The organism is Chryseobacterium sp. CBSDS_008, from assembly GCF_049959325.1.
In the GTDB taxonomy this organism is placed as follows: domain Bacteria; phylum Bacteroidota; class Bacteroidia; order Flavobacteriales; family Weeksellaceae; genus Chryseobacterium.
The window spans coordinates 2,825,654-2,883,324 of record NZ_CP188202.1 but is presented as its reverse complement, the minus strand read 5'-3'; the positions used below and the strand labels follow the sequence as shown (position 1 = coordinate 2,883,324).

General features: G+C 38.2%; 37 protein-coding genes, 2 tRNA genes and 3 rRNA genes (2 of these 42 running past the window's edge). 26 read left to right on the top strand and 16 right to left on the bottom strand.

What is annotated here, in order from left to right; genetic code table 11:
- Positions 1-1,010, bottom strand: the beginning of a protein-coding gene (locus tag ACP3T3_RS12970) for an MMPL family transporter (protein ID WP_426476269.1). 2,644 nt of this gene lie to the left of the window's left edge; 1,010 of the gene's 3,654 nt are visible here — the first part of the coding sequence; the start codon lies at positions 1,008-1,010; its stop codon lies beyond the left edge, outside the window.
- A gap of 193 nt (positions 1,011-1,203) precedes the next feature.
- Here ACP3T3_RS12970 and ACP3T3_RS12965 point away from each other — a divergent pair, with 193 nt between their 5' ends.
- From ACP3T3_RS12965 to rrf, 23 genes are all read left to right on the top strand, one after another.
- The gene (locus tag ACP3T3_RS12965; RefSeq protein WP_426476268.1) at positions 1,204-2,211 is read left to right on the top strand and encodes a hypothetical protein; all 1,008 of its coding nucleotides are present in this window, start codon (positions 1,204-1,206) and stop codon (positions 2,209-2,211) included.
- A gap of 1 nt (position 2,212) precedes the next feature.
- Entirely contained in the window at positions 2,213-3,352 is a 1,140-nt protein-coding gene (locus ACP3T3_RS12960) for an EpsG family protein (protein WP_426476267.1), read from the top strand.
- Positions 3,353-3,557: 205 nt separating this feature from the next.
- Entirely contained in the window at positions 3,558-6,725 is a 3,168-nt protein-coding gene (locus tag ACP3T3_RS12955; protein WP_426476266.1) for a hypothetical protein, read from the top strand.
- A gap of 2 nt (positions 6,726-6,727) precedes the next feature.
- Positions 6,728-6,976 carry a T9SS type A sorting domain-containing protein gene (locus ACP3T3_RS12950; protein ID WP_426479972.1) on the top strand — a complete coding sequence of 83 codons (249 nt, stop codon included), beginning with the start codon at positions 6,728-6,730 and terminating at the stop codon, positions 6,974-6,976.
- A 275-nt stretch (positions 6,977-7,251) separates the two neighbouring features.
- Positions 7,252-9,813 (top strand): type I DNA topoisomerase, encoded by a 2,562-nt coding sequence (topA, locus tag ACP3T3_RS12945; RefSeq protein WP_426476265.1) that lies wholly within the window; start codon positions 7,252-7,254, stop codon positions 9,811-9,813.
- Positions 9,814-9,957: 144 nt separating this feature from the next.
- On the top strand, positions 9,958-11,028 hold the full coding sequence (locus ACP3T3_RS12940) for a formimidoylglutamase (protein ID WP_426476264.1): 1,071 nt from the start codon (positions 9,958-9,960) through the stop codon (positions 11,026-11,028).
- 3 nt (positions 11,029-11,031) lie between these two features.
- Positions 11,032-12,033, top strand: coding sequence for a glycosyltransferase family 2 protein (locus ACP3T3_RS12935; protein ID WP_426476263.1), 1,002 nt, complete (start codon positions 11,032-11,034; stop codon positions 12,031-12,033).
- A 108-nt stretch (positions 12,034-12,141) separates the two neighbouring features.
- The gene (locus ACP3T3_RS12930) at positions 12,142-13,260 is read left to right on the top strand and encodes a glycosyltransferase family 4 protein (protein ID WP_426476262.1); all 1,119 of its coding nucleotides are present in this window, start codon (positions 12,142-12,144) and stop codon (positions 13,258-13,260) included.
- A 37-nt stretch (positions 13,261-13,297) separates the two neighbouring features.
- Positions 13,298-14,179: a polysaccharide biosynthesis/export family protein gene (locus ACP3T3_RS12925; RefSeq protein ID WP_426476261.1), complete on the top strand. Its 882-nt coding sequence runs from the start codon at positions 13,298-13,300 to the stop codon at positions 14,177-14,179.
- A 5-nt stretch (positions 14,180-14,184) separates the two neighbouring features.
- Positions 14,185-16,683, top strand: a complete 2,499-nt coding sequence (locus ACP3T3_RS12920; RefSeq protein WP_426476260.1) for a polysaccharide biosynthesis tyrosine autokinase — start codon at positions 14,185-14,187, stop codon at positions 16,681-16,683.
- Positions 16,684-16,896: 213 nt separating this feature from the next.
- The gene (locus tag ACP3T3_RS12915; protein ID WP_426476259.1) at positions 16,897-17,787 is read left to right on the top strand and encodes a DUF6089 family protein; all 891 of its coding nucleotides are present in this window, start codon (positions 16,897-16,899) and stop codon (positions 17,785-17,787) included.
- A 1-nt stretch (position 17,788) separates the two neighbouring features.
- The gene (locus ACP3T3_RS12910; RefSeq protein WP_426476258.1) at positions 17,789-18,538 is read left to right on the top strand and encodes an isoprenyl transferase; all 750 of its coding nucleotides are present in this window, start codon (positions 17,789-17,791) and stop codon (positions 18,536-18,538) included.
- A 27-nt stretch (positions 18,539-18,565) separates the two neighbouring features.
- Positions 18,566-21,100, top strand: a complete 2,535-nt coding sequence (locus ACP3T3_RS12905; protein ID WP_426476257.1) for a BamA/OMP85 family outer membrane protein — start codon at positions 18,566-18,568, stop codon at positions 21,098-21,100.
- Between the two features lie 8 nt (positions 21,101-21,108).
- Entirely contained in the window at positions 21,109-21,663 is a 555-nt protein-coding gene (locus ACP3T3_RS12900; protein WP_426476256.1) for an OmpH family outer membrane protein, read from the top strand.
- 65 nt (positions 21,664-21,728) lie between these two features.
- On the top strand, positions 21,729-22,232 hold the full coding sequence (locus ACP3T3_RS12895) for an OmpH family outer membrane protein (protein ID WP_426476255.1): 504 nt from the start codon (positions 21,729-21,731) through the stop codon (positions 22,230-22,232).
- 70 nt (positions 22,233-22,302) lie between these two features.
- Positions 22,303-22,788 carry an acyl-CoA thioesterase gene (locus tag ACP3T3_RS12890; RefSeq protein WP_426476254.1) on the top strand — a complete coding sequence of 162 codons (486 nt, stop codon included), beginning with the start codon at positions 22,303-22,305 and terminating at the stop codon, positions 22,786-22,788.
- A gap of 45 nt (positions 22,789-22,833) precedes the next feature.
- Positions 22,834-23,697 (top strand): dTDP-4-dehydrorhamnose reductase, encoded by an 864-nt coding sequence (gene rfbD, locus ACP3T3_RS12885; RefSeq protein ID WP_426476253.1) that lies wholly within the window; start codon positions 22,834-22,836, stop codon positions 23,695-23,697.
- Positions 23,698-23,704: 7 nt separating this feature from the next.
- Complete coding sequence (locus tag ACP3T3_RS12880; RefSeq protein WP_426476252.1) at positions 23,705-24,385, top strand: hypothetical protein; 681 nt, start codon at positions 23,705-23,707, stop codon at positions 24,383-24,385.
- A 586-nt stretch (positions 24,386-24,971) separates the two neighbouring features.
- A 16S ribosomal RNA gene (locus ACP3T3_RS12875) occupies positions 24,972-26,488 on the top strand.
- A gap of 218 nt (positions 26,489-26,706) precedes the next feature.
- A tRNA-Ile gene (locus tag ACP3T3_RS12870) sits at positions 26,707-26,780 on the top strand.
- Between the two features lie 91 nt (positions 26,781-26,871).
- Positions 26,872-26,945, top strand: a tRNA-Ala gene (locus ACP3T3_RS12865).
- 153 nt (positions 26,946-27,098) lie between these two features.
- Positions 27,099-29,856, top strand: a 23S ribosomal RNA gene (locus ACP3T3_RS12860).
- 156 nt (positions 29,857-30,012) lie between these two features.
- Positions 30,013-30,120: ribosomal RNA gene (gene rrf / locus ACP3T3_RS12855) — 5S ribosomal RNA — on the top strand.
- Together the 16S, 23S and 5S rRNA genes with 2 tRNA genes alongside form the textbook arrangement of a ribosomal RNA operon.
- Positions 30,121-30,770: 650 nt before the next feature.
- On the opposite strand, the gene ACP3T3_RS12850 is transcribed toward rrf, so the two are convergent.
- The 10 genes from ACP3T3_RS12850 to ACP3T3_RS12805 all read right to left on the bottom strand — a co-directional run bounded on the left by ACP3T3_RS12850 (position 30,771) and on the right by ACP3T3_RS12805 (position 46,265).
- Positions 30,771-31,340, bottom strand: a complete 570-nt coding sequence (locus ACP3T3_RS12850) for a hypothetical protein (RefSeq protein ID WP_426476251.1) — start codon at positions 31,338-31,340, stop codon at positions 30,771-30,773.
- A gap of 9 nt (positions 31,341-31,349) precedes the next feature.
- A complete protein-coding gene (locus ACP3T3_RS12845; protein ID WP_426476250.1) occupies positions 31,350-31,883 on the bottom strand; it encodes a hypothetical protein in 534 nt (177 codons plus the stop codon).
- Positions 31,880-34,630, bottom strand: coding sequence for a hypothetical protein (locus tag ACP3T3_RS12840; protein ID WP_426476249.1), 2,751 nt, complete (start codon positions 34,628-34,630; stop codon positions 31,880-31,882). Before ACP3T3_RS12840 ends, ACP3T3_RS12845 begins: the two co-directional genes overlap by 4 nt.
- Complete coding sequence (locus tag ACP3T3_RS12835) at positions 34,623-35,423, bottom strand: WxL protein host-binding domain-containing protein (protein WP_426476248.1); 801 nt, start codon at positions 35,421-35,423, stop codon at positions 34,623-34,625. The genes ACP3T3_RS12840 and ACP3T3_RS12835 overlap by 8 nt, the downstream gene beginning before the upstream one ends.
- Positions 35,424-35,525: 102 nt before the next feature.
- A complete protein-coding gene (locus tag ACP3T3_RS12830) occupies positions 35,526-36,104 on the bottom strand; it encodes a hypothetical protein (protein ID WP_426476247.1) in 579 nt (192 codons plus the stop codon).
- A gap of 186 nt (positions 36,105-36,290) precedes the next feature.
- Positions 36,291-38,636, bottom strand: coding sequence for a phosphocholine-specific phospholipase C (locus ACP3T3_RS12825; RefSeq protein ID WP_426476246.1), 2,346 nt, complete (start codon positions 38,634-38,636; stop codon positions 36,291-36,293).
- 83 nt (positions 38,637-38,719) lie between these two features.
- Complete coding sequence (locus tag ACP3T3_RS12820) at positions 38,720-40,183, bottom strand: SusD/RagB family nutrient-binding outer membrane lipoprotein (RefSeq protein ID WP_426479971.1); 1,464 nt, start codon at positions 40,181-40,183, stop codon at positions 38,720-38,722.
- 77 nt (positions 40,184-40,260) lie between these two features.
- Positions 40,261-43,419: a SusC/RagA family TonB-linked outer membrane protein gene (locus tag ACP3T3_RS12815; RefSeq protein WP_426476245.1), complete on the bottom strand. Its 3,159-nt coding sequence runs from the start codon at positions 43,417-43,419 to the stop codon at positions 40,261-40,263.
- A 322-nt stretch (positions 43,420-43,741) separates the two neighbouring features.
- Entirely contained in the window at positions 43,742-45,346 is a 1,605-nt protein-coding gene (locus ACP3T3_RS12810; protein WP_426476244.1) for an autotransporter assembly complex protein TamA, read from the bottom strand.
- Positions 45,347-45,470: 124 nt separating this feature from the next.
- A complete protein-coding gene (locus ACP3T3_RS12805; RefSeq protein WP_426476243.1) occupies positions 45,471-46,265 on the bottom strand; it encodes an SDR family oxidoreductase in 795 nt (264 codons plus the stop codon).
- A 392-nt stretch (positions 46,266-46,657) separates the two neighbouring features.
- Between ACP3T3_RS12805 and ACP3T3_RS12800 the strand changes: the two genes are divergently transcribed.
- The 3 genes from ACP3T3_RS12800 to ACP3T3_RS12790 all read left to right on the top strand — a co-directional run bounded on the left by ACP3T3_RS12800 (position 46,658) and on the right by ACP3T3_RS12790 (position 53,032).
- Positions 46,658-49,546, top strand: coding sequence for a SusC/RagA family TonB-linked outer membrane protein (locus ACP3T3_RS12800; protein WP_426476242.1), 2,889 nt, complete (start codon positions 46,658-46,660; stop codon positions 49,544-49,546).
- A gap of 28 nt (positions 49,547-49,574) precedes the next feature.
- Positions 49,575-51,083, top strand: coding sequence for a RagB/SusD family nutrient uptake outer membrane protein (locus ACP3T3_RS12795; protein ID WP_426476241.1), 1,509 nt, complete (start codon positions 49,575-49,577; stop codon positions 51,081-51,083).
- A gap of 122 nt (positions 51,084-51,205) precedes the next feature.
- Positions 51,206-53,032 (top strand): alkaline phosphatase, encoded by a 1,827-nt coding sequence (locus ACP3T3_RS12790; protein ID WP_426476240.1) that lies wholly within the window; start codon positions 51,206-51,208, stop codon positions 53,030-53,032.
- 213 nt (positions 53,033-53,245) lie between these two features.
- On the opposite strand, the gene ACP3T3_RS12785 is transcribed toward ACP3T3_RS12790, so the two are convergent.
- From ACP3T3_RS12785 to ACP3T3_RS12765, 5 genes are all read right to left on the bottom strand, one after another.
- Positions 53,246-54,229 carry a phosphatidylinositol-specific phospholipase C gene (locus ACP3T3_RS12785; RefSeq protein WP_426476239.1) on the bottom strand — a complete coding sequence of 328 codons (984 nt, stop codon included), beginning with the start codon at positions 54,227-54,229 and terminating at the stop codon, positions 53,246-53,248.
- A gap of 392 nt (positions 54,230-54,621) precedes the next feature.
- Complete coding sequence (locus tag ACP3T3_RS12780) at positions 54,622-55,305, bottom strand: hypothetical protein (protein ID WP_426476238.1); 684 nt, start codon at positions 55,303-55,305, stop codon at positions 54,622-54,624.
- Positions 55,306-55,379: 74 nt separating this feature from the next.
- On the bottom strand, positions 55,380-56,603 hold the full coding sequence (locus tag ACP3T3_RS12775; RefSeq protein ID WP_426476237.1) for a 3-phosphoshikimate 1-carboxyvinyltransferase: 1,224 nt from the start codon (positions 56,601-56,603) through the stop codon (positions 55,380-55,382).
- A gap of 75 nt (positions 56,604-56,678) precedes the next feature.
- Positions 56,679-57,005, bottom strand: a complete 327-nt coding sequence (locus tag ACP3T3_RS12770; RefSeq protein WP_426476236.1) for a nucleotide pyrophosphohydrolase — start codon at positions 57,003-57,005, stop codon at positions 56,679-56,681.
- Positions 57,005-57,671 carry the 3' end of a hypothetical protein gene (locus ACP3T3_RS12765; protein ID WP_426476235.1) on the bottom strand. The gene runs 743 nt beyond the window's last position, so 667 of the gene's 1,410 nt are visible here — the last part of the coding sequence; its start codon lies beyond the right edge, outside the window; the stop codon is at positions 57,005-57,007. Before ACP3T3_RS12765 ends, ACP3T3_RS12770 begins: the two co-directional genes overlap by 1 nt.

Genomic DNA, 57,671 nt, shown 5'->3' with positions numbered 1-57,671 from the left:
GCGTAATCAATGGTAATCCCGATCAGAATGGCCCCCACGCTTAATGAAATTGCTGAAATTTTATCTTTAATAAAATAAAGAACCAGGAGTGCAAGCAGTACTGAAAATACAGTAGGCAGAAACACGATAATGGGAGTAAAGAAATTCCTGAAGTAATAGATCAGCAGAATCAGCAGGACGGTCATCGAAATAACTACCGTATTCTGGATGTCTTTTTTGATCTGCTTCGCATTGGCCACAGCAATCACCGGCGAACCGAAATAGCTGATTTCTGTTTTCCCCCTGAACTGTTTGTTGATTCCGTCTTTGATAGAATTAAGCTGATCTACAAATGCTTCATTGGCTTTCGTATCATTGCTTTTGTTTTTAGGATCAATAAAAAGCAGGAGGTTTTTACCGTCTTTGGTTACAATATAGCTGTCTTCGAGTTTGAAGTCTTTACTGATGTTTAAAGCATTTAATTTTTTAATACCTAGAAAAGTTAGTCCCAAAGGATCCTTTTTAATAAACTCTTTAGTGACAAGGCTCGTTGGGGAAACCAGTGAGATGTAATTGTTTTCTACCTGTTTTGCAATGCTGTCTTTCTGAAGCTTTCGGTCAATTTCCTTATAATCATTCTCATTAAGGAACAAGGGTAAATTCTGACTGACGAAATCAAAAGTTTCGGAAATCTCATTATCGTTCACTTTGCCCTGAACAGAACCAATATATTTTTGCAGAGGTTCCAGTTTTTTTAGAAAACTATCTGCCGTTTCAGAAAGCAGGAAGCTGTCTTCACCGGATCTGTTCTCTATAATAACAATAATTTTATCCGAAAAATTAAGCTGCTTAAGAACTTTTGCGGTGAGATCCGACTTTTCATTTTTAGGAATAATCTGATTGATATCTTCCTCAAAATTGATCTTTGACGCAAAGAAAATGCACAGGACGGCAATTCCCACGGCTGTCAGGACCGATAGGATCTTATTTTTGGAAATCAGATAATATAAAAATATAAAAAAGCGATGCATTGCATTTAAATCAAGTCTGCAAATTTAATTTTTTAAGCATTAGTTCAAAATAGTTAACGAGAAGTTTTAACTGAAAATCAATAAAATATTCTAGGAAGATTCAAAAAATATTCTACTTTTGCAAAAGTTCCCTTTTGAAAAAATGTATTTTAAACCACAATTATTATTAAAAAAATAAGAATCTGTTTTAGATATGTTGAAAAGAAATGATGAAAAAATAAACGGATTTCTATTTGTAATAGTACTTCCGCTTCTGTTGTTTGCGATGTCTTATTACGGATTTGAATCTTCCTATACAAGACTGAAAACATCAGAAACAACCCCCGACTTTTTATTTTCCTCGGTATATGCTTACAGAGTGATTCCCAATTATCTGAGTGTACAGATGACAGATCTGATGTACAGTCTCATTAACGGTCCTCTTTTCTTCTTCAAAGATTTTCTGTCCAAAAACGGAACTCCTTTTTATCATGGGCTTTTCCTGATGAACAGTGTATTCTTTGTTTTATGCTCTTTGATGTTGAATGCTGTTTTTCAACTGAAATCAACGGGACTCCTTTTGAATGGTAATGCAAGAAGGATTATTCATCTTTTATCTGTGTTTTTTATTGTGATAACACAATATGCGCCGACTAATTGTGATACGATTGCACTCTTCTGTTACCTGGCAGGGGTGTTTTTAACCCTGAAATACTTAGATACCGGAAAAAATATTTTCTTTATTATTCTTATCGGCCTTATTGTAATCTCTACTTTGGTAAGAGAAACAGCCTGTTTGAATATTGCTTTTTTTGCAGCCGTATTTTTCAATAGTAAAGAGTTGAAAAAAGGAAATTATCAGATACTCTGGAAATTAATGCCGCTTGTTGTTGCCTTCCTGATTCCTTATCTGGGCTTAAGGGCTGTGCTTGTGCAAGACGAAACTACTTTTGTGGAAGGGTTTTATATTAACAGGAATTTCTCCAGTCCTTTCAATCTTGCAGGATTGGTTTTTGCATTAATTGTGATTTATTTTATATATACGCTTTCTACAGAAGAAGAAAACAGAAACGTTTTTGGAAAGTATTTTTTCTTTTCTATTCCATATCTTATTATGATTACTTTAGTGGGGCTTTTTTGGGAAGTGAGGCTTTTTTTGCCTTTAATTCTGACCGGAATAATCACAGTATATCATCAGTTTAAAAAAACATCAGAGATTTAGCATGAGTTTACTACATCCATATTATTTAATTGCAATCCTCTACATGCTGTTTTTCAGTGTTCAGGAAGTGTATGGGAAGAAGGTTGATAAAAAATGGTTCTGGTTCCTTGCTGTTTATTTTATTATTATTGTTGGTTTCAGAGATAGTGTAGGTCCGGATTACGGAAGTTACAAAGGGATTTATATTTACTCCGATACCAAAAGCTATTACAGTATCTTTATGAAGATGCTCCATATGGAAGGTGCAGAAACCCTGGATGTGGAATGGCTGTATACTTTGATTAATAAAATCCTTCTCAACGTTTTTGATGCACCTTTTTATATGGTGACGCTGGTCATTGCTATTTTTGCGATGACCTTTAAAGTAGAATATACAGAAGACAATACCTTTTATCCATTTACTTTTACCCTTTTTATGTTTATTCCCAACTTCTTTATCGGAGAAAGCGGGCAGATCAGACAAAATCTGGGAACTTTTATCGTATACTTTGCAATACGGTATATTAAAGAACGGAAATTCTGGCATTACCTGTTTTTTATATTCATAGGATCGGGTATCCACAGTGTCTGTTATTTATTCCTGCCCATGTACTGGCTGGCACGTGTTCCGTTGAATAGAACAGTAATGCTAATTATGATTATAGGCTCTGTCTTTTTATCTCCGTTTGAAATCTATAGGAGCTTCGGTGGTTTCTTAGATGGGATGGCCTCGGATAGTACTCTCGTAGAGGGATTCAATGGGTATATGGATGAAACTGTACAACGATTGAACGGTGGTATTGGGATTCCGGAAGTGATGATGGCTATCCTCACATTCTTCCTGTTTGTTTTTGATACCAAGATGAAAGAACTTTATCCTTACTACGAATATCATAGAAATTATGCGGTAATTGGGATCTGTCTTTATTTTATCTTTAGAAATAACCCCATTTTCTCGTCGAGACTTGCAGGAGCCTTTATTGGATTCTCCTATATCATTATTCCAAATGCAATGTATGTTGTTTCCGGAAGGGTTAGAAATATGATCTATGCATTTATTATTTCACTTGTCGTCTTCAATTTTGTCGTCTTCTCTATATTTAATAACATTAAGGCAGGCCGGTTTTCCATAGAGCAATATAAAAATTATATCCTTCCATAAGTTGGTGAAGGTTTAAGATTAAAAGACAGCTTTAGGCTGTCTTTTTTATGCAAAAGTATTATTGGTTTTTGTGGCACTTTGTTGAGTTATGATTAAATTATTAATAATATAATTTATTTATTGTGTAATTATTTATAAAATAAATCTCTTTTTATTGATGTAGGCTTAAAAATTGTATTCCGCTAATAACACTAAATCTAAAGGTATGAAAAAGTTAGTTGGTACATTAGCGGCAGTCTTCTGCCTGATATCATTAGGAGGCTTTTCCAGAGAAAATATCAAAGGAAATCTTCCCTTGACTGAACAAATAGGAACTGTATGGACTGATGAAAATACAGACTCATTGACCAGACCGGCACATGAATTGACGAAATCATTGCTTCCGGACTGGAAAAAAGCCCCAAACAGTTACATCTTTGATCCGGGGCAGAATAGTGAAGGATTACTGGTTCCTGTAAAGAAAGCATATGCTATGTGGGAAGGAGGTGGATATCTTAACGGAAGTGGTATCCCTGCCGGTACGGTGACAGCAGATGTTTTATGGGAAGATGTCCACGGACTTATAAAATCCGGAGTCAATTACGCTCTCGAAATAACAGGAACCGGACAGGATGCAAAGATAAAAGTGCCTGTCAATAAGACAAAAAAGGGAAATGCTGTAGTCGCCCTCAAAGTAAACGGGGAAATTTACTGGAGCTGGCATATCTGGGTAACGGATGATCCTACGAACGGAACGTCCTATAGAAGTTTCAATAATGTCAAAAGGATGAAATCAGATGGAAGCACTGAAGTTATTCCGGACGCCGATTGGAAATGGATGGATAGGAATCTGGGGGCTACTTCCAACTCTATTACAGCATCAGACTGGAACAGGAGTATTGGACTGCTTTATCAATGGGGACGGAAAGACCCGATTCCACCCCTGGTTACAAGAGGAAATGATTTCTATGAAGCCTCAGGGTCCATCGGCAGGGTAAGACATAGAGGAGCAAAGAACATGACCAATGCTTTCAGTATTGATGATCTCAGAAAATTCGTTCTGCTTTCCGCAGCAGAAGTAACCAATAATATAAGGCTTTCTGTAAAAAATCCTTTGAGTCTTATTTATGTCAATAAAGACGACAACTCCGGTCAGGCTTATTACAATAATAATGTCAATCTTCCGGTCAATTGGTTTGGTAAATCTACCACATTGCCGAACAACAGGCTTTCAGAACTCAATCTTTGGTCTGATAACGCACAGGGAAAAATTGAAACCGTTTACAATACCGACGAAAAAGCAAAACCTTATAGAGATAAATCTCCTTATGATCCTTGTCCTAACGGATGGCGTATTCCCTCCATGCTGGTTGCAAATCTGGCTTCACCATCGTATGTAGATGATATAAGAATAGACTTTTCACCTTTCGGAGCGAAAACCAATATGGGGAAAAATGTTTTTGAAACCAACAAATACCATATTATAAAACCTACTGATGCGGGAGTTCCGGCCTTCATGACGGGGTTTAAGATTTATCCCAATCTTGGCTTTGATCTTTCAGCAGTAGGAGGATATAATATGGGGATTTTCCCCGGAAACGGGCAGCTTATCAGAGGAGCTCACCTGGGACAGTATAGTGATCAGCATCATACCGCACTTTGGACGGCTACGATGCCCCGGCAGTTTGATGCTTCCCCGGCTGTTACTGTAAGAGGACTTTCTATGATTCCTGATAAAGCGCAGCCCGATATTCCGGATCCTAATTATCCAACTATTAAAGGACGTTATTATTACTTTCCTATGTCGGTAATGTATACTTCGGATGCAAACGGCTGCAGATGTATAAAAGATCCGCTATACATTGTTAATGATTATGATTTTCCAACAGAATATCTGCCCGCAGCCACAGAATACAAAGAAGGGCTCAATAATCCGAATACTTATCAGATCGTTAAAAGCGCAACCGCTGCTATCATTGAAATTCCGGTCAGTAAAGCATTCTCTGTACAAAGCCAATTGCTGAATAACTCTGAAATATTAAATCCTTCCAGTTTTAATAATTTAAAAGCAAATGTTCTCTGGACAACCAATGCAGGTCTTATCAATAAAATATCAATAGTGAACCCTTCACCTTCTTCCCTGCAGGATATTGCCAATTCTGAAATATCTGTAGAAGTTGCTCCCAATCAAAGCGGAAACGCTGTAGTGACATTGCATAACGGCAGTATATCTTCACCGGTATACTGGAGCTGGCACATCTGGGTTACGGACTCTCCTGTAGGATCTTACGCTTATACTACCGAAAGTCCGGCTCAGGTTGCAAATTATGTGAATTATGTAAACAAAGCCGATGTAATACTCCAGACAATCTTTATGGATCGTAATCTGGGGGCAACAGAAGCTTTTCCTAATGTTGCCAATCCTCAGGCGCCTACCGCAGATGAACTGTTAAAGATACGCGCCTCTACCGGACTCCATTATCAATGGGGAAGAAAAGATCCTATTCCTGCGTTCCAATATGCGGATAACAGAAGCTTCTATAATGTATTTTTGGGAACAGCAGCAGCCAATGGAACCGTTTCCTATAGTACACTGAACCCGTCTGGCTATAATAACCTTTCAGGAGGTTATATTGTACCTTATAATACCTATGCTGCAGCCTCCAATGTACAGGTACCCGATAAGCCGGCAGATAGGATTTCCAAAATATTATCTTATTCTGTGAAAAATCCTCTGGTATATATGATTCCGAGTAGGTTTGCTCCTTATAACAGTGCGACACCCAATTATACCAGCGGAACAGACTGGCTGGCAGAAGAACCCAATTTAGCTCCGGACAGATGGGGCAGAGGCGGCAGGAAATCTCCTTTTGATCCATGTCCCGAAGGATGGAGAATTCCTGACCTTACCAATGTAGCGTTGGTTTCGGGGGCAGATTTCGGGCAGACTCCCTGGTATAAAAAAGATAAAAATGTTGCGACTTCATACAGTATTATCACTGATTATTTGGGAGTAAGAGTAAGAAATTCTAGTAATGCGACAGTAGGATATATCTTTAGTAATTCTGCATATCCTATAGGAAATTACCCCAATTCCGGATCAAGGGGATTCAGAAGTGTGATAGCAAATCAGACAGCACAAGGGACGTTCAATGTTCTCAATTTTCAATATCCGGCTGTGTGGACGGCGGCTTTAAATTCAAATTATCTGGGACGACCAGTCAATGTGCTGTTTGATGCGGCTTCTACAACCAATAGAGCCATAGTCTTTCATGATAATAATGATCCGTACTTCGGTACAGGTTGCCGGTGTGTGAAAATAAAATATGATGCCAATGGTGATGAAAACGGACCGGTTGCAGGAACTGCCGTAATGTCTAAGCTTCTACATTAAGCATTGTAAATACCGAACTTAAAGTTGCCAGTAATAAAATTTCCTTATATCCAAGCCAGTTTTCCAATATCCTTAATATTAAAGCTACGGAAAATAAAGAATATCATTTCCAGCTTTTTAATCCCCTGGGACAAATGATAAGGTCAGGACAGTTTATCAATAACCAGACAGATCTCTCATTCTTAAACGCAGGCGTGTATTTAATAAGAATAAATAATTCAGAAGCAGCTGTAAAAATTATAAAACAATAAATCTTTACAATAGAGATGTAAAAGGCGGGATAGGACCTCTTATCCCGATTTTTTACATACGAACATATTTTTACATCTATTATGGTTGATGAAAAATTCTATATCATTAAATATTGAAATTACATAACAGTCTAAAACCTATACTACAAAGGGTTTGTTTCTTCAAAAAACAAGTGCTGAAAGAGGGTGTAATCCACTCCGATTGTTAAATTAAACCCGTTTTCCAAAAAGTATATAATAAAAAAGCTTTACTTTTGCAAAAATTTTTAGTTAGAATGTCGAAAAATTTAGTAATCGTAGAGTCCCCGGCAAAAGCAAAAACTATTCAGAAATATTTAGGAAAGGATTTTGAAGTGAAATCCAGTTTCGGGCATATCCGGGACCTTCCTAAAAAAGGAATGGGGATAGACCTTGCCACATTCAGTCCTGATTACGAAGTTTCAGCAGACAAAAAGAAATTGGTAACCGAATTAAAGGCCGCCGTAAAGAAAGCCGATATGGTATGGCTAGCTTCCGATGAGGACCGTGAAGGAGAAGCTATTGCATGGCATCTTGCGGATGAATTGAAGCTGAAGCCTGAAAACAGAAAAAGAATTGTTTTCCATGAGATTACCAAAAACGCCATTCTAAAAGCCATCGACAATCCAAGAGATATTGATCAGAACCTGGTAAATGCACAGCAGGCAAGAAGAGTGTTGGACAGAATCGTAGGTTTTGAAATGTCACCCGTTTTATGGAAAAAAGTAAAACCGGGACTGTCTGCAGGAAGAGTACAATCTGTAGCAGTTAGATTAATCGTTGAAAGAGAAAAAGAAATCCGTGAATTTACTCCAAAAGCAAGCTTTAAACTTGATGGAATCTTTTTAAATAAAGCAGAGCAGGAAATTGCTGCCAAACTGAAAAAAGACTTCGAAAAAGAAGAAGAAGCAGAAAAATTCCTGGAGCAGGCAAAAACTGCAGAATTTAAAGTTCTCAATGTTGAAACCAAGCCAGGCACACGTTCGGCTTCAGCTCCGTTTACAACATCTACATTACAGCAGGAAGCTTCGTCAAGACTCGGATATAACGTAACGAATACCATGCGTCTTGCACAGAGATTGTACGAAGAAGGGTTCATTACCTATATGAGAACAGACTCTGTAAACCTTTCCCAGGAAGCCATTGAAGGAGCAAAAAAACAAATTACATCAGAATACGGAGCAGAATATTCTTCTCCAAGAAATTATACTACAAAATCAGCCTCAGCACAGGAGGCTCACGAAGCTATCCGTCCTACGGATTTTGGAGTGAAAAGCATAGGCGATGTACAGCTGAATAAGCTGTATCAGCTTATATACAGAAGAACACTTGCTTCTCAGATGGCTAATGCCAAAATTGAAAAGACAGTAATTGAAATAGGAAATGCGTCATTGCCACACCATTTTGAAGCACAGGGAGAGGTGATCATATTCGACGGTTTCCTGAAGGCTTACGGAATTGTGAAGACAGAAGACGATGATGAGGAAAACAATGATAAATTATTGCCAAAAGTAAGCGTAGGAGAAGTATTGAACTATAAAACCATTACTGCTACTGAAAAATTCACAAGACCAAGTGCCAGATATACGGAAGCCGGATTGGTGAGAAAACTCGAAGAATTAGGGATTGGAAGACCATCAACTTATGCCCCGACCATTCAGACCATTCAGAACAGAGAGTATGTAGACAAAAGAGAAATCGAACCGCATACTCGTGAAGTGATCAAAATGTCTTTGGTAAAGGATAAGATCAAAAAAGTAGTTCTTGATGAAAAATTCGGTGGGGATAAAAATAAATTCATTCCTACAGACATTGGTGAAGTGGTCAATGATTTCTTAACAGATAATTTCAGAGAAATCCTTGATTATGGTTTCACTGCAAGAGTAGAAGAAAGCTTTGACGAAATTGCAAGCGGTGATCAGAAATGGAAAGAAATGATGACGAATTTCTACTCAAAGTTCCACCCGAGAATTGAAGACGTAGAAGAAAATGCAGACCGTGCAACGGGAGACCGATTATTGGGAGTGGATCCCAAGACCGGTAAAAATGTTCATGCAAGAATCGGAAGATTTGGAGCGATGATCCAGATTGGAGAAACTGATGATGAGGAAAAACCGATCTTTGCTTCGTTAATGACCGGGCAGAATATTGCAACCATCACTTTCGAAGAAGCATTGGAATTATTCAAGCTGCCTTTTGATTTAAGTGAGGTTGACGGACAGCCTGTTTCTGTAGGAGTTGGCAGATTTGGTCCTTATGTGAAATGGGGAGAAACCTATATCAGCATTCCGAAAGGTGAAGATCCGCTTTCTGTAGATCAGAAGCGTGCAGAAGAAATTATCAGTGAAAAAAAGATTGCCGATGCACCTATTGCAACATATAAAGGAGAACCTGTCACAAAAGGATCTGGAAGATTCGGACCATTTATCAAGTACAAAGATATTTTCGTAAATGTTCCGAAGAAATATGACTTTGAAAACCTTTCTCAAAGCGATATCAACGAACTGATTGATGCCAAGCTTGAAAAAGAAGCCAACCGGTATATCCAGCAGTGGGAAAAAGAAAGGATTTCTATTGAAAACGGAAGATGGGGACCTTTCATCAAGTTCGGAAAAGCCATGTTCAAAATTCCCAGGAAAGCAGACGATACCAAATATGAAGCTGATGAATTGAAAGAGCTTTCTTTAGATGAGGTTAAAAAGTGGATTACCGATCAGGATCCTAAAGCTTTTGCAGAGAAGAAAAAACCTGCAGCTAAAAAAGCAACTACAGCAAAGAAAACAACAGCTGCCAAAAAGCCGGCTGCCAAGAAAAAGTAAATATAAAATAATGATACAAAGCCGTTAACAGATGTTGACGGCTTTTTTTATGAACAAAAGTATCCAGGTCTTACTCAGTTTCTATGTTTTTTGTATGTTTGTTCCATCAAGCAATTAATCAATTATTACATTTTAAATTAAAATATGGATTTCGAAGACTTTATCATTTCACCAAGAAATTTCAAAACAGAAAGTTGGCAGATAGGAAATCGGATTACAAAAGATATCAAAGAAGACAGTATCGTTCTTTTATTTGTATCAGACTACAGAGGTGCAGGCGGAGATGCAGAGGTACAGGATTTTACAGCCGTAAGAAAAGAATTTTATAAGCTTTCACAGATGGATTTCGAAATTCCGGTGGTAGATCTCGGTGATCTGGTATCCGGGAAATCTGTTCAGGATACGCACTACATCTTACAGGAAGTACTGTCAGCATGTCATTATAAAAGAGCTATCCCGGTGGTGATAGGCGGGTCCAATGATTTCGCGTTTTCGCTGTTTTCAGCATTGAATTTCCACAAGAAAAGTCTCAACTATACCCAGATCAGTAATATTATTTCCCTGCAGCAGGGAGAAACCATTAACGAACATACTTTTTTAAGCAAAATTTTCGGGGCCAAAAATTTCTCCATTAAAAATTATCATCATCTGGGCTACCAGAAACATTTAAATGAAATGGATTCCGTAAGGCTGATCAAAGAAGTGGAATTTGATATTATCCGGTTGGCTGAAATGATGAATTCTACAGAAAAGACAGAGCCTTTCTTCAGAAAAGCAGATCTGGTTACCGTAAACTGTGATGCAATTGAAAGTTTCAGTGAGCCTTTTTCAATGAGCCCACAGGTAAATGGCTTGAACAGGAGAGAAATCTGTGCCTATATGAAAGAGATCGGATTGAGTGAAAGCCTGAAATCTGTCGGAATTTTTAATTATAATATTTATTCGGAAAACCAATTGAACCATCAGCTTTTAGCACAGATGCTGTGGTATCTGATCGAAGGAATCAACATCCAGCATTCTCATCCGAAGGAAAGACATTATGAAATGTTCTATGTTTTGATAGATGACAGGCAATATGCATTCAGGCGTGATACCTTCAGTAATTTATGGTATTTTGGTGATGATGAAAATATAGAAAACTGCATTCCGTGTTCCAGAAAAGATTTTGATGAAGCAAAGAAGGGCTGGCTGAATGCAAGATTGACGAAAATTTAATGTATGACAAATGTTCCCTCAAAAGTATCTATTATTGTTCCCGTTTATAATGTCGAAAATTATCTGGCAAAATGCCTAGATTCCCTGGTGAATCAAAGCCTTCCGAATGTTGAGATTCTTGTCGTGAACGATGGAAGTAAGGATAACTCTGAAAAAATCATTGAAGGATATGTACAAAAATATCCGGATAAAATAAAAGCTTTTACCAAAGAAAACGGCGGCTTAAGCGATGCCCGTAATTTTGGTATTGACAGAGCTGCCGGCGATTATATAGGTTTTGTAGACAGTGATGACTATGTCACCGAAACTATGTTTGAGGAAATGCTCCTTTTAGCGGAACGGCATCACGCTAAAATGGTGATCTGTAATATCCAGAAAGTGGATGAAAACGGGAAGATTATCCAGAAACTGACTCAGCTTCCTAATATGTCTGAGAAAATAAACCTTGAAAATAATTTCTCAGTGTTTTCGGATATCAGCTACTTTGCATGCAATAAGCTGTTCAAAAAAGAACTTTTTAATCAGAAAAGGTTTAAAAAAGGAATTCACTTTGAAGACATTCAGCTTATTCCGCAACTCTTACTGGAATGTGAAACCATAGCGCAGACCCAGAATTTCCATTATCAGTACCTTGAACGCACCGATTCTATTACCAAAACCCATACTGAAAAGGGGCTTGATATGTTAAAAGCAGTGTCTGATGTAGAGCAGGTATTCAAAAAATCGTCTTATTCCCATAAAAAAGAAGCATTAAAAAATTTCCAGATTTTTGAAGGCATTTACTCGTTTTTAGCCTATCTGGCTTTTGTGAAAAAAGAAGAAATATTTTATAGTATGTCTGACCAATTAGTTCTTTTTATGAAGGAAAGACAAATAAAAATTCAAGATATATTGAAGTATAGTCGTTTTGGTAAGAATTATCTTTTATCTTTGCCTTTGAAGAAAAAGATTTTTTATCTGTTGTTTTTTGCCGGACAGAAAAGATTGATAAGAAAATTGATTTAGTAAACACAAATGTAAGTACTATTGTTTCGGTCAATAGAAAATGATGATGACGCTAGCTCTGTATTATGATTTTTTATTTAGGAGATATAAGTGCTGAATAAGAAAAGAATGAAAAATTTTGAATTGTTCTTAGGCGGATCAGGAATACCTATTTTCTATATAAAGATAGGACTAGGCTTCATGTTCTCCTTTTTAATTACTTTTTTCTCTATTCCCACCATTGTCAAGATCTCAAGAAGAAAGAATTTGATGGATGAGCCGGGAATAAGAAGCTCGCATCTTAGAGAAATTCCCAATCTGGGAGGAATTGCCATCTTTTATTCAATAGGAATCTGTGCCTCTATTTTTGCTTACGAATTATTTGATCTCTACAAATTTTTATTTGCCTCATTAATAATCCTACTGTATGTAGGAGTAATGGATGATATTGTTGTTATGAGAGCTTATAAAAAATTGGTGGCCCAAATTGTTGTGTCTTCATTGGTAGTCATTGGTTCAGATATAAGAATCAGAAGTTTATTCGGAATATTCGGGGTGTATGAGCTGGAATATTTTGTAAGCGTAATATTCAGTATTGTAACATTTATTATTCTGATTAATGCATTCAACCTGATTGATGGAATAGACGGGCTGGCAGGCGGATATTCTGTTATATGCAGTGCTTTATTTGGAATCAGCTATTACCGTTTAGGAGAATATAATTATCCGCTGGTAGTGCTGTCTGTTATTATTATTGGAACTGTATTGGCGTTTTTATACTATAATTTGTCAAATTACCGGAATCGCAAGATATTTATGGGCGATACAGGTTCCATGCTGCTTGGCTTTTTGCTGGCTTTTACTTCCATTTGTTTTATAGATATTTTTATAGATAAAAAATTGGTTGATGTACCAAGATACCATCTTCAGTCTGCTCCTGTAGTGGCAGTCGCCATTCTGATTCTTCCGATTGTAGATACGTTGAATGTAATTGTGGTAAGACTTTATAATAAAAAATCGCCGTTCGATGCTGATAAAAACCATATTCACCATAAGCTGCTGAAACTGAATCTTACACACAGAAGATCTACTTTTTATATTATTCTCTACTATCTGATGATTGTTGGAGTAGCATATTATTTAAGACATATTGACGTGAATCTTTTATTATTGGTAATTATTTCACTGGGTTTTTTCGGTGCATACTTGCCGGATTTGCTATATCGATTAAGAAATAACAAAAATTAACAATTAAATATTACTTTTGTAAATAATATTATATAATATGATGAAAAATTTTAAATATTTATTTTTAATATTCCCTCTTTTAGTTACCTCATGTATCACAACAAAGGATGTAAGATATCTGCAGCCAAGTGAGAGTCTTGTGATTAACGAAGAAGGGCTTGTTCCCTATAACATTCCTGTGTATAGGATTACCAAAAATGATATCCTTAATCTTAATATTGTGACCACTCCCAAAGGGGATGCCGCACAATTTTATTCTTCTTACAATTCCTCTGGAGGAATCGGTGGTGGAAGCGTGGCAAATTCTGCCACATCTGGCGGTGGCTCAGTAGGGAGCGGTGGCTCTAATTCCGGCTTAAGCAGAGGAGGTAATATGAATTTTTATTTTAATGGACTGAAAGTTGACTCCAACGGTGATATCAATATTTTTGGAATAGGATATGTAAAAGCAGAAGGAAGAACATTAGATGATATTAGAAAAGAAATTCAGGAAAAAGTAAATGAAAATTTCCAGGAAGGTAAATCTGAAGTAAGGCTGAACACAGACGGTATTACTTATTACATTCTTGGTGATGTAGAAACTACAGGACTCTCAGGAGAAAAAGTTGCCCATAAAAATACCCTTACGATTACTGAAGCTTTGGCCATCAATGGAGGGTTGAACAGAACGATCGACAAAAAAGAAATCATTATCCACAGAAAACTTCCGGAAGGAATCAAAATTGCCAAAATAGATCTTACCCGCGAAGATATTATGAACTCTCCCTTCTATTATGTGCAGAACGGAGACGAAATCTATCTTAATACAAGAAGAAAGAGCTTGAATGGGTTTGGAAAAGATCCTATTCAGACATTGCTTACTGCTGTGACTGCATTCACAACAGCATTGACATTATATACAATCCTGCAAAAACTTTAAATGCTATGATTCCAGAAAGAGTAACCGCTGCAGAGAAAAATAATTCTCAGAAAGAAAAGTATGGGTCTTTTGCATTATTTGATTTAGAGCATTTTTTAAGAAGAATTCTTAAGAACTGGTACTGGTTTGCATTCATGTTCATTATCGGCTATGCCATTGCATGGGTATACAGTAAATACTATGCACAAAATATTTATGCATCCGAATTATCACTAAGTACTTCCAATAAAGGTTCTGAATTTCTGCCAACACAGTCTAACCAGTCAATTAATTTCATTTGGGGAGATACAGGAAATCAGGATGGGCTTTATCTGAAAAAGATGCTTTTATCCCGATCGCACAATGAATTTTTAGTGAAAGAATTGGACCTTTTTGTAAATTATTCTACGAAAGGACTCATCAAATCTACTTATCTGGACAAAGATGATTCACCCATCTTTCTTCAGATTGATAAAAAACATCTTCAACAGATTAATTACCCGATAACCCTGATACCCAAAGGAGATGAAGCCTATCAGGTGATTTTGCCCGAAGAAGGAGAATCCACGAACTTATATAATTATGAAGTTGAAGGTTTCCAGAGTATCAATTCATATAGTAGACCAGCAGATAAAGTTATTAAAATCAATGAGTGGTATAATTCTCCTAACCTGAGATTCAGACTGCTCAGGAATCCTTTTCCTACTAAAATCAAGCTGGATAATATTATTGTAAGCCTGAACTCAGTAAATGAAAGCGTAAACGAAATTGTTTCTACCACAGGTGTAGACTTTGATAAAGAAATCAAGTCTATTATGATTATTACTAAAAAAGGGTATAACCTTAACGGAACAGTTAATTTCCTTAATAAATCTGTTGCTGAGCTGCAAAAAAAGAGGTTGGCTGATAAAAATATTGTTAATAAGAATACAGAAGTCTTTTTAAAAGATAATCTGGATAATATCCGTAAAAAGCTTGATTCCAGTGCGAATGTACTTAATTATTTAAAAACTTCAGAAAAGCTTTATAACATTAAAGACAGGGACGAAAAATCTCTCGATAAAATAAAAGAACTGGAAGCAAAAAAAGCAGATATCATCAGTAAAATCAATTCTCTGAACAATATCAAAAACTCGCTGCAGTCTCAAAGTTTTGATAAAATGATCGGGACCAATGCTGCCGGCTTTGAAGATGGAGTATTTTCAGCAACGGTTTCTGAACTTAAAGCCTTATATGCAAAAAAAGCTGAAATGGCTACTATTTATAAGCCGTCATCAGAACCAATGAGAGAAATCAACAGGCTTATTGATGAAGCAAGAATGGGATCGTCCAACAGCTTAAGAGGATATTATAACAGATATTATGAAGAGATCAGCAAAATTGATCGTGATATTTCAGGAGCCAATTCAGATTTAGCTTCTTATCCTGAAAAAGAAAGAAAATATCTTGATGCAGAGCGAGGCTATAATATGATTGAAGCCACTTATAATAGCCTGTTGGGAAGACAGAGCGATACCCGAATGAGAATGGCAACCAATCAATCTGATATTACAGTGATTGACCCGGCTAAAAACTTAGGACAAAGACCTATTGCACCCAATATAAAGCTAGCAAAGACCGCTATTATCTCAGGAATGTTGCTGCTTCCGCTATTATTTATCTTTGTTGGCGAAGTGTTTGACAGCAAGATCAGAAATATCAAAGAACTTTTAGCCGCTACGAAGATTCCGCTTCTTGGAGTAATCGGAAATAACAGCAATGAAAATATGCTTACCGTTCTGGAGCAGCCAAAATCTTCCGTATCAGAAGCCTTCAGGGGAATAAGAGCAAATATGAGATTCCTGATGGATAATGAAAGTGAAAAAGGGAAAGTTATTTTGATTACATCCTCCATTGGAGGAGAAGGAAAAACTTATATTTCTATCAATCTGGCATCTGTAATAGGTTTAAGTGATAAAAAAACAATCTTATTGGGGATGGACCTTAGAAAACCAAAAATCTTTGGTGATTTTAAGATTGATAATAAATATGGGATCTCAAACTACCTGACAGGAGAAGTGGGAATTGATCAGATTATCAACAAAACAAAGATCCCGAATCTTGACGTTGCTACTTCAGGACCTATTCCTCCCAACCCATCTGAGCTTTTAATGAGCCAGAAAAATATTAAGTTTATAGAAGAACTTAAAGAAAAATACGATTTCATTATTATAGATTCACCACCGGCAGGGCTAGTGGCAGATTCCTATGAGCTGATGAAGTATTCTGATGCCAATATTTATGTTGTACGCCATGAATACACAGAAAAGTACATGCTGAAAATGATTACGGAAAAATATCATAATGATGAAGTTAATAATTTGGGGCTGGTTTATAATGACTATAATATAAAGCAGGGGTATGGATATGGCTACGGGTATGGCTATGGATATGGCTACGGTTATTTTGATGAAGATAAAAATTATAAAGAGCCATTATTGATAAGGATCAGAAATAAAGTACAGGTATTATTTAATAAAAAATAAAGCATTAAACCCTCATTTAATGGGGGTTTTTTAATATGTAGAGTGTTTTCATTCTATGAAAAAAAGAATATTTTTGCCACTTTGCCGTTTACTTTATAACAAATTATGTTTTTTTGTTTATTTTTAACTAAACATTAAGATTATCATTAATATAAAAATGTTTTATATTTGCAAAAATTAAATTTTAAAATAACCATAAATCCATATTCTTTTATGAATAAAAAATTATTGTTTAGCTTCCTTGCCTTCCTTGGAGTGGTAGGTGTTAAAGCACAAAGAAACGAATTGGGAGTTCGTCTAGGTATGAGTAACCTAGTGGGAGATGTAGGAAGGACAAATTATATTTTACAAAAGCCGTTGGATTTAAGCAGAACATCAGATTGGGGTATCCCGTTTTATGGTGGTTTATTATATAGATTTAATTTTAACCCGCATCAAACCGTTAGATTGGATTTAGGGTACAACCAGATCCAGTTTAGTGATAAAGCTGCGAAAGAAGATTATAGAAGAAATAGAAACTCATACGGAAAAAATAATGTGTATGAGGCGAGTTTAATGTTTGAATATAACTTTTTCCCTGTAAATAATGAGCAGATCAGCATGCTGAGTCCTTACATTTTCGGAGGTATCGGTGCTTTGATGTTTGATGCTCCTAAAGCTACTCTTGTGAATGACTTCAGAAGGGATGCTGATGGAGTGGCGCAGGCTCCGATCAATGAATTGGATTTTACGACTACAACAGATTATTCATTAGGGAAAAAAGTAACGATGCATATCCCTTTTGGTGTAGGTCTGAAGTATAAATTCAACCATTCCTGGGCTATATTTGCAGAAGCTACATTCAGATATACATTGACGGATCAGTTGGATCACAGTAAGATCCTTTCCAAAGATGTAAAGACTTCTTTTAATGCTGATATTTTGGATCCTGCTACCGGCGGTTCATTATTACAGTCAGGAAATTACTATGCAGTTTCTAAAGAAAGAGAAGCAGAGTTTATTAAAAAGAGAAATATTGGAGATGGGAGATCTAATGACTGGATAAATACATTCAGTTTAGGACTCACCTATTCGTTCGGAAGACCTCCATGTTATTGTGAATAATATGTCGTTGATTAAAGATAAAATAAATTCTGAGAATTTACCGAAACACGTAGCCATCATTATGGATGGTAATGGAAGATGGGCAAAATCTCGTGGCGAAGAAAGAACTTTCGGTCACAAAAATGCCATTAATGCTGTAAGAAATGCCATTAATGCCTGCAATGAGATCAATATCCCTTACTTAACATTGTACACATTCTCTTCAGAAAACTGGAGCCGTCCGGCCGAAGAAGTGAATACGCTTATGAATCTGTTGGTAGAGACCTTGCTGCTTGAAGCAGAAGAGATCTTCAGCAAAGGATTAAGGATGCATGTTATAGGGAATTTGGAAAAGCTGCCTTCATTAGTAAAAGAACAGCTGGAACGTGTGGTAGAACTTACAAAAGAAAACACAAAAGGAAACCTTGTATTGGCTATAAGCTATGGCTCACAAAATGAAATACTGCAAGCCGTAAAAAATATAAGTTCTGATGTAAAAGAAGGAAAAGTAGAGATAGAAAACATAAACGAAAACTTATTCGAAAGCTATCTTTATACAAAAGATTTTCCTCCTGTAGATTTACTGATCAGAACCAGCGGTGAAATAAGGATAAGCAATTTCCTGCTTTGGCAGATCGCTTATGCAGAATTACAGTTTTTAAATGTTCTGTGGCCGGATTTCACCAAAGATATTTTCTTCCAGTGTATTGTTGATTATCAAAACAAGGAAAGAAGATACGGTTTAACCGGAGAGCAAGTAAAAGGCCAATAAAAATTAAGAAAAGAAAGACTCGATAAAATGAAGTTTAGACTATTACCCATCATTATGTTTGCTGCTTCTGCACATTTTTATGGACAAGTAACTCCACAAGACAGCACAAAAGTAAATAATGCTGTCCACGCAGAAAATGAGGCAGGAACTTATACACTTAAAGACATCGTTGTAGATGGGGTAAAAAAATATACACCAGCTCAGATCTTAAGATTTACAGGCCTTACAAAAGGAGAAAGTGTAGACATCCCAGGCCAGAAAATCAGCAATGCTGTAAAAAAACTTTGGGATACCCAATCTTTTTCTGAAGTGGAGGTTTATGTTCAAAGCATTGAAGGACAGACGATCGTTCTGAAATTTTACCTGCAGGATCTGAAAGAGCTTGGAGAAGTTAAATTTACAGGAAAAGGAATCGGTAAATCTAAAAGCGAAAAACTGGCAAAGGATAATAACCTTAAACCGGGAACCAAAATCACACAGAATTTGGTTTCAAGCCTTAAAACCAACGTTCCTAAAGACTATATTAAAAAAGGTTTTGCAGATGCCAAAATTTCTATCCAGGATAAAGTAAATGCAGGAGATCCTGCGTTGGTAGACTGGACAATCAATGTAGATAAAGGGAAAAGAATTAAAATTGACCATATTGAATTTGAAGGGAACGAAAATGTAACCGACAGAAAACTTAGAAATAAGGCTTTCAAAGAAACTAAACAAAAACGTTTCGGTATCGGCGGTATTCTGAAATCCTCAAAATTCATTGAAGATAAATACCAGGAAGATAAGCAAGGCCTTATCAGTTATTACAACTCCCTGGGATATAGAGACGCCAAAATCGTTTCAGACTCAGTATGGAGAAATAAAAGAAATAACTACGAAATCAATGTAAAACTTAACGAAGGTAAAAAATATTATATCGGGGACGTTACGTTCACGGGTAATACCGTATACTCTACAGAATATTTACAAAGATTATTAGGATATAAGAAAGGGGATATTTACGATGCTGTAGGATTCAACAAAAAAGTTGGGGAAGACGGAGGTAAAGAAGATGATTCAGATATCAAGTCTGTTTACATGAATAATGGTTATCTTTTCTCCAATGTTACCCCTGTTGAGAAATCAGTATCAGGAGATAACGTAAACCTTGAAGTTAGAATTAATGAAGGAGAACAGGCTACCTGGAATAAAGTAACATGGCAGGGGAACACGACAACCCATGACCACGTTATTCTGAGAGCACTGAGAACAAAACCGGGAGAACTGTTCAAGAAAACGGAAATTAAAAGAACGTATTTCGATCTGGCAGGGATGTCATTCTTTGACCCTCAGCAGATCGGTCAGGATATTCAGCCTAACCAGGTGGATAATACCGTTGATATTAACTGGAAACTGGTAGAAAAAGGATCTTCTCAGGTTCAGTTACAGGCAGGTTACGGTGGTAACAGTTTCATCGGTACTTTAGGATTGACATTTAATAATTTCTCATTAAAGAATTTCCTGAAGTTTAAAGACTTCAAGCCGGTACCGCAGGGAGACGGTCAAACGTTCTCTATTCAGGTTCAGGCAGGACAGTATTTCCAGAACTATGGCGTATCATTTACAGAACCTTGGTTATTTGGTACAAGAGCTACAGCCCTTTCTGTAAGTTTAAACAACTCCAGGGTAAGATATACAGATCAGTACGGAGCAGCTCAGAAGCTGAATATCTTCTCTGCTTCAGTAGGATTAAACAGACTGTTAAACTGGCCGGATGATTACTTCTCACTTTATACCGGGTTACAGTTTCAGAAATATGACTTTAACAACTATCCGTTCCAGTTTGGAGATACTACAGAAAATAACGGTACTGCCAATAACTTCAGTATCAACCTGGGATTGAGCAGAAACTCTGCAGGGATTGACCCTATTTTCCCGACAATGGGATCCAATATCGAGCTTTCAGCAAAACTGACTCCTCCATACTCATTGTTTAAGAAGAAAGATTATTCCACAATGTCAGCAATTGACAAGTATAAGTGGATGGAATTCTATAAAATCAAATTTAAAGCAGATGTGTACAATGAAATCATTGGAAAACTTGTCCTGAGATCTTCTGCTGAAATGGGATTCATGGATGGATATAACAGCCAGCTGGGAGCTCCGCCATTTGAAAGATTCTATATGGGAGGTACAGGTCTTTTCGGAGGTAGATATGACGGTAGAGAATTGATTCCTTTAAGAGGGTATGAAAATGCCAGTACAGAAGGAGGCCAGGCAGAAGATATTACCCAGAGAGGAGGAGGTACACTCTATAACAGATTTACTTTAGAATTAAGATACCCGATCTCAATGAGCCAGACTGCAAAAATCTATGCATTGACATTCGCTGAAGGAGGTAACGTATGGAACTCCTGGAGTTCTTACAGCCCTTTCCAGTTGAAAAGATCAGTCGGAGTCGGGGTAAGAGTGTATATGGGAGCATTTGGATTGATCGGATTTGACTTTGCACTTGGTCTTGATAAGACATTATCAGGTGATAAGTCCGGATGGAGAAATCACTTCTTGATGAACCAAACATTATAATTATAAATATGAAGCACTTTAAAATAATTTTCACATTCGCATTACTCTTATTTTTTGGGTTGAACAATGCCCAGAAAATCGGTGTAGTGGATACTAATGAAATTTTAAATAAATTACCTCAGTATAAAGAAGCTGAAGCCAGATTAAATTCTCAGATCGATACCTGGGAGTCTGAACTTCAAAGCCTTCAGACTGAATATGAAAGAAAAAAAGCTGCTTTTGAAAGTGAAAAAGTTTTATTGATAGGGGACCAGCTTAAGCTTCGGGAAAAAGAAGTAACAGACCTCGATAAAAATATTAAAACAACAACCAGCCTACGTTTTGGGGCTAACGGTGAAATTACAAAACTGAGAACAAATCTGGTTCAGCCTTTTCAGGATCAGATCTGGGGAGCCATCAAAACAATGTCCGAAAAAAATGGCTTGGGCATAGTTCTTGATAAAAGCAATAACATTAGTGTTATTTTCCTTCAGTCAAAATATGATTACACTGAAAAAGTATTGTCCATTCTATTGAAAGGAACAGACAAAAAGGAAAAAACAAATAGCAAAAGCAAAAAATAATTAAAGAATTAACTTTTGCTATATTTTAAAATCTAAAAACAAATTAAATTATTTATTTACCAGTTATGAAAAAATTAAGTGTATTATTTGCAGCAGTAATGATGGTTGTATCTGTAGGTATGGCAAAAGCTCAAAAAATTGCTACTTTAGATGTAATGGGAGTTCTTAACGCTATGCCGGAGAAAAAGAAAGCAGATGCTGATCTTAAAACATTCTTAGATACAAAACAAGCTGAGATCAAGAAAAAAGCTGACGCAGCTCAAACTAAATATCAGCAATATCAAACAGAAGCTCCTAAGAAAACAGCTGACGAAAACACAGCAAGAGAAGCTGAAATGAAAAAATTAGCTGAAGAAATTCAGCAAATGCAGGAGAAAGCTCAAAAAGATCTACAGTCTAAGCAAGACGTAGCTTTCGGACCTATTGAGAAAAAGCTAAATGATGCCGTAGAAAAAGTAGCTAAAGCTAATGGATATGATTATGTTATGGATGCCAACTCTACAGCATTCCTTTATAAAGCAGGCCCAGATGCAACAGCAGCTGTAAAGAAAGAATTAGGAATTCAATAATTTCAGCAAATTAACAAAGATTTATAAAACTAACCGCCTCTTTTAGAGGTGGTTTTTTTATTTTTGCGGAATGGAAAAAGAAGTATCAACTACGGTCAAAGTGAGGTTTAGTGACTGCGATCCGATCGGACATTTGAATAATGTAAAATACCTTGATTATATGTTCAATGCCCGGGAAGATCATGTAGAAACATTTTATGGATTTACCTATGAAGAATATACCAAGAAAACCGGCTGTACCTGGATTGCCATTCAAAATGAAATAGCTTATTTAAAAGAAGTAAAATATAACACACAGGTCGTCATCAGCAGCAAAACCATCGATGTACAGGATAGAACAGCAAAAGTCGAAATTCTGATGAAAAGCTTAGATGAAAAAACAATCCATGCTGTACTTTGGGTGACTGTTATTTATTTCAATGTTAAAACAAGAAAATCTGAAGTTCATCCTCAGGATATCAAAGAGATTTTTGATAAGTTCTATGTAGATCTCATCCAGAAAGACTTCCAGTCAAGAGTGAAGTTCTTGAGATCTCAGAATGCCAAAAACTCATAACCACAATTCTTATTGAAAACTCCAATTTAAAATAATAATAAACAAATGAAAAAAATAGCAGTAATAGGTAGTAATGGGCAATTAGGAAACTGCATAAAAAAGATAGCTCCTGACTTTGAACATCAATATGAATTCTTATTTACAGACTCATCCACTTTAGATGTTACCAATGAAGAGCAGGTGAACGATTTCTTTTATGATAACAAACCTGATTACTGCATCAATGCTTCAGCATATACAGCTGTTGACCTCGCAGAGAATGAAAGAGAAAAAGCTTTTGCGGTAAATGCTGATGGGGTAGCTCATCTTGCTCAGGCATGTGCAGATTATAAATCTGTGTTGATTCATGTTTCTACAGACTATGTTTTTGATGGCGCTACAAATCTTCCCTACTCCGAAGATGATTTTACCAATCCGATAGGAGCATATGGAGAATCAAAAAGAAAAGGAGAAGAGCTTGCCCTGGAAATAAATCCCCAAACCATTATTCTGAGAACTTCATGGCTGTATTCAGAATTCAATAAAAACTTTGTGAAAACAATGCTGAACCTGTTCTCTCAAAAACAAGAATTAGGAATTGTTGCAGATCAGTTTGGACAGCCAACCAATGCAAACGATCTGGCAGAGGCAATTATGCAAATCATCCAGGCTCCGCGTAAAACCTATGGAATTTTCCACTTCTCAAACTATCCGGAAACAACCTGGTTTGAATTTGCCAAGAAAATTGCTGAGTTCTCAAAGTCACCAGTAAAACTAAATCCGTTAACAACCGAGCAGTATCCCACTCCGGCCAGAAGACCTGTAAGAAGTACAATGTCTTTGGATAAAATAGAAGAGACTTATAAAATAGAGCCCAGACATTGGGAAAACAGTCTCGAAGAATGTGTTGAAATACTTTCACACCAATAATATATATATGAAGAATATTGCAATCCTCTTTTCCGTATTATGCATCCAGCTGTGGAGCGCACAGAATGTTTATATGACCAGAGTTGAAAAAACAAATGATAACTCAGATAAATTCTTCTTTAGAAAAGAGGATACCACATCAGATGCTGTTTATTTAGGAGAAGTAGAAGTACAGGGATTTTCAAAAGATGATGCACTCGTATTTTCTTTGGTATATAAAAAAGCAAAAGAGATCGGTGCCAATACTTTTGAATTAAGGCCTTTCGAAAACGTGGATGGAAGTGCTCAGTCATTCAATGCTGCCAATTATAAGATTGCTTTATATTATACGCCTAAAGAAAAACTGGCCGCCCGGCATGGCGAGATGTACATATTTGCATCCTCTGAAAAAGATCAGAAAATAAGTATCAATCGTAAAGACTATACCATCTCTCCCAGATCATTTTTTAAATTAAAAGTTGTTCCTGGGGAAATCTATACAATTTCAACAAGAAAGCTTTTGGGATCTACAATAAAAGTTCAGCCAAAAGCCAATGATGACAATCTTTATTTTCAGGTTTCATCTTTAAAAGTAAAATCAGACAACTCAGGAGTAGGAGGTTTAAACTTAAAATCTGGCGATATTATTGGCCTGGAAAAATCCTATGCAGAATTTTTGAGCGTAATATATAAAGAAAGTAATCCGTAAAAATCAATTATTGCCGTTCTATTTGTGATCTGGTTTTAAATAAATTTAAATTAAATGCATTCTGTTTAAAATTTTTCTCACTTTATTTCAGTTGGTTAGGGTTCCATATGAAGGGAATATGAAATTTAAGTTAAATAAATTTGTTTGCGTTGTAAGAAGTTGCTATCTTTGCCGCACTGAAAAACGAGAGAGATTCAGTAGCGCAGAAGAGCCTTTAGATAGGCAGAGACGATATTACTTCCAAAAAGAGACGAGCGAAAAAACATCAAAAACTTTTCACAAAAAAAAGTTGCGGGTTAAAAAAGAGTTTGTATCTTTGCAGTCCCAAACAGGGAGCGCAGGAGTAGAGAGATTGAGGGTTATGGAAGGGGTTAAGGTTACTTAAAAAACTTTAAAATTTTCTTTCAGGACATTTGGTCAAATCAAAATAAAGTTTTACTTTTGCACTCGCAAATGCGGAGCGCCACTGACAGAGAAGAGTGCTTCGTTGAAAAGCGAAAGATAAAAAGATCATTGACATACAATATAACAACCAAGTAAGGAAAAACTAAAGCGTTAAAAAACTTTGAGTGAGTCAGACAAACATACAATGGAGAGTTTGATCCTGGCTCAGGATGAACGCTAGCGGGAGGCCTAACACATGCAAGCCGAGCGGTAGAGTCTCTTCGGAGACTTGAGAGCGGCGTACGGGTGCGGAACACGTGTGCAACCTGCCTTTATCAGGGGGATAGCCTTTCGAAAGGAAGATTAATACCCCATAATATATTAAGTGGCATCACTTGATATTGAAAACTCCGGTGGATAGAGATGGGCACGCGCAAGATTAGATAGTTGGTGAGGTAACGGCTCACCAAGTCTGCGATCTTTAGGGGGCCTGAGAGGGTGATCCCCCACACTGGTACTGAGACACGGACCAGACTCCTACGGGAGGCAGCAGTGAGGAATATTGGACAATGGGTGCGAGCCTGATCCAGCCATCCCGCGTGAAGGACGACGGCCCTATGGGTTGTAAACTTCTTTTGTATAGGGATAAACCCAGATACGTGTATCTGGCTGAAGGTACTATACGAATAAGCACCGGCTAACTCCGTGCCAGCAGCCGCGGTAATACGGAGGGTGCAAGCGTTATCCGGATTTATTGGGTTTAAAGGGTCCGTAGGCGGACTCGTAAGTCAGTGGTGAAATCTCACAGCTTAACTGTGAAACTGCCATTGATACTGCGGGTCTTGAGTGTTGTTGAAGTAGCTGGAATAAGTAGTGTAGCGGTGAAATGCATAGATATTACTTAGAACACCAATTGCGAAGGCAGGTTACTAAGCAACAACTGACGCTGATGGACGAAAGCGTGGGGAGCGAACAGGATTAGATACCCTGGTAGTCCACGCCGTAAACGATGCTAACTCGTTTTTGGGCTTTATGGTTCAGAGACTAAGCGAAAGTGATAAGTTAGCCACCTGGGGAGTACGTTCGCAAGAATGAAACTCAAAGGAATTGACGGGGGCCCGCACAAGCGGTGGATTATGTGGTTTAATTCGATGATACGCGAGGAACCTTACCAAGGCTTAAATGGGAAATGACAGGTTTAGAAATAGACTTTTCTTCGGACATTTTTCAAGGTGCTGCATGGTTGTCGTCAGCTCGTGCCGTGAGGTGTTAGGTTAAGTCCTGCAACGAGCGCAACCCCTGTCACTAGTTGCCATCATTAAGTTGGGGACTCTAGTGAGACTGCCTACGCAAGTAGAGAGGAAGGTGGGGATGACGTCAAATCATCACGGCCCTTACGCCTTGGGCCACACACGTAATACAATGGCCGGTACAGAGGGCAGCTACACAGCGATGTGATGCAAATCTCGAAAGCCGGTCTCAGTTCGGATTGGAGTCTGCAACTCGACTCTATGAAGCTGGAATCGCTAGTAATCGCGCATCAGCCATGGCGCGGTGAATACGTTCCCGGGCCTTGTACACACCGCCCGTCAAGCCATGGAAGTCTGGGGTACCTGAAGTCGGTGACCGTAACAGGAGCTGCCTAGGGTAAAACAGGTAACTAGGGCTAAGTCGTAACAAGGTAGCCGTACCGGAAGGTGCGGCTGGAACATCTCATTTTAGAGCGTCTTTTAGGACGATAAACAAAATTAGTATCGCAAGATACAAGTACTTACTTAAAGTAAAGCTTTAGTTTTTTGTTTGGTTGGTTATATTAAAAAATACAAAACCCACTAGAAATTAGTAAAGGGATAGAGAGATTTTAGATTATAAATTATAGATTTTAGATTTAAATAATCATTTAAAATTTTCAATTTAAAATTTAAAATTAATAATGAAGTCTCGTAGCTCAGCTGGTTAGAGCGCTACACTGATAATGTAGAGGTCGGCAGTTCGAGCCTGCCCGAGACTACTAATTTTGAGTACAGGAGTTTGATAGTATTAGAGTATAAGGGTTTAAGGCTCAAACGCTCTAAGACCTTCACTCACCCACTCAACTAGAGGGGGAATTAGCTCAGCTGGCTAGAGCGCCTGCCTTGCACGCAGGAGGTCAAGGGTTCGACTCCCTTATTCTCCACAGTTTTGGAGGTTTAGTTTGAAAGTGACGATTGGAGCCAAAAACAACAATTGTTTACTAAACCAAAAGAAAGACATTAAGATCATTGACATTAACGGTAAAGACATCACAAAGAGAAAACCGAGCGCATAAAGCGCTTGAGTAACCAATAGGAAAGAAATCGTTAAGGGCGTATGGCGGATGCCTAGGCTTTCAGAGGCGAAGAAGGACGTGGTAAGCTGCGAAAAGCTGCGGGGATTGGCACACACGAATAGATCCGCAGATGTCCGAATGGGGCAACCCGGCATATTGAAGATATGTCACCTCTTAGGAGGAGCAAACCCGGAGAACTGAAACATCTAAGTACCCGGAGGAAAAGAAATCGAAGAGATTCCGTAAGTAGTGGCGAGCGAAAGCGGATTAGCCCAAAAGTCGTTATATGTTTAATAGAATGTTCTGGAAAGAACAGCCGTAGAAGGTGATAGCCCTGTATATGAAAGGCATATTTTGATGATAAATGAGTAGGGCGGGACACGTGAAATCCTGTCTGAATATGGGGGGACCATCCTCCAAGGCTAAATACTCCTGAAAGACCGATAGTGAACAAGTACTGTGAAGGAAAGGTGAAAAGCACTTCGAATAGAAGGGTGAAATAGAACCTGAAACCGTACGCCTACAAGCGGTCGGAGCAGCGTAAAGCTGTGACGGCGTGCCTTTTGCATAATGAGCCTACGAGTTAATTTTACTAGCGAGGTTAAGGTATTAAGTACCGGAGCCGGAGCGAAAGCGAGTCTGAATAGGGCGCATAGTTAGTAGGATTAGACGCGAAACCTTGTGATCTACCCATGGGCAGGTTGAAGCTCTGGTAACACAGAGTGGAGGACCGAACCGGTTGACGTTGAAAAGTCTTCGGATGACCTGTGGGTAGGGGTGAAAGGCCAATCAAACTGGGAGATAGCTCGTACTCTCCGAAATGCATTTAGGTGCAGCGTCGCAACAAAGTTTATTAGAGGTAGAGCTACTGATTGGATGCGGGGGTTTCATCGCCTACCAATTCCTGACAAACTCCGAATGCTAATAAATGTTCTGCGGCAGTGAGGGCATGGGTGCTAAGGTCCATGTCCGAGAGGGAAAGAACCCAGACCAACAGCTAAGGTCCCAAAATATATGTTAAGTTGAAACAACGCGGTTGGACTGCATTGACAGCTAGGATGTTGGCTTGGAAGCAGCCATTCATTTAAAGAGTGCGTAACAGCTCACTAGTCGAGCGGTCCGGCATGGATAATAATCGGGCATAAACATATTACCGAAGCTATGGATTTATATTTAAAATATATCTGGTAGGAGAGCATTCTATTTGCGCCGAAGCAGTATCGTGAGGTATTGTGGAGCGGATAGAAAAGAAAATGTAGGCATAAGTAACGATAAAGCAGGCGAGAAACCTGCTCACCGAAAGACCAAGGCTTCCTCAGCCATGCTAATCAGCTGAGGGTTAGTCGGGACCTAACGCGAACCCGAGAGGGGTAGTGGATGGACAATGGGTTAATATTCCCATACTTGCTCACACTAAAAAGGGGACGGTTGGATGTAGCTGCTAAAGACTGACGGAATAGTCAAGGCCTAGCCTTCGGGCGAAGCTGCTGTAGTGTAATCTGATCCAAGAAAAGCCGAAGTGAAGCAACCCGTACCAAAACCGACACAGGTGGTCGAGGAGAGAATCCTAAGGTGCTCGAGTGAGTCGTGGCTAAGGAACTAGGCAAAATAGTCTCGTAACTTCGGAAGAAGAGACGCCATCAGCAATGGTGGCCGCAGTGAAGAGGCCCAGGCGACTGTTTATCAAAAACACAGGACTCTGCTAAATCGAAAGATGCTGTATAGGGTCTGACACCTGCCCGGTGCTGGAAGGTTAAGGAAGGTGCTTAGAGTTAAATCGAAGGCATTGACTGAAGCCCCAGTAAACGGCGGCCGTAACTATAACGGTCCTAAGGTAGCGAAATTCCTTGTCGGGTAAGTTCCGACCTGCACGAATGGTGTAACGATCTGGGCACTGTCTCAGCCACGAGCTCGGTGAAATTGTAGTATCGGTGAAGATGCCGATTACCCGCAATGGGACGAAAAGACCCTGTGAACCTTTACTATAACTTCGTATTGACTTTGAGTAAGTAATGTGTAGGATAGGTGGGAGGCTTTGAAGCAGGCACGCTAGTGTTTGTGGAGCCAACGTTGAAATACCACCCTTTACTTACTTGGAGCCTAACTTCTTTCAGAAGGACATTGCGTGGTGGGTAGTTTGACTGGGGTGGTCGCCTCCAAAAGAGTAACGGAGGCTTTCAAAGGTACCCTCAGCACGCTTGGTAACCGTGCGTAGAGTGTAATGGCATAAGGGTGCTTGACTGTGAGACCTACAAGTCGATCAGGTGCGAAAGCAGGACATAGTGATCCGGTGGTTCCGTATGGAAGGGCCATCGCTCATAGGATAAAAGGTACTCCGGGGATAACAGGCTAGTCTCCCCCAAGAGCTCACATCGACGGGGAGGTTCGGCACCTCGATGTCGGCTCGTCACATCCTGGGGCTGGAGAAGGTCCCAAGGGTTGGGCTGTTCGCCCATTAAAGTGGCACGCGAGCTGGGTTCAGAACGTCGTGAGACAGTTCGGTCTCTATCTATTGCGGGCGTTAGATGTTTGAGAGGGCTTGATTCTAGTACGAGAGGACCGAATTGAACAAACCTCTGGTGTATCAGTTGTACCGCCAGGTGCACCGCTGAGTAGCTACGTTTGGAAGAGATAAGCACTGAAAGCATATAAGTGCGAAACTCGCCTCAAGATGAGACATCTTTTAAGGGTCGTTGTAGATGACGACGTTGATAGGCTATAGGTGTAAAGACAGTAATGTCATAGCCAAGTAGTACTAATTACCCGTAGATTTATAGTCTATGGTTACTATTAAACCAGGTGCTTTATGTGCATTGAAGGTTTTGTCTTTGTGAAAGTTTTTATCGATAAACCAGATGTCAGGTATAAGACCTCAGATAGCAGACTTAAAGTCTGAAATCTGAAATCCAGCCTCTGATATCTTATATACCTTCTTTAGGGTGGTTTTAGCGGTGGGGCTCACCTGTTCCCATTCCGAACACAGAAGTTAAGCCCACCAGCGCCGATGGTACTGCTAACGCGGGAGAGTAGGCCGCCGCCAGTTTTTATTTTATTTTTAAAATCCTTTATCTTAAATGATAAAGGATTTTTTTTGGCTTATACCCAACCCAAACCGCTCAACTTAATGGGCAATGGGTAATGAGTAATGAGTAATCCAGGCTCATACATCCATCTTCTTCCAGCTTCCCGCTTCCCGCTTCCCGCCTCCAGCTTCCATTCTTTACTGGCATTATTGTACTTATTATTTTTCTTCAGTTAATAGGATTAACTCAATTATAAGTTTTGGCTACAGCCCGTTCCTGTTGAATTGTTTTTATTTTTAACCACAGATGGCACAGATTGACACAGATGATTATGCATATAATGATTATGTGTTTGATAAAGCAGGCTGGTTTCGGCTAAAATGTAGGAGTATGGTTTGTTCTCATTCCATATAAATAATGTGCTGAAGATACAGAATGTGAATATTCATATCCGAAACCCGGTTTATCTTAACTCATAATACTTTTCAGGTGCTATTTAAGACCTTAAATCCTTTATTATTGATGAAGTAGTTTTTGTTCTACATCAAAGACTTAATAATGCTTCAGAATCCATCTTATTTAAAGCTAAAGAAAAACAAAAACCGCCTCTGCAAAGAAACGGTTCATTAATTTTATGACATTTTGATTTTTCAATCTTATCCGCACGTGCTTAGTTAGCTCCAATTGTAAAAACTATCTGTGCACTATAAGTTGTTGCAGGAATTGTTACAGAAACACCACCTATTTCTAATTGTACATTAATAGCTGAATAATCTACACTGTTGCCGAGCCCTAATAATCCGCTAAATGTAATTGTTGAAAGTGTTGCCGAGCCGGCTTGCGGTATTTCCACGAAATTAACATTTCCGCCAGTAATAGTGGCACTGCAAGCTACACAAAGGCCGTTGATTTTAGTGGTACCCCCACTTCTTTTTGCATAAAGCTTCAGAGCACTGTTCCAGGAAGTAGGAACATAGTTCATACTGATCCTTGCCCCTGAACTTGTAAGAAGGTTCAGAAAAGAACCGGGTAAATTACCGGATAACACAAGCTGGCTAGGATTATCGTAGGTTCCCGCATAGTTAGTACCAGCCTCAGTAATGGTAGGTACGCTGACCGTCCAGCTGGTCCCTGCAATATTTATGGTTTGCCCTTGAAGATAGCCACCCACTATTAATGCAATAATGTATAGATATCTTTTTAAGAATTGTTCTTTGAAAAAGGGACTTTTGATTTTCATTTTTAAATTTTATTCTGTAATAGTGTAGGTGATGACGATAGCTGTATTGGCCTGTGCCTGTAAATTAGCATACGTATTTGTGGCAAGTGAAACCGTAAGCGCATGGCCATTGTTAGCTCCATTTCCGGTATACGCTCCTCCAATACCGCTGATAATGGTAACAGGAGTGGTGGTAAGGATAACCTGTCCTGCAGATGTTCCCAATGTTCCCCCTCCAGCTCCGGAAGCAGAAGCTGCCTGCAGTCTTATATTGACGCCGGCAATAGTTTTATTTACAGAAGCTGTAATTTTTCTGGTCAATCCTCCGGGAGTAATGGCAGAGGTATAGTTGATCCATTTTGAAGTATTGGGAGTTGGAGTCCCCAGAGCATTTCCGGCTTCTGTAGGAGCTGTGAAATTCAAAGTAATACTTCCTGTAGGTTCAATATCCATTAAAGTTACAACAGGTAATGTTAAGCTGACAGTGGTACTCGCAGTCTGGGAATAGATTGAGCCAGATGCAATAAACAATGCTATTAATATTATGGAACGGATCAGAATCATTTCTTCTTTTTTATATCATTATATCCTACTTTCAGGGATTCCTGCTGGTATTTTATTTCTATCTGCTGTTTAACAACATTGATGCTCAATTTCTTTATTTCTGCGGGCTGTAACGTAAACTGAAACCTGTCAGTTGAAATTTTATAGCGTTTATCCAGTCCGTTACGGTATACTTTAACGGTCCAGTCGCCGGGTCTGAGATAGGTAAAGTCAAAATCTTCTCCTATGAAACATATCTTGCGGTAGGTCTGATCATTATTGGTAGCTTCCACAATAATACTTTCTCTTTTTTTCTTGTCTTTCCCAGCTGTCAGCTGCCCAAAATCGGGTTGATCTTTTTCTCCTGTTTCTAAGAATTTGACGTGCCCCTGAACATTAGAAGCTGTTGTCAGTCCGAAGTTAAATGTATTTTCTTTATTTATTAATGAAAGAGCTGCAGGAAAAGTTTGAGTCGGAATGTCATTGATTTCTGTTGTTGAACGGTCTATTTCAAGGAAATAGTTGTCAGGAATAACATTTTTAAACATATAATTTCCATCTTTATCCGTAATGGAGAGATAACTTCCAAGCATTAATCGTATTCCTTCGGTCTTTTTTATCCCCAGGTTGCTGATATTTCCCGATAACGAAGTATATTCCGCCGTTTTCTGCACCGGAACGTTGGGCCGCCAGGTATAACGCATGGAAAATATGAAATCTTTATTTCCGATTTCGCCTCTTTGCAATGAATATCGTCCGGATAGATCAAGCTCATTGCCAGGAAATAATTGCTGGTGAAAAAGAAGTTCAAACAGATTTCTGTCTTTAAAATATTCTTCAGGCATATAATTGTTCTGATAAAAAATACTTAAGCTGGTCTTGTCGGAAAACCGGCTGAAGATCCTGGCTCCGTAATAAAGGTTTTTCTGATTTTTGAGCTGATATCTTGAGCTGATGGCATAGCTTCCGAAAATATTAAATGATGTTCTGAATTTTTGAAAGGAAAGATTTGCGGAATAAAAACTTGAATTACCCCTAAATCCTGTCAGATAGTTATCTGTTTTACCCAATTGCCCGTCCAGATTTATCTGAAATACTCCGATCTGCTGATTTATACTCACTTTGAAATAACGTTCATAATAATCAAACTGTTTGGGTTCTAACCGGTCTTTATAGGCTTGATAGCCATTGTTAAAAATAACGAAACCGCTGGGCAGGTATCTGTATTGCACGCCATATTGAAAATACTTTCTGTAAGGGGCTGCGAGCAGCAGAGTATCTCTCTGGAAATTTTTAGCATCCTGCATATAATTGGCAAATACACTTATTTTTTTGGTGATAGTGTAGTAAATATTACCATTAAAGGTATTCGTATTGGTAAAGTATCCGGCAAAATCAGGGCTGGCTCTCATGTACATTAAACTTCCGTTCAGTTTTTTAAAAACGGCATCAGCCTGAAATAAATAGGCTGTTCCATCAGTTTTCTGTGTAGTACTGTACGCCAATTCTCCCGACAGGTTAATATTTTTTGAAACTTTAAATTTTCCCTTAGCATAGGGAAGATGGGCGTCTGAGTCAAGTTTTACATCCCCATATCTGACTTCTTCCTTTCCTGGAGTTTTATAGAGATATCCTACAGAAATTTCAGACTCTTTCCGGATTTTAAAGGTAGAATACATATTAAATTCATCTTTAATATCTCTGAAGAACCTGGGGTGATTATAAAATCCGCCAAAGCTCACTTTATTAAAATCATAGCGGATTTCCGCCCCACGGCCATATCTTGCAAATTCTGTAAGATAGGAGGATGAATAGGTTTTATCACCGAGATGAAGGAAAAAATTGTCCCGTTTATAATTCACAAAATATTCTTCATACTGGGTAAATGTATTGAGCTCTACCGGATTATGGGTGACCGCTCTGAATTCAATCTGATTTTTATTGTCTTTATCAAGTGTCCCTTTACCGTAGATCTCTCCCTGAAAGCCGTCATTATAAACACCCAGATTCTGCATGCCAATGAAAGATAATGAAACAGCAACAGGAAGTCTGTGATAAATATCGTTTTCAGTTGGCTTTACTGATATAACCTGAGTACTTGCATAAACATCCTGATTTTCTTTGGGATTATTCTTTGAGCGTACCGAAAGATTAAGGTTCTGAAATTCATTTTGGGCGAGTTCAGGACTTGTTACTTTATGAATGGTAATAATTGTTGATTCATTGGGAGCCAATACCAGTGATGACTCATTATCAACAATTGCATTTTTACTTCCCAGCACAAGTTTCTCGGTTATATTACCATTGTTTTTTAAAAGAAAAGAGGCCCTGATTGTTTCTCCGGCTCTCACAAATTCGGGTGTATTTAAAGCTGTAACCAAAAGACTGCTGTTTCCGGAAACGGTAATTTTTGAACTTTTTGCAAATGATATTCCGTTGCGGTCAGTAATGTTTAATGTTACAGAATAGGTGCCTTGCCCCGTTTCTGCCCCAACACGCAGCGGAACCAGATATACGGATGTTTCATAAGGAGCCATCTGAAATTCCCCTTTTGCCAGAATAGGATTAATGGACGGACTTGATGTAGCAACTGAAATATCATAAGTCTTGCTTTCAGCTGAATTATTTTCTAATGTAAAGGGAATAGAAGTTGACATTCCCGGCATTAAACTATCTTTTTTACTGATCAATCGGTTGGATTGCTGTTGAGAAAAAATAAATGCCGGGAATAATAATAGGATAATAAATAATGTCCAGGTTTTAATCATTTTTTACTTCTAATTCCACATTGAGTGCAAATGCATTCTCCTCTTCATCGGTAGCTATTATGGCGGCTTTGTACTTATCCGGTGGTACTTTACTGATGTCAATGAAAAATGTTTTGGAAGTGTTCGGCAACAATCCCATTGTTAAGCTTGAATACGTACCTACTTTTTCACCCGTTTTTCGGTTATAGATTTCAATGACCGCTGTAGGTTTACAGTATAGATTGCCATTATTGGCTATAGCGATCTTTGCCGTTTGCTTGCCCTCCTGTTTTTCTACCTTTACACTTTCAAATTTAAGGTCCGGTCTTGCCCTTTCAGTTTCAAAATCAGTAATAACCTGAATTGCATATCGTATTACAGAAGTGATGCTCACTCCCGGTTTTTTGTCACTGGGCTTTATTTCCTCTACAGGCTCTACAATGATAATACTCCAATAGCTTCCCGGATCCATTGCCTGATTGGGAACTGTTATTTCATAAAATATCTCAGTCTTTTCTTTACCTTTAAGAGTAACCAGATTGGTGTTGAGCTTTATCCAATCTCCGTTACTGCGGCTATTAGTGCGTAATGCTGTATAATTGATGGTTCCATCAGCATGGTAGGTATAATCCTGTAAAAATAATTTTACACTCTGAGGATTGCTGCTTGTGTTTTCAATGGCAACTTTTCCTTTGTAAACCTTTCCGTTTTCTATTTTATAAGAATGCGTAAGCCCGTTGAGGATCACAATGCCGGCATGTAAAAAGCTGAACTGCAAAATCAGGGTGATCAAAAGAAGAATACGCTTTATCATGGGGATAGTTTGGAGTTAAATTAATTGTAATACAAAAGCAGGAAGAAATTGAATAACAACTTCTTCTTGTTTTTGAAAGACAGCATAAAATTTATTTAAATTCTAATTGTCAGATATCGTATAGGTAACGGTAGCTACCACAGTGGCTGTTGCTTGTAAATCTGCATAAGCTGCTACGCCTCCGGGGCCGCTTCCTGCAGCAAGTGCATAGGTAAGATTATGTCCGTTATTGGCTCCGTTTCCGGTATAAGCACTTCCAATTCCTGAAATGATCGTCTGGTCAGCGGCACTTAATGTCAATAGACCTGCAGAGGTTCCTAGTGTTCCTGCACCGGATCCGGTAGCTGCCGCAGCTGTTACGTGAAGATCCACACCGGGAATAATGGCATTCATTTTTACGCTGACGTTACGGGTAGGGTCTGCAACAGATTTGATGGAAGAATAATTAAGCCATAAGGTAGTATCGGAGGCTGCCGGGATAACAGGGTTCCCTGCTTCCGTAGGAGCTGTAAAGCCAAGGGTAATATTTTTCGTGGCTGCTGGTTCAATATCTACCAAAGCAACTTCGGGAATAGAAATTGTAACGGTGTGGTTGTCTGTATTGGTATCCTGCGCACTCAGATTCCCGGATAGAGCAAACGCAAATAAAGACGCTGCAATAGTTAAATTTAATTTTTTCATGATGCTAATAATTAGTTAAGTGAATATAACGAAATTCAGAATATCTTGAAAAAAATATATTATAAATTTTATATTAATGATTATTTACATTATGTAATGCATTATAATTGGGGAATATTTCATTAGAGTAAAATAAAAAATCCTGCACTCATTTGTACAGGATATTATCGATATTTTAATCGTTTTCTATGCCCAGTGGGGATCAGAAACAGAAACTTTTCCGGTTTCCACTCTTCCTGCAAAATGCCAGAGATGATCGTTTAACGTTAATTTCAAATCATACCAGCCTTTATATTTATCAAGGTCAATGATAATTTTTTCTTCCGGCTTTTGTACAGAAATTGTTTTTTGATTTTTTGTATAAAGGTCTTCCAGACTTAAAGAAATATTTTTCTTTTTGATAGTTCTGATGGTCAGTTCAATCTGATTTTTTGAGGTTATATTGGTCAGAATAACCTCAGTTTCTGCAATATTATCACCTTTAAATTTCCTGAAAAAGCCGTTGGGACCGAAAATTTCGTAATCATAAGCCCCGGAATGTACAGCATGGGATAGTTCCTGCCCGGAATATAAGGCATATGAAAAATGATAATCATTACTGTCAAATTGAGTCCTGTCATAGATCAAAAGCGGAACTCCATTTTCTTTTAAATTGGACATTTTTATATGGTTTCCCTCCAAATTGACATGAAAATGATAGGGCAGCGGATTGGATGGTTTCAAACCTCTTTCCTGAATGTCAAGCAGGTGATCCTTAAGTTCATTTTCAGCATACCATTTCAAATCCGGAACAGGCTTGTTTTTGGCTGCATTAATGGTTTTGGCATAGTCCTTCTGATCCAGATAATTCATCTGTGGAGCTTTTATACTGGAAGAATTAAATGCTGAAGTAAGGTCGCCGCATACCGCTCTTCTCCAGTCGCTGATATTGTCAACATGCACATTCTTGTTGAATTTCTTCATGATGAATTTCTCCAGAAACTGCAGCACTGAAGTGTGATCCGATACCTCGGAATTTACAAAACCTCCTTTGGTCCATGGCGAAGCAATAATCATAGGGACTCTGTAGCCCAATCCAACAGTTCCTTCTATTTTTTCATAATTTTTTAAAGAAGGATCAGACATGTATTCCTGGGATTTATCCACATATTCTACTCCTTCTTTCCCGTTCATATCAACTGGCTGGCTGGGGTTTACCGGTGGGGCGAAAGGCAGTACGTGATCAAAATATCCGTCGTTTTCATCGTAATTAATGATGAAGATTGTTTTTTTCCAGGTTTCAGGATCTTTAGTAAGAATATTTAAGACCTCAGAAATATACCATGCTCCATACCACGGTGATCCCGGATGATCTGAGAAATGCTCGGGAGCTACCAGCCAGGAAACCAAGGGAAGCTTTTTCTCTTCCACGTCTTTGCGGAACTGGAATAATACATCGCCCTCAGGAACAACCAGCCTTTCTCCGTTTTCATCTTTCCCGATTTCCAGTTTCCAGTAATCAGGATCGTTGGAGTTGGTAGTGAATGCTTTTTCGTGCAAGTTTTTTTCTTCCTTAGAAAGCTTTGAATAATTATCCGGATGGTATTTCACCTGATCTTCCTGAACTTCAGCCAGCATGGCTTCCAGTCTTTCTTTCTGCTTGGGATCTTTTTCAATCTCCTTTTTCAGATAAGCTATGATATTGGGAATATTTTGATAATATCCTTTTGAAAACTTAACGTTGAATTTTGAAAACCATTCAATCGGGTTATCGGTGAAATTACTTAACCACGCTTCCTGCTCGCCGGACATTCCTTTCGGAAGGCTGATTTCGTTCTGATAAATTCTCCACGAAACATTCTGCTGTTCTAAAATCTCCGGGAAAGTTTTCCATTTTGCCTGTCTTGCTTTGTCATAATCAATATTTTCATTCACAACATTGGCTTTCACTTTTCCGTTTTGCTGTTCCCTCAAGGTTCCGGACCAAAGGAATAACCTGTTCGGTGTAGTCCCGGTAAGTGAAGAGCAGAAATACTGATCGAAAATAGTAAATGCATCTGCCAGCTGATAATAAAACGGAAGATCTTCACGGTTATAATAGCCTAATGTCAGTGGAATATTCTTGTACTCTTTATTCCCTGAAGCTTTAGCCTGAAGCCATTGGTCATATTTTCCTTTATTCAGTGCTTTCTGCTGATCAGCCCATGAATGGGGCAGGGAGCTCATCCACGTAGATTTTGTATTTCTTAAATCGAGGCGGGCAGGAGATGCATATTTTCCCTCATCGTTCTTTTGAAAGAATACGGAATGGCCGTCCTGTTTTATAAAAGCCCTTTTATCCAGAAAGCCTCTTACTCCTTTAAGCGCACCAAAAGCATGGTCAAATGAACGGTTCTCCTGCATCAGGATAACAACATGCTCTGCATCATAAAATGTAGAACGGGCAGCCGGATCAATGGCTAAAGCTTTCAAAATAGAAGGATGCAGAACACCTGAAGTTCCGAGTCCCGCTAATAAAAGACTTGATTTCTCTAAAAATTCTCTTCTGTTCATGTTCAATCGTAATATGAAAGAAACCGCAAGTTAATAGGATTTTCCTGCGGTTTCTTTGTTTTTATATAAAAATAATCAGATTTTTATTGTAACCACCAGGGTTTAGAGTTGATATTATCATTTCCTCCATACTGAGCGGCTAAAGCAGCTTTTAAATTACTGCTGTTATAGTTGTATTCAGACTGCGGATATCGGAATCTGAAAGGAGCTGCAACTCCGGATTTTAAAGGATAGTTCGGGTAGCCTGTTCTTAAATAATCATAATAAGAAGTCCACTGGGCCTGGTGGAACATGGTCATATATTTTTGGGTCATGATCTTTTCCAGCTGTGTCTGTAGTGGATCAGCATTATTATAAACTACTAAAGGAGTTGCCAGATATTGATTCACATCAAATCCTGAGAAATATTGTCCCGGATTTTTTACATACGTCTGATAAAAATTGAAACTTGCTTTGATGGCATTATCGTAATGTGTTTTGGCAGATCCCGAAATCCAGCCTCTTGCAGCAGCCTCTGCCAGAATAAACTCAAGTTCCGAATAACTTAATACAGAAGCGGGCTCATTGGTAGGATCTTTATAAAAACGATCGTTTACTTTGGAAATGTTTTTTGCTGTGATCAGTGCTGCATTATCAGAGTATGGGGATGTAGGATTTCCACCGTTATATCCTGTATAATCAGTGATGGCTTTTCCTGCTTCTTTCGCTCCGGTAGTCTGTGCTGCAAACGTAAACAAACGTGGATCATGCCTGTCTTTGAACATATTGATAAAATAGTCTGCCATATACAAACTGGAGCCATATCCGCTGTTGTTAAACATGGTATATCTGCTGTCTGCAGCATCAGCGAATTTAAGTTCACCGTTATCTGCAATGGATGTCATAAGAGACTGGCTTCCTGCAATTGAAGCAAATTCAGAAGCGATATTATAACTTCCCACCGTTGTTTTTTTAGATAAAGTGATCAGAATTTTGAGACGGAATGAGTTGATCAGCTTTTTCCATTTTAAAGCATCGCCGTTGTATACAATGTCACCTTCAATTTTATCGTTGGTATTAATAAGATCATTGGCTTCTTTTAATTCTGATAAAATTCCGGACATGATGGCTTCCTGAGTATCATACTTAGGCTGTGTAATTCCGGATTCACCCTTTGCAGCCTCAGAATATGGGGCACTTCCTACTTTTAAGCTGATATTAAAGAAATGATAAGCTCTTAAAAACTTTCCGATGGCCAGATAATTTTTATTTCCTCTTTTCTCTGCCTCCTGCATCATTTTTCCTGTATTCAGAAGTCCTTTCGTATAGACTTCAAAAGAAGTGTCATTCCATTTCATATACTGATACGAATTTTCTCCATCAGTACCAATCATCATTCTTGAAGCATACATATTATCTCCGTCTACCTGGAAGGTATATTTTGAAACATAGGTTAGAAGATATTTCGGATCAATGCTGGCTTGGTCATTAGGGTTTTCATTGATGGTCTCCAGATTAGATTCGCATGAAGCCAATGTCAGAAGTCCTGCAGCAAATATAATCTTCATTAACCCTTTGGCTGTTTTGCCTTTTAGCCCTTTCACTATATTGATATTATTTTTCATTGTCTTGACGTACTTTTTAGTTAAAACTTAAGATTAAAATCGATTCCGAACCATCTGCTGGATGGATCCTGAATATCGTTGCTTACATCCTCTTTTCTCCCTGTTCTGATTTGGAAATCAGGATCTGAGTAAAGATTCTTCGATTTTTTCCACATTGCCAGGTTATAAGCAGAAATATTGGCAGTGAAACCTTTCACCATCCCTTTCGGATTAAGCAGCGAAGAAAAATCATACTCCAATACTACAGATCTCAGCTTGATGAAAGTTCTGTCAAAAACGTTGGCAAATTCTTCACTTTCATCCTGCGTTACCCTTGCCTGGTATGGATAGTTCTGTGCCCAGTCCTGGAAGCTGATTGCTTTTGTGTGTGGCGTATAAAGACCGGTTGCAGGATTGTAGTTTACTCCATCCGGTACAAAATAATACGTTCCCGGATTTGCATATTCAAGATCTCTGTAGGCTACAGAATTAGGATGTTTTCCTCCCCACCACATTTTTTCCACTACCTGGGATCTCATTATACCTCCTATGCTTCCGTCTATTCCAATATTTAAAGTGAATTTTTTATATTTAAATGAGTTGTTGAACCCAAAAGTCCAGTCCGGATTGAAATGTCCCAGGTTGCTTGGTGCATTGGCTCTTGTCGGCATTCCTGTATTGGCATCAAGAATAACTTTTCCGTCCGGGGACTTTTGCCAGGTATAGTCATAATAGCTGTCCATTCTTTCGCCTAACTTAATGTTTTGGTAGTTCGGCATATTATCATAAATGGAAGTCAGCTTTTGTTCGTAAGTACTCCAGTTGATCAATGTTTTCCAGCTGAAATCAGCGGTTTTTACCGGAACCATACCCAGAGTGATTTCAAAACCTTTAGTGGTATATTCGTTTCCGTTTACATATTGTGAGGTGAAACCTGATGATTCTGCCGCCGGGAACTGAAGGATATTATTATAATCTAATGTTCTGAAATAAGTGGCATCTAAAGTAATTCTGTTATTCAGGAAGCCAGCGCTTAACCCTAATTCATATGATTTTGTCTGCTCCGGCTTCAAAGAGTTTTCTACATTCAGCGTTGTTGGATAATAATAAGTCGGATTTCCGTTGAATGTAATTCCCTGATTATTCAGATAATAATTTCTGATAGAATAAGGCTGGAAGTCATAGGCTACTTTTGCCCATGAAGCAGAAAGTTTCAGCATATTGACAGACTCCGGAAGCTTTACCAGGTTTGAAATTACTGCACTGATTGACGCAGAAGGATAGAAGTAAGACCTGTTGGCCTTAGGCAGAGTAGAAGACCAGTCGTTACGACCTGAAATATTGATGAAGAAAGCATTGTACAATCCAATATCAATGGTAGAATACGCACTGTAAATCAGCTTTTCCTTCAGATAGGTGTAATTTTTCAGTGCTCCGATAGAGTTTTCAAATGTGTATACTTCAGGAATTTTCAATCCGTCCGTAGATCTTTCATTACTGTTGTTTTTATAATAGAAAGCTGAACCTCCGGCATTGATGGTGAAATCAAAGTTGTCAGATATTTTTTTCTTGTAGGTCGCCAGAACATCGTAGTTAAGGTTCCATGTTTTATTATCTTTCAAAATATAACCACCGCTTCTCGGCGCACTGTAATTGAAATAAGAATAAGGACTCAGTATTTCCGTTTTGCTGTGGTTTTCAACAAGGGATATTTTACCTTTTACCGATAGATCCTGTGTAGCTTTATACTCTAAACCTGTCTGTGCATTGATAATATCGGTTCGGTTTTGATTCTTGTAATATTCAGCTCCGAACCATGGGTTATTGTACCATGCATAATTCCAGTTGGCCTGTGCTCTTCCTTCTTTTCCGGGAATCCACATGTGATTTTTCAGGTCTTTTCCGTCTACATCACCACCCATCCAGATTAGAATGGTGTACATGTGTCCGCTTGGGTTGTAATCGTAGTTGGGGATATTAGGGGTGAAAGCCTGGTTGAAGTTGAATTTCGTATCAAAGATCAATTTCTCACCAAGATGGTTTTCAGAAGAGAAGTTGATTCCATATTTCTGAAGATAGGAATTGGGAACCCTGTCATCATAATTCATGAAATTTCCTGAGAACCTGTATACATCTTTATTATTTCTATAGCTGATCGCAAAATTATTATTGTTGATCACCGCTGGTTTTAAGAAAGTATTTAAATTATCATGGTATTTCCAGTCGATCGGAACCCTTTCATACCTTGACTTATCATCATACTGAGTTCCTGTCACAGCTCCGTACCACGGAACTACCTGGCCGGTTACTTTATCCCTGACCGGACTGTTCCACTGGGCAATCTGTAAACCGGGAACAAATTTTGGCCCCCAGATCATATCTCCGTCATTCACCCCGCCATCAGCTCCGTCCCAGAATTCATATTTCCCATGGGAACCGTTTCCGTATTCAGTCTGGGTTTTCGGAAGATTGGTAAATCCTCCGGTGATCATGGTATTCTGAGAGAATTCTACAGAGAAACCTTTCTTCTTTGCATTTTTTGTGGTGATTAAAACGGCTCCGTAACGACCTCTTGAACCATATAGAGCAGAAGCGGTAGCCCCTTTCAATACGTTGATATTTTCAATATTGTTAGGATCTAAATTCTGGAAAACCTCTCTTTCCACAATCACACCATCAATGACAAACACCAGGTTGGAGTTTCCTCTCAAAGTAAACTGCGGCGCCTGCTGCATTCCCGTTGGGTTAGATACATTCAGGCCGGCAACCTGCCCGGAAAACAGGTTTCCAATACTTGGTGTGGTAATGGTTTCAAACTGTTTCGTTCCCACTTCCTGAGTAGAATACCCGATCTTCTCTTTCTTCTTGGCAATACCTAATGCGGTAATGACAACGCCTTCAATCTGCTTTTCGTTTGGCTTTTTTAAGACCACGGTATACTGTTTTTTTGAAGAAACCTCAACGGTATAAACAGAAAAATCAGGAGCAAAAAATTCAAGGATGTCTTTTGGGTTTGCAGAAATGGTGAAGTTGCCATTTTCATCTGTGATAGCGGTCTTTCCTGTGTTTTTATCGGTGATATTCACACCGGAAACACCAGAACCGTTTTCAGCTTTTACATTTCCGGATATATTAATTTCCTGGGCAGAAAAATAAAGAGGAAGTAAAAAAACGGCAAAAGTGGCTAGAGTTTTCTTCATTTTTTTGAAGACAAATTTAGCTGAGTACTGTTACCAGTGTTTTAATGAAGTATTAAAATAAAAATACGATTTAATATTTTTTAACATGAAGAATTAATAGAAAAGTAAAATAGAAAATGTCTTTTGTATAGAGACTTTTGCTTTATTATATGAATACTAGTTAGGATGCTGGGAGAGGGAAGCTGGAAGTTATGGTGGTGTTGCCAACTTCTTGAAGCCCTCAGTAATAAATTTTTGAAGAAAAGCCTTTCTATAAAATAATAGGATAGTAAAACTGTGACTTCGATAACTTCCAGCCTCCAGCTTCCCTCTTCCTTTCTTTTTAAAACCTGCTCAGAATTCCCCAGTGAATTTTGATATCATTAAACTTAAAAGGATTTCCAAACTCATTACCATTAGACAGCTGGAAACTCATCAAACCGATAGGAATGAAGAAATTGAAACCGAGCCCGACACTGTAGAGCTTGGGTTTGACATGTAAGGACTTATTATTGAGCTGTCCGTATTGTCCGAAAACATCAAAGAAGGCCTGATTGCCGATCAGGTAGCGGTATTCCAGACTTCCATAATAATAAAAGTCAGCAGCGAGGGAATTTTCATTGAATCCCCGCATGGAGTTCCAGCCTCCAAAACGATATAATTCATTGGCTGAGAACTCTATTTTAGAATCCATCATGGCACCCTCCGCTTTAATGTTCAGGAAGTGATTTCCGGAAATATGATAATTATGTTCCCCAAAGAAATAAAACTGGTTTTGAGTTGCTTTGATATTATCTTTAGAATAAGTGGTTGTTAAGAAATCATACCCGGCATTGATCCTTGTTTTATAAAGAAAAAGATCAATATCAGTAGGTTCTGTCATTTCAAACCATACCCCGATCCCTTTTTTGTTGTAGTCTTTTCCCTGCACGTACAGAGAATCAATAATCGTGGAGGTTTCCAAAGTTCCTCTGAACCCTATTTTATTTCGGTTGTTGATATGATAATAGAAAGCAGGCAGGAATTTTACATTGGCAAACGTAGAATCCTGTCTGTAGATATTCACTTTTGCATTCATCCCGACATTCGATTTGAACAGGTACGGAATATCCACCTGAAGATCAAAATTCTGCCCTTTATCCGGATTTCTCTGCCAGTATAAATTGACCGTTTCAAAACCATTGAACATATTCCTGAAGTTGACATTCATGGTGCCGTTTAACGTAAACTTTGAGCTTTTGTCATTTCCAAAACCAATAACACCATCGAAGGTATTCGTCTTTTTCTTTTCCAGAAACAGATAAATGCTGGTGGAATCTTTTGTGAATAAAGTTTGTGGCTGCCGTTCAAGAGTCAGAAAGGGATGGCTTTGAAATGTTTTGTTGATAGCCAAAAGGTTTTTGTCATCATAGTTTTTGCCTTTGAACTCCTTTTCCATGTTTTTGATGAACCTTTTGGGCACTTTTTCGTATCCTTTTATAACAAAGCTGTTGATCGTTCTTTTATCATTCTTGTTGATGTCAAGCTCTATGATAGGGTAGCCGTTTTTCTGACCTTTATATTTGGATTTGATTCTGCTGAAAGAATAGCCTTCATCAATATAAGTCTTATTGATACTTTTTTTGGTGGAATCTAAATTCTTAGTGAAAAAATCTTTCTGAATTTTCAGTTTCTGAACCAGAGAATCCGTAAGGTTGACATACGTTTCATTAAAATTCTTTCCTTTATCGTAGAAAATTTCAGTGCTGTCGCCCTTTATTTTTACATCTTTCAGTTGGGTAAAGAAATAATTGCTTTGAGCCAGCGAATCCAGAAACTTGACTGCAGAAGTGGAATCTTTTACTTTTTTTCTGATTTTGGTTTCCGTATCAATCAGCCAATACTGTTTCTTCTGCGCTTGGGTAAAAACGCAGAACAGTACAAAAAATATTTTAAAAAACAGTTTCAATTTATCATTATGAATGTGAAGGGAATTGAGAAATCTTCAGTAAAAAGATTCTTCACTGCACTTCTGAACTACGTTCGCAGACTTTCAGTCAGTGTTCAGAATGACAATGCGCCTTATCAATCAACTAATTTTTATCCAGTTTATTATATTTCTTCATTAAATTCTCATAAGTTCCCTGGGGAAGAATCCATTTCAAAGGAACCCCGATTTTCTGCCCGAATTTACCAAAATAATAATGAGCTTTCCATTTATTTTTTGCTAAAAGTTTTTCAATGTATTCTGCTACTTCCAACGGCTCAGTTCCGTCATTCACATGAGAATTCATCAGCGCATATACTTTGTCAAAAACATTTTTATAAGGCTGGGAAACTCTTGCAATGACTCTGTTATCTGCAATATTGGTTTTAATATCTCCCAAATGCAGCGAGCATACGTCAATATTCCATGGGTATACTTCATACCTCATTGCTTCTGTTACTTTATCCAACGCCGATTTTGAAGCGGAATAAAATCCGCGGAAAGGCAGTCCCATTTCACTTCCGATGCTGGAAACATTGATGATTTTTCCAAACTTGTGCTCACGCATATTCGGAAGCACAGCGCTCATCATCTGTACAGGTCCGGCAAGATTCAGGCTGAAAAGTTTCAGAATATCTTCTTTCGTAGAATCTTCTACGGCACCTACCATTCCCATTCCGGCATTATTGATCAACACATCAATTTTAGATTCTGTTTTTAAAACCTCAGCTACAGCATTCTGAACAGCGGTGTTATCGGTTACATCAGTGGGTATAGATTTGAAATACTGGCTTTCTGTATGTTTTCTGCTTAATCCGTATACTTTATGTCCTTTTTTACCAAAATATTCGGCCAAGGTAAACCCTATTCCTGATGAGGTTCCTGTTATAATGATGGTCATTGAATTCGTATGATTTTTAATGTTTATTTTCTTCTGATGCCTGTGAAACGTTTTAAAAGTCCTTGTTCAAAAGTAAAATCTATTTTCAGCAAATGTAAAAAAAGAAAAATGAACTCGGATATTTATTATTCCTGAAATAATTTTAATGATTTCTTCATGTATTTATCCGGTATGACGATAAACTTAAGACAAACTTAATCTCAATCCTGCATTCAATATCACGGGAATGATTACTTTTAATTGCTTATATAATTGAAATACAGGTTTTTGATTTTGTTTTGTGGTAGATGAAGTTTTTAAAAAGCTAAAATTTATTAATAAAAACATAAGAAACCCTTAATGATTGTTGGATGCAGACTGATCTAATTTTGCACCTAATCAAAAAGGAGATCATGAATGTATTTAAAACCCCTGTCTCAGTAATGTATTTAACGGGAAGGGTATTACTTATTGGTGCAATATCAGCTTCACCGATGTTCCTCGCTCAGAAAAAAGACAGCTTAAAAGAAAAATCCATCGATGAAATTGTGGTTGTCGGGTACGGAACACAGAAAAAGAGTAAAGTTTCCGGTGCCGTTTCGGAGGCTTCACTGGATAAGCTTACTTCCAGATCTTTGTCTGGTGTAGGAGAAGTTCTTCAGGGCAAAGCCCCGGGAGTAACTGTTGTCAACGAAGGTGGAGATCCTAACGGGGCACCTAAGGTAAATATTCGTGGGTTGGGTGGTATTAACGGAGAAACTCCTCTGTATGTTGTAGACGGAGTGGTTTTTAACGGAACGCCATCTATTAATCCCAACGATATTCAGGATATTTCAGTCCTTAAAGATGCCTCTGCAGCTATTTACGGAGCCAGATCTTCCGGAGGGGTGATTCTTATTACCACTAAAAAAGGGAAAAAAGGAAATCTTACCGTAGATTTTGATGTTAAATACGGCCTGAACGAGGCCTGGAGACTGAAAGAATCTCTGAATGCAGCAGAATTCCAGGATGTGATGTACAAAGCCTATGAAAATGCAGGCAAGCTGGGAAGTCTACCAATGGCTTTTAATCCCAATCAATATCCGGACGGAAGAATTACCAGAACAGACTGGATGAAAGAAATCTTCAGAACCGGAACTATTCAGGAATATAATGTGAACTTGAGCGGGGGAAGTGAAAAATCCAGATATTTTGTGGGAATGAACCACAGAAGTCTGGAAGGAATCTTACTGAATACTCAGGCAAAACGATACAATTTCAGAGTGAATTCTGAACATAAAGTAAAAGACTGGCTGACGATCGGAGAAAATATGTACTATAATTATTCTGACGGAAACACAGCAGATACCAAGAGTGGATATACGGGAGCTTTGGTAGCGGCCATGTATTATCCGCCGAATGTTCCGGTATATACGCCAAGCGGTGCGTTTTCAGGACTGCCGATTGATGTGGCAGGAGGTTATGGGGATATGATCAACCCGGTAGCGTATCTAAAAAGGATCAGCATCAGAAATCCTACCCACGAAATTTTAATCAATCCTTATGCTGAAATTACACTGGCAAAAGATTTAAAATTCCGTTCCAACTTCTCACAGACTTTTAAGCTTGGGGATGTGAAGAACTTTACCTACAGAGTTTTGGAAGTAGGGAAAATTTTTGATACCAATAATTTGGAATACCAATCCAATAATTCTTCTACAGCGCTTGCAGAGCAATTATTAACGTACAAAATTTCAGCAGGACAGCATAATTTTGATTTCCTTGGAGGGTTTACCTTCCAGAAAACAATTGATGATGGCTTTGTAGCAAAATCGTATGACTTCAGAAGTGAAGCTGAGGTTTTCCAACATCTTCAGAACGCTGCGGATACCAATAAAGATGTTTCCAGTTACAGATTCAAACAATCTTTGGTTTCTTATCTGGCGAGAGTAAACTATGATTATGCAGGAAAGTATATCGTAAGTTTATTGGGAAGACGTGATGGCTCTTCACTGGTGGCAAAACAGAACAGATTTGCTAACTATTATGCGGTTTCCGGTGCGTGGGTAGTTTCAAAAGAAAATTTCATGAAGGATATTTCATGGCTGTCTAGTTTGAAGCTGAGAGGAAGTTATGGTATTCTGGGTAACCTTGGAGGGATTTCACCACAAGCTGTAAATCCGTTAATGACCAGAGACAATAATGTTATTTTCGGTCAGGATCCTTCACAGAATATTGCATATTATGCAACAACACGTCCGAATCCCGATCTGAAATGGGGTAAATCTGAGCAGACCAACTTCGGGGTGGATGCTTCATTCCTTCACAACAGCCTTTCCTTACAGTTCGATTACTTTGTAAAAAATTCCAAAGATCAGATCTTCAATGTAAGCTTACCCAGTACGGCAACGTATAATAATCAGTATGTGAATGCCGGGTTATTTCAGGATAAAGGGTATGAATTAGGAATCAATTACAACAAAATAGTTTCAGGTGATTTTACGTTCTCAGTAGGCGCCACGATGAGTCAACTAAAAAATACGGTGAAGCAGCTTGCCAATGTAGATGAGATCTTTATCAATGATAATGGAGTAAGAGGTGTATTGAAACCAACTCGTGTAAAAATAGGTGACCCTCTGTATTCTTTCTATGGATATAAAACAGGAGGAATTTTCCAGACTCAGGAAGAAATTAATAATTATAAAGATGCCAACGGAAATCTTATCCAGCCGAATGCCAAGCCGGGAGATATCAAATTCCTGAAAAAGGAAGGAAATACAGGAGTGCTTAATAATAATGACTTCGTTAATCTTGGAAGTCCGTATCCTAAGTTCTCTTATGGATTCTCTTATAATATGACCTGGAAAAATTTCGACCTGAACTTATTCTTCCAGGGAGTATACGGAAATAAAATATTCAACGGGATGAAGTTTATTTCTTTGAACCCGGGTGGAACAGGGCAGAACTACAACATGGATAAAGATATCCTGAATGCATGGACTCCTCAGAACACGAATACCGATATTCCAAGACTGGTACATGGCGACCCGAGTGGTAATTATTCCAAAGTATCAGATTTCTATGTGGAAGACGGATCTTATTTAAGACTGAAGAACCTTACCATCGGGTATTCATTACCCAAAGAATTGTATAGCAGGCTGGATGTAAATAAAGTGAGAATCTATATGACTTCCAACAACCTGTTTACCATAACGAAATATACAGGATTTGATCCTGAAGTAGGAATGAATTCTTACGGAGTAGACACCGGAAGATATCCTCAGGCACGCTCATTCATCTTTGGAGTGGAGATCGGATTATAATTTTTTTAACCAACAAAAAGTAAAAGAAATGAAATTTTTCAATAAAATATTTTTAATATCAGGAATATCCGTTATGCTTCTCTCATGTACAGGAGAATTGGATGTTCAGCCCGAAGGAACACCCACTGAAGCCAGCTTCTGGAAAACAGAAAATGATCTTATTACAGGAGCGAATGCCATGTATAAGCCTTTATTCGACGGAGAATTCTATGGAAGAGGTCTGTTCTGGTTTATCAATGCCAGTGATGATATGGTAACCGGAAGAGCAAAAAGTGAAGCGGATAATGCAAAAAACTTCAGCAGCAATTATATCGCAGCAGGAGATCTTGAAACCCAGTGGAACAAAAGATACAATGTAATCGGAGTGGCCAACCGTGTAATCCGTAATGTGGATAATATTCAGACTTCACAGGCTATTAAGAATAAATACCTTGGAGAAGCCCTTTTCATGAGCAGCAGAATGTATTTTGAACTGGCTTACTCTTACGGAAACGAAAAAGCCGGAGTTCCGATTATCGACCGTTCAAAAGATCCGGATCCCAACCCGATTCCGAGAGCAGCCAACGTAATGGAAAATTACACCTACATTGTCAACGACCTGAAAAGAGCAGCAGAATTATTACCTACTCAAGCAGAACTTCCTGCAAAAGATTACGGCAGGCCTCATAAAGCAGCAGCATGGGCATTGTTAGCAAAAGTATACCTCTTTATGAAAGACTGGAAAAATGCAGAATTCTGGGCCAATGAAGTCATGACCAAAGGAAACAGAGCTTTATTGGGGAATTTTTCAGATGTTTTCAAAGCTGAAAATAACTATAGTTCAGAATATATCTGGTCTATCCCGGGAACTCCGAAATTTACAGCCTGGGGAAGTATCCTTCCGGGGGTAATGCTTGAAAACAAAGGATGGGGAGAATATAACGGATGGGGATATTTCCAACCGACTAAGGAATTGTTTGATGAATATGAAACAGGAGACCTTAGAAGAAGTGCTACCATTCTGAAAATAGGTGACAAATTTACCTTCAACGGAAAAGAAAGAATATACGCTTCTTCCAATTCCCTTACAGGATACCAGTTCAATAAATATATGGATGCCTTTAAATATCAGCTGAACAGCGGCCACGTAAGTGCCAACGGAGATTATCCGTGTACAGATCTTGCTGTTCCGATCATGCGTTATGCTGAGGTAATCCTTATCAAAGCAGAAGCTTTACTCATGCAGGGGAAATCTGCAGATCAGGAAATCAATATGATCAGAGTACGCGCAGGTTTATCTCCGAAAAACGGATGTACATTGGCCGATCTGAAGCATGAAAGACGTTGCGAACTGGCAGGGGAATGGGCAGACAGACACAGAGACCTTGTCCGCTGGGGAGATGCACAGGCAGCTTATGCTAAACCGCTGCACGGGATCAACGGACAGGTAGTCTGGGCAGCAAGAAACTTTAATCCAGCTGTACATAATGTTTGGGCAGTTCCGCAGGCTGAAATCGTAAACAGTAATGGGATCATTAAACAAAATGAAGGCTGGTAAAATTTTAATCTTTTATATATAAGTCACTATATCATTGCAGAAGCTCCTGCGATGATATAGTTTTTTCAAAGGTATGGAGATAGGTCGTTTCATTTGACCTATAAAATAATAACGATATACGAATGAAACTATCAAAAATATTAGCAGTATTGGCTCTGGCTGTTTTTTCCGAAAATCAGGCTCAGAATTATTTACATTACAATGTAGGGAATGCGCATTCGCATAATGACTATATGCAGGAGGTCCCTTTCTGGCAGGCTTATTATGCCAACTTTGGTTCTATTGAGGCAGATGTTTTTCTGGTAAAGGGAAATCTTTGGGTAGCGCATACCGAAAAAGAACTTTCGGCAGACAGAACACTGGAAAATCTTTATCTCGATCATATTTCAAAACAGATTAAGCTGAACAAAGGAAATATTTATCCCGATGCGGGTAAGAAACTCCAATTGCTGATTGATATTAAGCAGGATTATAAAACATCACTGGAAGCTTTGGTAAATACTTTAAAGAAATATCCCGAGATCACTGGAAATCCAGGAATTAAAATTGTCATTACCGGAGGAAGACCTCAACCGTCAGATTTTAAGAATTATCCGAACTATCTTTACTTCGATGGAGATCTTGATAAAAACTATTCTCCAGAAGAATTAAAAAGAGTCGGAATGTTCAGTGCAGACCTTCCGGGATTGGTAAAGTGGAATGGAAAAGGAATTCCAAGGGATGAAGAAACTCAAAAGATTAAAAGTGCAGTGGACAAAGCTCATGTTCTGCAGAAGCCGGTCCGCTTTTACGGAGCACCCGATTTTCCCAATGCATGGGTAAATCTGATGGATTTGGGAGTGGATTATATCAATACGGATCATATTCCGGATCTTAAAAAATTCATGAATACGATTCCGAAAAACTTTTATAAGAATACAAAAGAATACGCCACTTATACACCAACTTATCAATCAGATGGCGTGGAGAAAAAAGTAAAGAACGTGATTCTTCTTATTCCGGACGGAACTTCTTTACCACAATACTATGCAGCTTTCACAGCCAATAAAGGAAAGTTAAATGTTTTCAACATGAGATCCACAGGGCTTTCCAAAACCAATTCATCCAATGCTTACATTACAGATTCAGCACCAGGCTCCACAGCATTTGCAACCGGTGTGAAAACCAAAAATACGTTTGTAGGCGTTGACAATATGGGAAAAGCACTCGCACAAATTCCTGATATTATTGCTGAAAAAGGAATGGTTTCAGGCCTGATTTCCACAGGAGATGTCACCGATGCTACTCCTGCAGATTTCTATGCCCATTCAGATAACAGAAACAGTTCAGAGTCTATTCTGAAAGATTTTGCTGCTTCGAAAACTAAAATACTGGTCGGCGGTCCTACAAGCGGATTGTCTCAGGATAACCTGCAGAAATTCAAAGAAACAAAAATAGATCTTTACCAAGATTTGAAATCCGTAACTAAAATAAATAACCGTACGCTGATTATTGATCCTCTGGCTTCACAAAGAATAACCAATGGAAGAGGAAACTGGCTGGCTGATGCATTTGATCTTACTTTAAATGATTTAAAGAACAATAAAAAAGGATTCTTCATGATGATTGAAGCTTCCCAGACCGATGGCGGAGGCCATAGCAATAATATAGAACAGCTGGTTACAGAATTGCTGGATTTTGATCATGTAGTAGGGAAGGCCATGAAATTTGCTGACGAGAATAAAGAAACCTTAGTAATTGTGGTGGGAGACCATGAAACAGGAGGGTTAACGCTTTTGGACGGGAGTTTAAAGGATGGCTGGATTTTCGGAAACTTCAGTACGAATGATCATACCTCTATTCCGTCAAGTGTTTTTGCTTACGGACCCAATTCAAAAGAATTCACAGGATTGTTCGAGAATACGGAGATCTTTAACAAAATTCTGGCCGCTTACGGAATTCAGAAATAACTTTTTAATTTATACTTTTACTTTTACAAAGAGGGACTGTTTCAAAAACGAAACGGTCTTTTTTTATTAATTTAAAATTTTCAAAGATTAAGCTAATACCTATAATTATTCTGTGTAATTCGTGAAATCTGTGGGAGATAAAAACAGAACAAAATTCAAAAAGGCTGCCTCAACAAGAGAGGCAGCCTTTGAGTATATCTAACAAATAATAATTTAGAAGTTGGTCTTAACAATTAATTCAGAAAGTTCAGCATTCACAAAGTCAATCGGCATTATACCAAATGAACCCTGAGTGTTGGTTTGGAAAAATGTTTTAAGTTTTGGATTAATGGCATTGGATACCGTAGGAATGCTGGGGATTCCGAAGATTCCGGGTTTATAACCGCTGGTGAAATTCACGAAAAGCTTACCATTGGTATCATTTTTAGCTTCATTAAGAAGACTGAAAATTCCATTCCACTTATCATCATTGTTGGTTACCTTATAATAATCCTGTACTTTCAATTGCACACCGGAATTGTTGATGTCAAAGGTCGTATTGTCTGCCCATGGTGAGGCATTAATTCCTTTGGTTGTTCCCGAAGAAAATCTTCTTAACAGTTTGATTTTTCCTCTTACAGAACCCAGCGTAGGAATATTGGATCCAAGATCCCATTTAGAAGTATTTTTCTGTACATAAGAATCAAAAGTCTGCTCAAAACTTCTGGTCGTATTGGAAGCATCATATTCTTCCTTTACAGACATGATAATTGTTTCTGATGGATGGCTGTTAAGGAACGTATAGCAAGCATTAAGCACATCATCAAAATTCAGATTTTGGTAAATCGCTCCGTGATGAATGGTGAAAGCATTGTCAATATGTCTGCAACGTATATCCAGAAAACGGACTCCGGCATTCAGTTGTTCTGCAATGCTGAGGTCTTGAGTTTTAGCAGTACCTGATACAACAGGGGCATCTACACGTGCTCCGGAATCATGAGTTCCGGGAATTGAGATTTTTGAAAGGGAAATATTATCCTGAAGACCGGACATCCAGCTATTCATTTCAATGGTTGCCAAAGAAGTCTTGTAGCTCGATTTTGTTAAAGAAGTTAAATTGTTTTCATTAGAATCCCTTTCCATAATGCTGTCGTTTGAACAGGAAAAAAAGATAGATGCAGTAACCACCCCAAGAGTGATGGCTGTCATACGTTTCATGCTTTGTTTGAACATAGTTTTTTTTATTTTTTAATGCAGCTTAAAAATAAGAATATATCAAAGCATAAGGAGTTAATTTAACTTTAAGAGATAATTAAGTTGCTATAAAGTCAGGAAGTTGGAAGGCGGATTTATATTAACGCAAAGTTTATTTTTTGTTCCGGAAATAGAGAGGGGGCAAAGATGAAATCAATGAAATTGATTTTTTCTAAGCGGGGGTGAAAAATTAAGCTTCATCACCGACATGTCGGCCTCTTAGCTCACTCTAATATGATGATAGAATTATTTTTACTTTGCGTTAAAAAAATATCTATGACAAATTCATAATAAAATGAATATTAAAAGTTCATCGATCAACGGTAACCTCCAGCGTCCAGCTTCAGTCTTCCCTCCTAAAAAGCAAAATCCTCTTTCAAACCGGGAATCTTAAACTTATGTTCTCCGATAAAGAAATCATTCATTTTAATAAGCGGGAATTTATGGGTAAATTCTTTGTGTGAGTTTTCGGGTACTTTGGTGTCATCATCACAGGATGAATATTCTCTGTCAACAATAACCTTTCCTGTAGAGAAATTGATTTCATTCGTAAAACTGAAATCACAGGTATCTTCAAAATGATCGTGTAAACCTATCAGATAGAAATCTCCGTTCTGAAATCTGAAGGTATGTTTATATTGCTGGGTATGTCTTGAATTGGTAAAAAATAGCTGTTCAATAATAAGGCATCCATTTTTTATATTGATTTTAAAAGTATTGTTAGAAGGATAAAATCCGAATCCGCTTGAAAAAAGGATGGTAGCATTTTCTTTCCATACTTTTAGACCGCTGTTTTCCTTTTTCAGAATATAGAAAACCCTTTTATAGTCACCTGTACCTTCCGGGTTTTGCATGCCTGATGCTTCTATATCCGTATTAAATATCAGGATAATTTCATCTTTTCCGCCTTTGTCAAGATCACCTTTGGCTTCTGCAATCTGGGTATACCCTTTCGGAACCGAAAAATTTTTCAGATTCTGAGCAGATAAGCTTGAAACAGATAAAACAAACAAAAAGGAAAATGAAAAGCAATGTTTCATGGTTATTATATACAATTAAAATGTGGTAATCCGAAATAAAATCATTTTCAAATTACCACATTCTTATTCTGAAATTAATGGGACAGTATGCTTTCAAGATCTTTCCAGAACATCGGATAAGACTTTTCCACCACATCTTCATCCTCTATATTAAGTTCTTTAATCAGGCTGAACGGAGCAAAACTCATTGCCATTCTGTGATCCTGATACGTTTTGATAGAGATATCGTCTTGTGGCTCTCTAAAACTGGTTGATTGAATGGTTAAATCTGTAATTTCTGTTTCAGTACCAAGCTTTTTAAGCTCATTATATAAGGCGAGAAGTCTGTCGGTTTCCTTTACTCTTAATGTACCCAATCCTGAAATCTCAAAAGGAATATTTAAGGCTGCTGCTGTTACACAAAGAGTTTGTGCAATATCCGGGCAGTTATTCATATCCAGAACAATTTTTTCCGGGAAAGAAAAATCTGGCTGAGGTTCCAGCGTTAATTGATGCTCGTCTTCAGAGAATGTAGTTTTAATTCCGAAGAATTTTTCATAAATGTTGGCAATCGCAGAATCTCCCTGCGTTGATTCTTTGTAAAAACTTTTCAGGTGAATCGTTTCTCTTCCTAATGCACAGATAGAGTAGAAGTATGAAGCCGAGCTCCAGTCGCTTTCCACTTCATAATATACAACATCAGCATTGTTTTCAGAAGTGAAAGGTTTTACTTTGATCGTATTTCCTTCAAAACTGCTTTGGATGCCAAATTTTGTCAGAATATCAAGGGTCATTTCAATATAAGATCTTGAGGTTACTTCTCCCACAAGATTGATGATAAGTCCGTTTTCAAGCTTTCCTGCAATAAGAAGCAGGGACGTAATAAACTGGCTGGAAATATTGGCCGGAACATTCACAGAAGTTTGAATGATCTTTCTTCCTGTAATTTTTAAAGGAGGAAAACCTTCATTCTCCATATACTCAATTTCTACCCCAAGATCTCTCAAAGCATTTACCAGATTTTTGATAGGTCTTTCTTTCATTCTTCCGGAACCGGTAAGAATTGTTGTCTTTCCTTCCTGAATAGAATAATAAGAAGTAAGAAAACGCATTGCCGTTCCCGCGTGATGAATGTCTACCACCTCTGTATTCTCAGATAATGCTTTTTTCAGCAATTGAGTATCCTGAGAATTGGATAGATTTCCGATTTTTATATTACTAAACAGACTTTCCAGAATCAATAAACGATTCGAAATACTTTTCGAACCGCTGATCTGTACTGTTTTATCTCCTGATAATTTTGATTTTTCTAGCTTCATTATTTCTTCAGATTTTCAGAATTCATCTATTAGAATTCAGATTGATTTGAATATCCGAAATCTAATAGATGATTCTTATTTAAGTTTTTCATTATTCTGATGCCGGTCTTTATCCCGGTCCGTCTTGATTTTCATTTTTCTGTCGAAAGCGTCCTGCAGGTTCACGCCGGTCTGATTGGCCAGACACAATGTTACAAAAAGTACGTCTGCCAGTTCTTCGCCAAGATCTTTACTTTTGTCGCTCTCCTTTTCGCTTTGTTCACCATACCTTCTGGCAATGATTCTTGCCACTTCACCTACTTCTTCTGTCAGCATCGCCATGTTGGTAAGTTCATTAAAGTATCTTACCCCAATGGTTTTTATCCATTCATCTACCTGCTTCTGTAACTCAGTAATTTCCATTATTGATACGCTCCTAAAGTTGGGTTTATGGTTCTGGATACATTCACTATATCAAAAGGAACGGTTGCTGCAACGGCTGTATTTCCTTTTCCAATGGCTGGAGAAGTGGATTTTACCCTTAAATTCATTTTAGCCATAAAATAATTGACAAACTGTGGATCGGTATTCTTGGTTGTTTGTATCACATTCGGATTATTGTCAAAAGTGAAGCCGGATCCTGTTGCACTCGTATATTTGATTAATGAATTTTGGAGTAGGAATTCAAACTGCTGTCCCGGGGTTTGTTCAAAATGAACGGCATCATCTCTGTCAGAATATACGATGCTGTTTTTAATATCAAGCTGCTGTAATGCTCCCTGTTGTGTTTGTCCGGCATCATTCTTCCATTCATTGGCAGCAAAAATTCCAGCTCTGTCAAAAGAACTCATTGTTTTGGAATAGTTGGCAATAGTAGCATGGGTATAGCTGTGTTTCCCCCCAAGGAAGATACCGATACATGACAAGCCGCAGTTGTTCATCACCAGGTTATTGGCATTTACAGTAGAACCTACTGCATAAATTCCATATTCAAAGAAAGTATGAATAAATGAATTGGTGATTGTAGCATTGGTCTGCTTCATATCAAGCCCTCTTGTTCCTCCAAAAAGTCTTGCATGGTTCATTTTC

What these genes read in the sequence shown, in the direction of transcription:
- ACP3T3_RS12965 (WP_426476268.1), top strand. Translation starts at nt 1,204, where the DNA reads ATGTTGAAAAGAAATGATGAAAAAATAAACGGATTTCTATTTGTAATA.
- ACP3T3_RS12960 (WP_426476267.1), top strand. Translation starts at nt 2,213, where the DNA reads ATGAGTTTACTACATCCATATTATTTAATTGCAATCCTCTACATGCTG.
- ACP3T3_RS12955 (WP_426476266.1), top strand. Translation starts at nt 3,558, where the DNA reads ATGAAAAAGTTAGTTGGTACATTAGCGGCAGTCTTCTGCCTGATATCA.
- topA (WP_426476265.1), top strand. Translation starts at nt 7,252, where the DNA reads ATGTCGAAAAATTTAGTAATCGTAGAGTCCCCGGCAAAAGCAAAAACT.
- ACP3T3_RS12940 (WP_426476264.1), top strand. Translation starts at nt 9,958, where the DNA reads ATGGATTTCGAAGACTTTATCATTTCACCAAGAAATTTCAAAACAGAA.
- ACP3T3_RS12935 (WP_426476263.1), top strand. Translation starts at nt 11,032, where the DNA reads ATGACAAATGTTCCCTCAAAAGTATCTATTATTGTTCCCGTTTATAAT.
- ACP3T3_RS12930 (WP_426476262.1), top strand. Translation starts at nt 12,142, where the DNA reads ATGAAAAATTTTGAATTGTTCTTAGGCGGATCAGGAATACCTATTTTC.
- ACP3T3_RS12925 (WP_426476261.1), top strand. Translation starts at nt 13,298, where the DNA reads ATGATGAAAAATTTTAAATATTTATTTTTAATATTCCCTCTTTTAGTT.
- ACP3T3_RS12920 (WP_426476260.1), top strand. Translation starts at nt 14,185, where the DNA reads ATGATTCCAGAAAGAGTAACCGCTGCAGAGAAAAATAATTCTCAGAAA.
- ACP3T3_RS12915 (WP_426476259.1), top strand. Translation starts at nt 16,897, where the DNA reads ATGAATAAAAAATTATTGTTTAGCTTCCTTGCCTTCCTTGGAGTGGTA.
- ACP3T3_RS12910 (WP_426476258.1), top strand. Translation starts at nt 17,789, where the DNA reads ATGTCGTTGATTAAAGATAAAATAAATTCTGAGAATTTACCGAAACAC.
- ACP3T3_RS12905 (WP_426476257.1), top strand. Translation starts at nt 18,566, where the DNA reads ATGAAGTTTAGACTATTACCCATCATTATGTTTGCTGCTTCTGCACAT.
- ACP3T3_RS12900 (WP_426476256.1), top strand. Translation starts at nt 21,109, where the DNA reads ATGAAGCACTTTAAAATAATTTTCACATTCGCATTACTCTTATTTTTT.
- ACP3T3_RS12895 (WP_426476255.1), top strand. Translation starts at nt 21,729, where the DNA reads ATGAAAAAATTAAGTGTATTATTTGCAGCAGTAATGATGGTTGTATCT.
- ACP3T3_RS12890 (WP_426476254.1), top strand. Translation starts at nt 22,303, where the DNA reads ATGGAAAAAGAAGTATCAACTACGGTCAAAGTGAGGTTTAGTGACTGC.
- rfbD (WP_426476253.1), top strand. Translation starts at nt 22,834, where the DNA reads ATGAAAAAAATAGCAGTAATAGGTAGTAATGGGCAATTAGGAAACTGC.
- ACP3T3_RS12880 (WP_426476252.1), top strand. Translation starts at nt 23,705, where the DNA reads ATGAAGAATATTGCAATCCTCTTTTCCGTATTATGCATCCAGCTGTGG.
- ACP3T3_RS12850 (WP_426476251.1), bottom strand. Translation starts at nt 31,340, where the DNA reads ATGAAAATCAAAAGTCCCTTTTTCAAAGAACAATTCTTAAAAAGATAT.
- ACP3T3_RS12845 (WP_426476250.1), bottom strand. Translation starts at nt 31,883, where the DNA reads ATGATTCTGATCCGTTCCATAATATTAATAGCATTGTTTATTGCATCT.
- ACP3T3_RS12840 (WP_426476249.1), bottom strand. Translation starts at nt 34,630, where the DNA reads ATGATTAAAACCTGGACATTATTTATTATCCTATTATTATTCCCGGCA.
- ACP3T3_RS12835 (WP_426476248.1), bottom strand. Translation starts at nt 35,423, where the DNA reads ATGATAAAGCGTATTCTTCTTTTGATCACCCTGATTTTGCAGTTCAGC.
- ACP3T3_RS12830 (WP_426476247.1), bottom strand. Translation starts at nt 36,104, where the DNA reads ATGAAAAAATTAAATTTAACTATTGCAGCGTCTTTATTTGCGTTTGCT.
- ACP3T3_RS12825 (WP_426476246.1), bottom strand. Translation starts at nt 38,636, where the DNA reads ATGAACAGAAGAGAATTTTTAGAGAAATCAAGTCTTTTATTAGCGGGA.
- ACP3T3_RS12820 (WP_426479971.1), bottom strand. Translation starts at nt 40,183, where the DNA reads ATGAAGATTATATTTGCTGCAGGACTTCTGACATTGGCTTCATGCGAA.
- ACP3T3_RS12815 (WP_426476245.1), bottom strand. Translation starts at nt 43,419, where the DNA reads ATGAAGAAAACTCTAGCCACTTTTGCCGTTTTTTTACTTCCTCTTTAT.
- ACP3T3_RS12805 (WP_426476243.1), bottom strand. Translation starts at nt 46,265, where the DNA reads ATGACCATCATTATAACAGGAACCTCATCAGGAATAGGGTTTACCTTG.
- ACP3T3_RS12800 (WP_426476242.1), top strand. Translation starts at nt 46,658, where the DNA reads ATGAATGTATTTAAAACCCCTGTCTCAGTAATGTATTTAACGGGAAGG.
- ACP3T3_RS12795 (WP_426476241.1), top strand. Translation starts at nt 49,575, where the DNA reads ATGAAATTTTTCAATAAAATATTTTTAATATCAGGAATATCCGTTATG.
- ACP3T3_RS12790 (WP_426476240.1), top strand. Translation starts at nt 51,206, where the DNA reads ATGAAACTATCAAAAATATTAGCAGTATTGGCTCTGGCTGTTTTTTCC.
- ACP3T3_RS12785 (WP_426476239.1), bottom strand. Translation starts at nt 54,229, where the DNA reads ATGAAACGTATGACAGCCATCACTCTTGGGGTGGTTACTGCATCTATC.
- ACP3T3_RS12780 (WP_426476238.1), bottom strand. Translation starts at nt 55,305, where the DNA reads ATGAAACATTGCTTTTCATTTTCCTTTTTGTTTGTTTTATCTGTTTCA.
- ACP3T3_RS12775 (WP_426476237.1), bottom strand. Translation starts at nt 56,603, where the DNA reads ATGAAGCTAGAAAAATCAAAATTATCAGGAGATAAAACAGTACAGATC.
- ACP3T3_RS12770 (WP_426476236.1), bottom strand. Translation starts at nt 57,005, where the DNA reads ATGGAAATTACTGAGTTACAGAAGCAGGTAGATGAATGGATAAAAACC.